The sequence below is a fragment of the Pseudomonas sp. TE3786 genome, from assembly GCF_054057335.1.
In genome coordinates this window covers 55,461-112,059 of sequence record NZ_JBSRZF010000003.1, presented here as the reverse complement: position 1 = coordinate 112,059, position 56,599 = coordinate 55,461, and the positions used below count along the sequence as shown (strand labels likewise).

General features: G+C 60.8%; 52 protein-coding genes (2 of these 52 only partly in view). 35 read left to right on the top strand and 17 right to left on the bottom strand.

What is annotated here, in order from left to right; all coding sequences use genetic code 11:
• The 6 genes in view from cysG to ftsK are tightly spaced (at most 50 nt apart) and all read right to left on the bottom strand, a layout consistent with a single transcriptional unit that may run on beyond the window.
• A protein-coding gene (gene cysG / locus ACVW0Y_RS04910; RefSeq protein ID WP_457436460.1) for a siroheme synthase CysG crosses the window boundary here: on the bottom strand, positions 1 to 1,300 show its 5' portion. 95 nt of this gene lie to the left of the window's left edge; 1,300 of the gene's 1,395 nt are visible here — the first part of the coding sequence; its start codon is at positions 1,298 to 1,300; the stop codon falls past the left edge of the window.
• Positions 1,301 to 2,581, bottom strand: a complete 1,281-nt coding sequence (gene serS / locus ACVW0Y_RS04905) for a serine--tRNA ligase (RefSeq protein ID WP_457436459.1) — start codon at positions 2,579 to 2,581, stop codon at positions 1,301 to 1,303.
• A 15-nt stretch (positions 2,582 to 2,596) separates the two neighbouring features.
• Positions 2,597 to 2,971 (bottom strand): fluoride efflux transporter CrcB, encoded by a 375-nt coding sequence (gene crcB / locus ACVW0Y_RS04900; RefSeq protein WP_457436458.1) that lies wholly within the window; start codon positions 2,969 to 2,971, stop codon positions 2,597 to 2,599.
• Entirely contained in the window at positions 2,968 to 4,293 is a 1,326-nt protein-coding gene (locus ACVW0Y_RS04895; RefSeq protein ID WP_457436457.1) for a replication-associated recombination protein A, read from the bottom strand. The genes crcB and ACVW0Y_RS04895 overlap by 4 nt, the downstream gene beginning before the upstream one ends.
• A gap of 31 nt (positions 4,294 to 4,324) precedes the next feature.
• Entirely contained in the window at positions 4,325 to 4,951 is a 627-nt protein-coding gene (gene lolA / locus ACVW0Y_RS04890) for an outer membrane lipoprotein chaperone LolA (protein ID WP_108094538.1), read from the bottom strand.
• Between the two features lie 50 nt (positions 4,952 to 5,001).
• Positions 5,002 to 7,410, bottom strand: coding sequence for a DNA translocase FtsK (ftsK, locus tag ACVW0Y_RS04885; RefSeq protein ID WP_457436455.1), 2,409 nt, complete (start codon positions 7,408 to 7,410; stop codon positions 5,002 to 5,004).
• 212 nt (positions 7,411 to 7,622) lie between these two features.
• Between ftsK and trxB the strand changes: the two genes are divergently transcribed.
• The 4 genes from trxB (at position 7,623) to infA (ending at position 10,386) form a co-directional block, all read left to right on the top strand.
• Positions 7,623 to 8,570 carry a thioredoxin-disulfide reductase gene (trxB, locus tag ACVW0Y_RS04880; RefSeq protein WP_457436454.1) on the top strand — a complete coding sequence of 316 codons (948 nt, stop codon included), beginning with the start codon at positions 7,623 to 7,625 and terminating at the stop codon, positions 8,568 to 8,570.
• 54 nt (positions 8,571 to 8,624) lie between these two features.
• Entirely contained in the window at positions 8,625 to 9,305 is a 681-nt protein-coding gene (gene aat / locus ACVW0Y_RS04875) for a leucyl/phenylalanyl-tRNA--protein transferase (protein WP_457436453.1), read from the top strand.
• Between the two features lie 54 nt (positions 9,306 to 9,359).
• Positions 9,360 to 10,067, top strand: a complete 708-nt coding sequence (locus tag ACVW0Y_RS04870; protein ID WP_457436452.1) for an arginyltransferase — start codon at positions 9,360 to 9,362, stop codon at positions 10,065 to 10,067.
• Positions 10,068 to 10,167: 100 nt separating this feature from the next.
• Positions 10,168 to 10,386 carry a translation initiation factor IF-1 gene (gene infA, locus ACVW0Y_RS04865; RefSeq protein ID WP_002553999.1) on the top strand — a complete coding sequence of 73 codons (219 nt, stop codon included), beginning with the start codon at positions 10,168 to 10,170 and terminating at the stop codon, positions 10,384 to 10,386.
• A gap of 94 nt (positions 10,387 to 10,480) precedes the next feature.
• Here the strand turns inward: infA and clpA are convergent, their stop codons facing one another.
• Together clpA and clpS are read right to left on the bottom strand one after the other, a co-directional pair.
• Positions 10,481 to 12,751: an ATP-dependent Clp protease ATP-binding subunit ClpA gene (gene clpA, locus ACVW0Y_RS04860; protein ID WP_457436451.1), complete on the bottom strand. Its 2,271-nt coding sequence runs from the start codon at positions 12,749 to 12,751 to the stop codon at positions 10,481 to 10,483.
• Between the two features lie 29 nt (positions 12,752 to 12,780).
• Positions 12,781 to 13,143: an ATP-dependent Clp protease adapter ClpS gene (gene clpS / locus ACVW0Y_RS04855; RefSeq protein ID WP_457436450.1), complete on the bottom strand. Its 363-nt coding sequence runs from the start codon at positions 13,141 to 13,143 to the stop codon at positions 12,781 to 12,783.
• A 227-nt stretch (positions 13,144 to 13,370) separates the two neighbouring features.
• Between clpS and cspD the strand changes: the two genes are divergently transcribed.
• Complete coding sequence (cspD, locus tag ACVW0Y_RS04850; protein ID WP_457436449.1) at positions 13,371 to 13,637, top strand: cold shock domain-containing protein CspD; 267 nt, start codon at positions 13,371 to 13,373, stop codon at positions 13,635 to 13,637.
• A gap of 80 nt (positions 13,638 to 13,717) precedes the next feature.
• On the opposite strand, the gene icd is transcribed toward cspD, so the two are convergent.
• Positions 13,718 to 14,974: an NADP-dependent isocitrate dehydrogenase gene (gene icd, locus ACVW0Y_RS04845; protein ID WP_457436448.1), complete on the bottom strand. Its 1,257-nt coding sequence runs from the start codon at positions 14,972 to 14,974 to the stop codon at positions 13,718 to 13,720.
• Between the two features lie 322 nt (positions 14,975 to 15,296).
• Here icd and ACVW0Y_RS04840 point away from each other — a divergent pair, with 322 nt between their 5' ends.
• From ACVW0Y_RS04840 to ACVW0Y_RS04730, 23 genes are all read left to right on the top strand, one after another.
• Complete coding sequence (locus ACVW0Y_RS04840) at positions 15,297 to 15,737, top strand: NUDIX hydrolase (protein ID WP_457436446.1); 441 nt, start codon at positions 15,297 to 15,299, stop codon at positions 15,735 to 15,737.
• Between the two features lie 85 nt (positions 15,738 to 15,822).
• On the top strand, positions 15,823 to 16,941 hold the full coding sequence (gene mnmA / locus ACVW0Y_RS04835; RefSeq protein ID WP_457436445.1) for a tRNA 2-thiouridine(34) synthase MnmA: 1,119 nt from the start codon (positions 15,823 to 15,825) through the stop codon (positions 16,939 to 16,941).
• Positions 16,938 to 17,558 (top strand): high frequency lysogenization protein HflD, encoded by a 621-nt coding sequence (hflD, locus tag ACVW0Y_RS04830; protein WP_457436444.1) that lies wholly within the window; start codon positions 16,938 to 16,940, stop codon positions 17,556 to 17,558. Before mnmA ends, hflD begins: the two co-directional genes overlap by 4 nt.
• 212 nt (positions 17,559 to 17,770) lie before the next feature.
• A complete protein-coding gene (gene purB / locus ACVW0Y_RS04825; protein WP_457436443.1) occupies positions 17,771 to 19,141 on the top strand; it encodes an adenylosuccinate lyase in 1,371 nt (456 codons plus the stop codon).
• Between the two features lie 77 nt (positions 19,142 to 19,218).
• Positions 19,219 to 20,385, top strand: coding sequence for a ribosomal protein uL16 3-hydroxylase (locus ACVW0Y_RS04820; RefSeq protein WP_457436442.1), 1,167 nt, complete (start codon positions 19,219 to 19,221; stop codon positions 20,383 to 20,385).
• Positions 20,378 to 20,806, top strand: coding sequence for a GNAT family N-acetyltransferase (locus ACVW0Y_RS04815; protein ID WP_457436440.1), 429 nt, complete (start codon positions 20,378 to 20,380; stop codon positions 20,804 to 20,806). The genes ACVW0Y_RS04820 and ACVW0Y_RS04815 overlap by 8 nt, the downstream gene beginning before the upstream one ends.
• 7 nt (positions 20,807 to 20,813) lie before the next feature.
• Positions 20,814 to 21,467 carry a DUF7931 domain-containing protein gene (locus ACVW0Y_RS04810; RefSeq protein ID WP_457436439.1) on the top strand — a complete coding sequence of 218 codons (654 nt, stop codon included), beginning with the start codon at positions 20,814 to 20,816 and terminating at the stop codon, positions 21,465 to 21,467.
• A complete protein-coding gene (locus tag ACVW0Y_RS04805; protein WP_457436438.1) occupies positions 21,464 to 22,273 on the top strand; it encodes a secretin N-terminal domain-containing protein in 810 nt (269 codons plus the stop codon). Before ACVW0Y_RS04810 ends, ACVW0Y_RS04805 begins: the two co-directional genes overlap by 4 nt.
• A 499-nt stretch (positions 22,274 to 22,772) precedes the next feature.
• Positions 22,773 to 24,368 (top strand): isocitrate lyase, encoded by a 1,596-nt coding sequence (locus tag ACVW0Y_RS04800; RefSeq protein WP_457436437.1) that lies wholly within the window; start codon positions 22,773 to 22,775, stop codon positions 24,366 to 24,368.
• Between the two features lie 514 nt (positions 24,369 to 24,882).
• Positions 24,883 to 25,299: an NADH-quinone oxidoreductase subunit A gene (locus ACVW0Y_RS04795; RefSeq protein WP_108094519.1), complete on the top strand. Its 417-nt coding sequence runs from the start codon at positions 24,883 to 24,885 to the stop codon at positions 25,297 to 25,299.
• A 10-nt stretch (positions 25,300 to 25,309) separates the two neighbouring features.
• On the top strand, positions 25,310 to 25,984 hold the full coding sequence (locus ACVW0Y_RS04790; RefSeq protein ID WP_108094518.1) for a NuoB/complex I 20 kDa subunit family protein: 675 nt from the start codon (positions 25,310 to 25,312) through the stop codon (positions 25,982 to 25,984).
• A 68-nt stretch (positions 25,985 to 26,052) separates the two neighbouring features.
• On the top strand, positions 26,053 to 27,834 hold the full coding sequence (nuoC, locus tag ACVW0Y_RS04785) for an NADH-quinone oxidoreductase subunit C/D (RefSeq protein WP_457436435.1): 1,782 nt from the start codon (positions 26,053 to 26,055) through the stop codon (positions 27,832 to 27,834).
• A 2-nt stretch (positions 27,835 to 27,836) separates the two neighbouring features.
• Positions 27,837 to 28,334 carry an NADH-quinone oxidoreductase subunit NuoE gene (gene nuoE / locus ACVW0Y_RS04780; RefSeq protein WP_457436434.1) on the top strand — a complete coding sequence of 166 codons (498 nt, stop codon included), beginning with the start codon at positions 27,837 to 27,839 and terminating at the stop codon, positions 28,332 to 28,334.
• On the top strand, positions 28,331 to 29,695 hold the full coding sequence (gene nuoF / locus ACVW0Y_RS04775; RefSeq protein WP_457436433.1) for an NADH-quinone oxidoreductase subunit NuoF: 1,365 nt from the start codon (positions 28,331 to 28,333) through the stop codon (positions 29,693 to 29,695). Before nuoE ends, nuoF begins: the two co-directional genes overlap by 4 nt.
• 154 nt (positions 29,696 to 29,849) lie before the next feature.
• A complete protein-coding gene (gene nuoG / locus ACVW0Y_RS04770) occupies positions 29,850 to 32,567 on the top strand; it encodes an NADH-quinone oxidoreductase subunit NuoG (protein ID WP_457436432.1) in 2,718 nt (905 codons plus the stop codon).
• Entirely contained in the window at positions 32,564 to 33,571 is a 1,008-nt protein-coding gene (gene nuoH / locus ACVW0Y_RS04765) for an NADH-quinone oxidoreductase subunit NuoH (protein ID WP_457436431.1), read from the top strand. Before nuoG ends, nuoH begins: the two co-directional genes overlap by 4 nt.
• A 6-nt stretch (positions 33,572 to 33,577) precedes the next feature.
• Positions 33,578 to 34,132 (top strand): NADH-quinone oxidoreductase subunit NuoI, encoded by a 555-nt coding sequence (gene nuoI, locus ACVW0Y_RS04760; protein ID WP_218278281.1) that lies wholly within the window; start codon positions 33,578 to 33,580, stop codon positions 34,130 to 34,132.
• Between the two features lie 61 nt (positions 34,133 to 34,193).
• A complete protein-coding gene (gene nuoJ / locus ACVW0Y_RS04755) occupies positions 34,194 to 34,700 on the top strand; it encodes an NADH-quinone oxidoreductase subunit J (protein ID WP_457436430.1) in 507 nt (168 codons plus the stop codon).
• Entirely contained in the window at positions 34,700 to 35,008 is a 309-nt protein-coding gene (gene nuoK, locus ACVW0Y_RS04750) for an NADH-quinone oxidoreductase subunit NuoK (RefSeq protein ID WP_108094510.1), read from the top strand. Before nuoJ ends, nuoK begins: the two co-directional genes overlap by 1 nt.
• Positions 35,005 to 36,855 carry an NADH-quinone oxidoreductase subunit L gene (gene nuoL, locus ACVW0Y_RS04745; RefSeq protein ID WP_457436429.1) on the top strand — a complete coding sequence of 617 codons (1,851 nt, stop codon included), beginning with the start codon at positions 35,005 to 35,007 and terminating at the stop codon, positions 36,853 to 36,855. The genes nuoK and nuoL overlap by 4 nt, the downstream gene beginning before the upstream one ends.
• 15 nt (positions 36,856 to 36,870) lie before the next feature.
• Positions 36,871 to 38,403 (top strand): NADH-quinone oxidoreductase subunit M, encoded by a 1,533-nt coding sequence (gene nuoM / locus ACVW0Y_RS04740; protein WP_457436428.1) that lies wholly within the window; start codon positions 36,871 to 36,873, stop codon positions 38,401 to 38,403.
• 14 nt (positions 38,404 to 38,417) lie between these two features.
• On the top strand, positions 38,418 to 39,887 hold the full coding sequence (gene nuoN, locus ACVW0Y_RS04735; protein ID WP_457436427.1) for an NADH-quinone oxidoreductase subunit NuoN: 1,470 nt from the start codon (positions 38,418 to 38,420) through the stop codon (positions 39,885 to 39,887).
• 374 nt (positions 39,888 to 40,261) lie between these two features.
• Positions 40,262 to 41,434, top strand: a complete 1,173-nt coding sequence (locus ACVW0Y_RS04730; RefSeq protein ID WP_457436426.1) for an O-antigen ligase family protein — start codon at positions 40,262 to 40,264, stop codon at positions 41,432 to 41,434.
• Here the strand turns inward: ACVW0Y_RS04730 and ACVW0Y_RS04725 are convergent.
• The 5 genes from ACVW0Y_RS04725 to lpdA all read right to left on the bottom strand — a co-directional run bounded on the left by ACVW0Y_RS04725 (position 41,429) and on the right by lpdA (position 47,102).
• Positions 41,429 to 42,295 carry a glycosyltransferase gene (locus ACVW0Y_RS04725; protein ID WP_457436425.1) on the bottom strand — a complete coding sequence of 289 codons (867 nt, stop codon included), beginning with the start codon at positions 42,293 to 42,295 and terminating at the stop codon, positions 41,429 to 41,431. The genes ACVW0Y_RS04730 and ACVW0Y_RS04725 overlap by 6 nt on opposite strands.
• Positions 42,296 to 42,298: 3 nt before the next feature.
• Entirely contained in the window at positions 42,299 to 43,255 is a 957-nt protein-coding gene (locus ACVW0Y_RS04720; RefSeq protein ID WP_457436423.1) for a glycosyltransferase family protein, read from the bottom strand.
• Positions 43,255 to 44,310, bottom strand: coding sequence for a glycosyltransferase family 2 protein (locus ACVW0Y_RS04715; protein ID WP_457436421.1), 1,056 nt, complete (start codon positions 44,308 to 44,310; stop codon positions 43,255 to 43,257). The genes ACVW0Y_RS04720 and ACVW0Y_RS04715 overlap by 1 nt, the downstream gene beginning before the upstream one ends.
• A 118-nt stretch (positions 44,311 to 44,428) precedes the next feature.
• A complete protein-coding gene (locus ACVW0Y_RS04710; RefSeq protein ID WP_457436419.1) occupies positions 44,429 to 45,490 on the bottom strand; it encodes an AI-2E family transporter in 1,062 nt (353 codons plus the stop codon).
• 211 nt (positions 45,491 to 45,701) lie between these two features.
• Positions 45,702 to 47,102: a dihydrolipoyl dehydrogenase gene (gene lpdA, locus ACVW0Y_RS04705; protein WP_457436418.1), complete on the bottom strand. Its 1,401-nt coding sequence runs from the start codon at positions 47,100 to 47,102 to the stop codon at positions 45,702 to 45,704.
• A gap of 257 nt (positions 47,103 to 47,359) precedes the next feature.
• Between lpdA and ACVW0Y_RS04700 the strand changes: the two genes are divergently transcribed.
• From ACVW0Y_RS04700 to ACVW0Y_RS04690, 3 genes are all read left to right on the top strand, one after another.
• Complete coding sequence (locus ACVW0Y_RS04700; RefSeq protein WP_457436416.1) at positions 47,360 to 47,899, top strand: PaaI family thioesterase; 540 nt, start codon at positions 47,360 to 47,362, stop codon at positions 47,897 to 47,899.
• A gap of 21 nt (positions 47,900 to 47,920) precedes the next feature.
• Positions 47,921 to 49,051, top strand: coding sequence for a thiolase family protein (locus tag ACVW0Y_RS04695; protein WP_457436415.1), 1,131 nt, complete (start codon positions 47,921 to 47,923; stop codon positions 49,049 to 49,051).
• 209 nt (positions 49,052 to 49,260) lie between these two features.
• A complete protein-coding gene (locus tag ACVW0Y_RS04690) occupies positions 49,261 to 49,824 on the top strand; it encodes a TetR/AcrR family transcriptional regulator (protein WP_457436414.1) in 564 nt (187 codons plus the stop codon).
• A gap of 90 nt (positions 49,825 to 49,914) precedes the next feature.
• Here the strand turns inward: ACVW0Y_RS04690 and ACVW0Y_RS04685 are convergent, their stop codons facing one another.
• The gene (locus tag ACVW0Y_RS04685; protein ID WP_457436413.1) at positions 49,915 to 50,712 is read right to left on the bottom strand and encodes an SDR family NAD(P)-dependent oxidoreductase; all 798 of its coding nucleotides are present in this window, start codon (positions 50,710 to 50,712) and stop codon (positions 49,915 to 49,917) included.
• Between the two features lie 255 nt (positions 50,713 to 50,967).
• Here ACVW0Y_RS04685 and ACVW0Y_RS04680 point away from each other — a divergent pair, with 255 nt between their 5' ends.
• Positions 50,968 to 52,080 carry an HPP family protein gene (locus ACVW0Y_RS04680; protein ID WP_457436411.1) on the top strand — a complete coding sequence of 371 codons (1,113 nt, stop codon included), beginning with the start codon at positions 50,968 to 50,970 and terminating at the stop codon, positions 52,078 to 52,080.
• On the opposite strand, the gene ACVW0Y_RS04675 is transcribed toward ACVW0Y_RS04680, so the two are convergent.
• Positions 52,077 to 52,937, bottom strand: a complete 861-nt coding sequence (locus tag ACVW0Y_RS04675) for a LysR family transcriptional regulator (protein WP_457436409.1) — start codon at positions 52,935 to 52,937, stop codon at positions 52,077 to 52,079. The two genes, ACVW0Y_RS04680 and ACVW0Y_RS04675, sit on opposite strands and share 4 nt — an antisense overlap.
• Before the next feature lie 220 nt (positions 52,938 to 53,157).
• On the opposite strand from ACVW0Y_RS04675, the gene ACVW0Y_RS04670 reads away from it, so the two are divergent.
• From ACVW0Y_RS04670 to ACVW0Y_RS04660, 3 genes are all read left to right on the top strand, one after another.
• Positions 53,158 to 54,393: a saccharopine dehydrogenase family protein gene (locus tag ACVW0Y_RS04670; protein ID WP_457436407.1), complete on the top strand. Its 1,236-nt coding sequence runs from the start codon at positions 53,158 to 53,160 to the stop codon at positions 54,391 to 54,393.
• Positions 54,394 to 54,802: 409 nt separating this feature from the next.
• Complete coding sequence (locus ACVW0Y_RS04665) at positions 54,803 to 55,579, top strand: winged helix-turn-helix domain-containing protein (protein WP_457436406.1); 777 nt, start codon at positions 54,803 to 54,805, stop codon at positions 55,577 to 55,579.
• Positions 55,572 to 56,072 carry a hypothetical protein gene (locus ACVW0Y_RS04660; RefSeq protein WP_457436405.1) on the top strand — a complete coding sequence of 167 codons (501 nt, stop codon included), beginning with the start codon at positions 55,572 to 55,574 and terminating at the stop codon, positions 56,070 to 56,072. Before ACVW0Y_RS04665 ends, ACVW0Y_RS04660 begins: the two co-directional genes overlap by 8 nt.
• 3 nt (positions 56,073 to 56,075) lie before the next feature.
• On the opposite strand, the gene ACVW0Y_RS04655 is transcribed toward ACVW0Y_RS04660, so the two are convergent.
• A protein-coding gene (locus ACVW0Y_RS04655; protein ID WP_457436404.1) for an ATP-binding response regulator crosses the window boundary here: on the bottom strand, positions 56,076 to 56,599 show its end. It continues 1,039 nt past the right edge of the window; 524 of the gene's 1,563 nt are visible here — the last part of the coding sequence; its start codon lies beyond the right edge, outside the window; the stop codon is at positions 56,076 to 56,078.

Below are 56,599 nucleotides of genomic sequence, written 5' to 3'. Positions count from 1 at the left end.
GCTCGGCCACCAACTTCGGCAGATTACCGAGGGTGCCGGTGAATACGCGCTGATTGTGGGTGGTGCCTTGCTGAATCAAGGCGGCAGGGGTGTCGCTGCTACGACCGTGAAGTACCAGTTGCTCACAGATCGACGGCAAGCCCACCAGGCCCATGTAGAACACCAGGGTCTGGCCCGGGGCAACCAGGTCCGGCCACGGCAGATCGGTGCTGCCATCTTTCAGATGCCCGGTCACGAAACGCACTGACTGCGCATAGTCCCGGTGGGTCAGCGGAATACCAGCGTAAGCCGCACAGCCGCTGGCGGCAGTGATACCTGGCACTACCTGGAAGGGAATGCCATTGGCTGCCAGCTCTTCGATCTCTTCGCCGCCACGACCAAAGATAAATGGGTCACCGCCCTTCAGGCGCAATACCCGCTTGCCTTGTTTGGCCAGGGTGACCAATTGCTCATTGAGCTGCTCCTGCGGCACCGCGTGCTCGGCGCGCTGCTTGCCGACGTAAATGCGCTCGGCATCGCGGCGGCACAGTTCGACGATGGCCGGTGCCACCAAGCGGTCGTAGAGCACTACATCGGCTTGCTGCATCAGGCGCAGCGCGCGGAAGGTCAGCAGGTCGGGATCGCCCGGCCCGGCACCGACCAGATACACCTCGCCTTTCACCTCGCCGCTTTCGCCGTCCAGACGCGCTTGCAGCAGACGCTCGGCCTCACTGCCCTGCCCGGCCAACATCCGCTCGGCCACCGGCCCCTGGAATACGTCTTCCCAGAACACCCGGCGTTGTTGCAGATCCGGAAAGCGCTCTTTGACCTGGGCGCGAAAGCGCTTGGCCAGGCCGGCCAGACTGCCGTAGGCAGCAGGAATCCAGGTTTCCAGTTTGGCGCGGATCAACCGCGCCAGAACCGGCGCATCACCGCCACTGGAGACCGCCACCAACAGCGGTGAACGATCGACAATGGCGGGAAAGATCACGCTGCACAGCGCTGGCGAGTCGACCACATTGACCGGCACGCCGCGAGCCCGGGCGTCTTGCGACACCTGGGCATTCAGCGGTTCGTCATCCGTGGCGGCGATGGCCAGCACGCAGCCATTCAGATCCGCCTCGCCGTAGCCGCGCAGCAACTGCTCGCCTCCGGTCGATGCCACCAGGGCCGCCAGCTGGCTGTCGATCTGCGGCGCAACCACTCGCAGCACGGCGCCGGTGTCGGCCACCAGCCGCGATTTGCGCAAGGCGATTTCGCCGCCGCCAACCACCAATACGCGTTGTCCGCGCAGGTTATGAAACAGCGGCAAAAATTCCATTTAACCGATGACCTCGATGCCACCCATATACGGCTTGAGCACGTCCGGCACACGGATGGAGCCGTCGGCTTGCTGGTAGTTTTCCAGCACGGCAACCAAGGTGCGGCCTACGGCCAGGCCGGAACCGTTGAGGGTATGTACCAATTCCGGCTTGCCGGTTTCCGGATTGCGCCAGCGGGCTTGCATGCGGCGGGCCTGGAAATCGCCGCAGTTGGAGCAGGACGAAATCTCGCGGAATTTATCCTGGCTCGGCACCCATACTTCGAGGTCGTAGGTTTTCACTGCGCCAAAGCCCATGTCGCCGGTGCACAGCGCCAGAACGCGGTACGGCAGACCCAGCAGTTGCAAGACTTTCTCGGCGTTGGCGGTCAGCCCTTCCAGCGCTTCGTTGGAGGTGCTTGGCTCGACGATCTGCACCATCTCGACCTTGTCGAACTGGTGCTGGCGGATCATGCCGCGGGTGTCGCGACCGGATGCACCTGCTTCACTGCGGAAGCACGGCGTGTGGGCGACGAACTTCAATGGCAGCTGCTTGGCGTCGAGAATGTCGCCGCTGACGATATTGGTCAGCGACACTTCGGCGGTTGGAATCAGGTACAGATCGGCTTCGCCGTCGCGGCTGATTTTGAACAGGTCTTCCTCGAACTTCGGCAACTGACCAGTGCCTTGCAGCGCCGGGGCTTGCACCAGATAAGGCGTGTAGGCCTCCTCGTAGCCATGCTCCCCGGTGTGCAGGTTGATCATAAACTGCGCCAGGGCGCGGTGCAGACGGGCAATCGGGCCGCGCAGAATGGCAAAGCGGGCACCGGACAGCTTGGCGGCGCGCTCGAAGTCGAGCCAGCCATGCAGCTCGCCGAGGGCCACGTGGTCCTGAATCGGGAAATCGAAAGTGGTCGGCGTGCCCCAGGCGCGCACTTCCACGTTGTCGTCTTCGTCCTTACCGACCGGTACGGATTCGTGCGGCAGGTTGGGAATGCCCAGCAGAATGCTATCCAGCTCAGCCTGAATGCCCTCCAACTGCGCTTTACCGTCGGCCAGCTCAGTGGCCATCCGGTCGACGTCGGCCATCAGCGGCGCGATATCTTCGCCACGGGCCTTGGCCTGGCCGATGGATTTCGAACGGGCGTTACGCTCGGCCTGCAACTGCTCGGTGTTGCTCTGCACGGTTTTGCGCTGCGCTTCGAGCGACTCGATGCGCGCGACATCCAGCTGATAGCCACGGGTGGCCAGACGCTCGGCAATGGCGTGCAGTTCGCTACGGATCAGTTTCGGATCAAGCATGTTCGTCTCTCATCATCAGAGTTTGGTCAGGGACAAGCCCGCCCAGGTGGCGAGCAGGCCGCCGATCACACTAAGCGCCGCATAGCCGAGGGCCAGTGGTAACTGCCCGCTTTCCAGCAGGCGCAGTGTGTCGAGGGAAAAGGAAGAAAACGTCGTCAGGCCACCAAGGAAGCCGACGATCAGACCTGCGCGCAATTCTATCGGCAGTTCCGGGCGCAGCAAAAAGAAACCGTACAACAAACCAATCAGCAGGCAGCCGACGATATTCACCAGAAAGGTGCCCAGGCTGAAATGCTGCGGCCAGTTGGCGGTAATCCAGTTGGCCGTGGCAAAACGCACCAGGGTGCCAACGGCACCGCCAACGGCTACCGCAAGAATCAGACGGATCATGGTTTTCTCCGCTGCCGGGGGCTGGCCTGGTCTTGCGCCGCCAGGTGGTTGAGCTTGTCGCGAATCTTCAGTTCCAGGCCTCGCGGCACCGGCTGGTAATACTGCCGGGGTTCCAGCGCATCGGGAAAGTAGTCTTCGCCTGCGGCGTAGGCATCCGGCTCATCGTGGGCGTAGCGGTATTCGTCGCCGTAGCCCAGCTCTTTCATCAATTTGGTCGGCGCATTGCGCAGGTGCAGCGGCACCTCTTGCGAGCCCTGTTCGGCGGCATCGCGCATCGCCATCTTGAAGGCGTTGTACACCGCGTTGCTCTTCGGTGCGCAGGCCAGGTAGACGATGGCCTGGGCCACGGCCAATTCGCCCTCAGGGCTGCCCAGACGCTCCTGCACATCCCAAGCATTCAGACACAGAGTGAGAGCTCGCGGGTCGGCGTTGCCGATGTCTTCACTGGCCATGCGTACCACGCGGCGGGCGATATACAGCGGGTCGCAGCCGCCATCGAGCATACGAGCGAACCAATACAGCGCGCCGTCGGGGCTGGAGCCACGCACCGACTTGTGCAGTGCGGAAATCTGGTCGTAAAACGCCTCGCCGCCTTTGTCGAAACGCCGACGGCTGTCGCCCAGCAGGTTCTGCAGCAGGTCGACGCTCAGCTCGCCATCATCTTCGGCGAGGTCAGCCGCGTTCTCGAGGAAGTTCAGCAGCCGGCGACCATCGCCATCGGCGGCGGCCATGAGGATTTTGAAGCTCTCCTCCGGCAGCGTCAGGTGACGATCACCCAAGCCCTTGGGGTCGGTCAGCGCGCGCTGCACCAGCTTGCGCAGCGCTTCCTCGTCGAGGCTTTTCAGCACATAGACGCGAGCGCGGGACAACAAGGCGTTGTTCAGTTCGAACGAGGGGTTTTCCGTGGTGGCACCGATAAAGATCAGCGTGCCGTCTTCCACGTAAGGCAAAAACGCATCCTGCTGCGACTTGTTGAAGCGGTGCACTTCGTCGACAAACAGGATGGTGCGGCGGCCATATTGCGCGGCGTGCTGCTGAGCCACTTCCACCGCCTGGCGAATTTCTTTGACGCCGGACAGCACGGCGGAAATGGTCTCGAAATGCGCATCGGAGACCTGCGCCAGCAAACGCGCCAAGGTGGTTTTACCCACCCCCGGCGGCCCCCAGAAGATCATCGAGTGCAGCGCGCCCTGCTCCAGCGCTTCACGCAGCGGTTTGCCGCGGGCCAGCAGGTGTTCCTGACCGACGTACTCGTCCAGGCTGGCCGCACGCAAACGGGCAGCCAGGGGTTGAGCGACGGGGGTATTGCGGAACAGGTCCATGGGCTGCAGCAGCGTCTCGTAGGGAAGCAGGTTATTCCTGGATTACATCAGCACCGGCGGGCACTTCGAAAGTGAACTGCTTGGCGTCTACCGCCGGGTTCATCTTTACGGCAAGGAACAGAATATTGGTGCGCTGGCCAACGCTGTCGATCAACTGCATATCGTTGATCACCCCCTTGCGGAACGACAGGCGCAGGTTATCGAACAAGGTGTCCTTGGCCTTCGGCTTGAGGGTGAAGTCCACCACGTCGCCGGCTTCCTTGAAACTGATATCGAAGTTCTGGCGGATTTCCGACACATCACCGGACAGCAAAAGCGCCGGAGTGTGGGTCAGGCGCTGATCGAGCTTCTGGATAGTCACCTGTTGCAGGTCCGGGTCGTACAGCCATACCTGTTGGCCGTTGGACACCAGCAGTTGCTCCTGCGGCTCATCGGTGTGCCAGCGGAACAGGCCCGGACGTTTCAACGCCAGCTCACCGGCAGTTTCCTGCAGCTGGGTGCCGCCGCCGTCGAGGGTCAGTTGGGAAAAGCGTGCCGTGATGGTCTGGGCCTGGCTGAGCAACTGGGTGAGTTTTTGCACCGCAGCTTCGTCATCGGCTTGTGCCGGGATCGCAGCAACAGCCAGGGCGGCCAGCAACAGCAAGCGGATCAGGCGCATGTAAATCCTCGTCATTGGGTCACACAAATAAAGGGGTAAACGCGGCGGCGTCAGTCGCGGATCGGCGCCGGGGCAATCACATCACGGGAGCCGTTGGTGTTCATGGCGGTGACCACACCGGCCATTTCCATGGCTTCGACCATACGCGCGGCACGGTTGTAGCCGATCTTCAGCTTGCGCTGCACCGCGGAAATCGACGCGCGACGGCTTTCGGTCACGAAACGCACGGCTTCGTCGTACAGCGGGTCGTCTTCACTGCCCTCGCTGCCTTCGCCGCCGCCACCACCGCCTTCGAAGCCGCTACCGGCCTCTTCCACACCGTTGAGGATGTCGTCGATGTAATCCGGCGCGCCACGTAGCTTCCAGGCTTCCACCACACGGTGGACCTCTTCGTCGGAAACGAAGGCACCATGCACGCGAATCGGCAAACCAGTGCCCGGCGGCAGATAAAGCATGTCACCGTGGCCCAGCAGCTGTTCGGCACCGCCCTGATCGAGGATGGTCCGCGAGTCGATCTTGCTCGACACCTGGAACGCCATACGGGTCGGGATATTGGCCTTGATCAGGCCGGTGATCACGTCCACCGATGGGCGCTGGGTGGCAAGAATCAGATGGATACCGGCGGCACGGGCTTTTTGCGCGATACGAGCGATCAGCTCTTCAACCTTTTTGCCGACGATCATCATCATGTCGGCGAATTCGTCGACGACGACCACGATGGTGGGCAGGGTTTTCAGCAGCGGCGCTTCGTCGTGAATGCTTTCGCGCTTGTACAGCGGGTCCGCAATCGGCTCGCCCGCCTCTTCGGCGTCTTTCACTTTGCGGTTGAAGCCGGCCAGGTTACGCACTCCGAGCTTGGACATCAGCTTGTAGCGGCGCTCCATCTCGGCCACGCTCCAACGCAGGGCGTTGGCCGCTTCCTTCATGTCGGTGACCACCGGGCACAGCAGGTGCGGAATACCTTCGTAGATCGACAGCTCGAGCATTTTCGGGTCGATCATGATCAGGCGTGCGTCTTCCGGGCCGGACTTGAACAGAATCGACAGGATCATGGCATTCACGCCCACCGACTTACCGGAACCGGTGGTACCGGCCACCAGCAGGTGCGGCATGCGCGCCAGGTCGGTGATCACCGGGCGGCCGCCGATGTCATGGCCCAGGGCCAGAGTGACGGGAGACTTGGCGTCGTCGTACTCGGGCGAGGACAGCACTTCGGAGAAGCGCACGATCTGCCGGTCTTCGTTGGGAATTTCGATACCAACGGTGGTCTTGCCGGGAATGACTTCAACCACCCGCACACTCATCACTGCCAGCGAACGCGCCAGGTCGCGGGCCAGGCCGGAAATGCGGCTGACCTTGATACCGGCGGCCGGCTGAATTTCGAAACGGGTGATCACCGGGCCCGGGTGCACGGACTCGACGATGACCTCGACGCCAAACTCCTTGAGCTTGATCTCCAGCAGGCGCGACATGGCCTCCAGGGATTCCGGGGAGAATTTCTTCTGTTTCTTCTCGGCCGGGTCGAGGATGGAAATCGGCGGCAAGGTGCCTTCCACCGCGCTGTCGACAAACAGGGAGACCTGTTTCTCTTTCTGCACGCGCTTGCTCGGCTCGGCGGCCTTGGGCGGTGCGGGTGGGGTAATGATCGGTGCCGGGCGGCTTTCGCGCTCGGTCATGTGTTTGCTCAGGGCGTCATCACGCTCAATGATGCGTTCTTTAACCTTGGCCTGTTCGCGGCGGTCATGTACCACTGGCGCGGCCACTTCGCTGACACGGTCATCGACTTCACGCAATTGCGCGACCAACTGCTTGCGCTCGACCCGCGAGCTCCACCAGTTGTTGATCAGGCTGTTGATCAGTTCGAAGAGGTCGAGGGTGATCTTGCCGGTGATATCCATCACCTTGAACCACGACAGGTCGCTGAACACTGTCAGGCCGAACAGGAACAGGGCAATGAACAGCAAGGTGCTGCCCTGCACGTTCAGCGCAGCAACGGCCAACTGGCCGAGGCTTTCGCCCAGGGCACCGCCGGCCGAGGCTGGCATGGTGCCGCCCGAGTGGAAATGGATATAGGCCAGCGAGGCGCCTGAGAGCACCAGAAACACCAGGCCGATCAACCGCCAGGAAAACAACCAGCCATTCCACTGCCACGGCTCATGACGATTGCGGAACACCTGCACGGTCTTGATCACCAGCAGGCCGGGAAAGAGGTAAGCGAAATAGCCGAGGGCCATAAAGAGGATGTCGGCGAACCAGGCACCGGCGCGGCCAGCGGCGTTCTGCACTTGCACCACGTTGCTGGTGTGGGTCCAGCCCGGATCATTCTGGTCGTAAGTGAGCAATGCCATCCACAGATAGAGGCACAGCGCACCGAGGGCGATCAACGCACCTTCCTTGAGTCGGTAGTGCAATTGCTGACGCCAGACTGGTGCTTGAGCGGTGGTGGTGGAATTCTTCAAAACGCGTCTTTTCCTGCGCCTGTGGCGCGCCCAACTGAACGATTGGCGGCGAAAACTCGGCCATTGTACGGATTTACCCGCGTGTTGCCACGCGCCTGTGGCGCGTTTTGCCGGGCTCTGCTGCTTCGGTGTAGCATAGCCGCCAGCATCTTTCGTGCGGCCCAATTGGAGCACGCATTCTCTTTTGTGACAAAGGCTTATGGGGTCTTTTTATGAGCGAAGTCAAGCATTCACGCCTGATCATCCTGGGCTCCGGCCCTGCCGGCTACAGCGCTGCTGTGTACGCCGCACGGGCCAACCTCAAACCTTTGGTCATTACCGGTATTCAACCCGGCGGCCAACTGACCACCACCGTTGAAGTCGACAACTGGCCCGGCGACGTCGAAGGCCTGACCGGCCCGGCCTTGATGGAGCGCATGCAGAAACACGCCGAGCGCTTCGACACCGAGATTGTCTACGACCACATCCACACCGCTGAGTTGCAGAGCAAACCTTTCACCCTCAAGGGCGACAGCGGCACCTACACCTGCGACGCCCTGATCATCGCCACCGGTGCCTCCGCTCAGTACCTCGGTCTGCCCTCGGAAGAAAAATTCGCCGGCCAGGGCGTTTCGGCCTGCGCCACTTGCGATGGTTTCTTCTACCGCAACCAGGTAGTCGCGGTTATTGGCGGCGGCAACACTGCCGTGGAAGAAGCGCTGTACCTGTCCAACATCGCCAAGGAAGTGCACCTAGTGCACCGTCGCGACAAGCTGCGCGCGGAGAAGATCCTCCAGGACAAGCTGTTCGAAAAAGCCGCCAACGGCAATATGCGCCTGCACTGGAACCAGAACCTCGACGAAGTACTGGGCGACAACAAAGGCGTGACCGGCGTGCGCCTGCGCGACAGCAATACCGGCGAGACTTCGGAGCTGGCCCTGGCTGGCGTGTTTATCGCCATCGGCCACAAGCCAAACACCGATCTATTCACTGGCCAGCTGGAAATGCGCGACGGTTACCTGCTGATCAAAGGCGGCAGCGAAGGCAATGTGACGGCCACCAATATCGAAGGCGTATTCGCTGCCGGCGACGTGGCTGACCACGTGTACCGCCAGGCGATCACTTCAGCCGGTGCCGGCTGCATGGCCGCGCTGGATGCCGAGAAATACCTGGACCTCTAAGTCCCGCTGGCGGGCCCAAGCGGCCCGCCCTCCTCTCTTCGGCCGGGCCTGACCATGCTCACTTGGCTGCAACGCACCACCCTCGAATTCCCTCCGCTAGAGAAAGCCTTGCGCGATCCCGATGGCCTGCTGGCGGCTGGCGGCGACCTGAGCGCTGAACGCCTGGTGGCGGCCTACCGGCATGGCTGCTTTCCCTGGTTTGCCGAAGGGCAACCGATTCTCTGGTGGTCGCCCGACCCACGCACCGTACTGTTTCCGGACGAACTGCATATCTCCCGCAGCCTGGCCAAGGTGATCCGCCAGGGTCGCTACCAGGTCAGCTTCGATCAGGACTTCCCTGCTGTGATCGCCGCCTGCGCGGGGCCACGCAGCTATGCCGATGGCACCTGGATCACCGATGCCATGCAGGCCGCTTATCTGAAGCTGCATCAGCAGGGCTTTGCCCATTCCGTGGAGGTGCGCGAGAACGGCAAGCTGGTCGGCGGCTTGTATGGCCTGGCGATGGGGCAGCTGTTTTTCGGCGAATCGATGTTCAGCCATGCCGACAACGCGTCCAAGGTGGGCTTTGCCACCCTGGTCGAGCATCTCAAGGCCTGGGGCTTTGTCCTGATCGACTGCCAGATGCCCACGCAACACCTGCACAGCTTCGGCGCGCGGCCCATTGCCCGCACCGATTTCGCCAACTTTCTCGCCCAACACTTGGATAAGCCGAGCACTGCGGACTGGCTCGCCTAGTCGAGTGCGGAACCCTGGCATACACTTAAGCCCAGGCTCTCAAGAGTGTTGACCATGACCGAGCTGGCGCGCCTTAAGTTCTATGCCACTCAGCCCCATCCCTGCAGCTACCTGCCCGACGAACAGGCCACCACGCTGTTCCTCGACCCCAGTCAGCCCATGGATGTAGAGGTGTATGCCGAACTTTCGGAAATGGGTTTTCGCCGCAGCGGCGACCACCTGTATCGCCCCCATTGCCAAGGCTGCACCGCTTGCGTGCCGGCACGCATTCCAGCGGCGCTGTTTCAGCCCAACCGCCAGCAACGGCGCATTCTCAAACGCAATGAAAACCTGCAAGTGCGCGCCGTGCGGCCGAACTTCAACGAAGAGTATTACGCCCTCTACGCCCGCTATATCGAACAACGCCATGCCGACGGCGATATGTACCCGCCCAACCGCGACCAGTTCACCACCTTTCTGGTGCGTGACCTGCCCTTCTCGCGCTTCTATGAGTTCCGCCTCGACGACCGTTTGGTCGCTATAGCCGTCACCGACGTGCTGCCCAACGGTCTTTCGGCGGTTTACACCTTCTACGATCCCGACGAAGAACGGCGCAGCCTCGGACGCTTCGCGATTCTCTGGCAGATCGCCGAAACCCGCCGTATAGGGCTGCACGCGGTGTATCTGGGGTACTGGATCAAGAGCTGCCGGAAGATGAATTACAAGACCCAATACCGGCCCATCGAGCTGTTCGTCAATCAACGCTGGATCACCCTCACCTGAATACCTTGGCGACAGGGCCTGTTTTCGGGCACAATGCACGCCGCTTTTGCCTGGCGCCAGTTGCACCGGGCCATTCATTGGTAACCGAGGGCTTTACTGCATGTCGAAAGAAGACAGCTTCGAAATGGAAGGCACTGTCGTCGACACCCTACCTAACACCATGTTTCGCGTGGAGTTGGAAAATGGGCACGTCGTAACCGCGCACATCTCCGGAAAGATGCGCAAGAACTACATCCGCATTCTTACCGGCGACAAAGTACGTGTTGAGTTGACGCCGTACGATCTGAGCAAGGGCCGCATCACTTACCGCGCGCGCTAAGCCAGTACGAATAAAAATGCCCAGCATCTGCTGGGCATTTTTGTTGGTGCGGTTTTAAGCCGCTGACGGCGCAAATGGCTACGCCATTTTCGCCCTACGCCATTTCCGCTGTAGTTTCGAAATCGAACGTCATCTCGCCATCGACCACATCGATGTGCACCACACCGCCATGCTCGGCCAGCTCGCCAAACAGAATCTCTTCTGCCAGCGGACGCTTGATCTTGTCCTGGATCAGACGCGCCATTGGACGTGCACCCATTTGCGTGTCGTAACCACCGGTGGCCAGCCAGTTGCGCGCTGCATCGCTGACCTCCAGCGTGACGTGCTTGTCCTCGAGCTGCGCCTGCAGCTCGGTGAGGAACTTGTCGACCACGCTTTTGATCACTTCGTGGCTCAGGCGGCCGAACTGGATAATGGTATCCAGACGGTTTCTGAACTCCGGCGTGAAGCTCTTCTTGATCACTTCCATGGCGTCGGTGGAGTGGTCTTGATGGGTAAACCCGATCGAGGCCCGCGCTGCCGTTTCGGCACCGGCGTTGGTGGTCATGATCAGAATCACGTTGCGGAAGTCCGCCTTGCGGCCGTTGTTGTCGGTCAGGGTGCCGTGGTCCATCACCTGCAGTAGCAGGTTGAAGACTTCCGGATGGGCCTTCTCGATTTCATCGAGCAGCAACACGCAGTGCGGCATCTTGGTGATGGCTTCGGTGAGCAGACCGCCCTGGTCGAAACCGACGTAGCCTGGAGGCGCACCAATCAAGCGGGAAACGGTATGGCGCTCCATGTACTCGGACATGTCGAAGCGCACCAACTCGATACCCATGGCTTTAGCCAACTGCCGCGCCGCCTCGGTTTTACCCACACCGGTAGGCCCGGCGAACAGGAACGAACCAACCGGCTTGTCCGGCGACTTGAGCCCGGCACGCGAGAGCTTGATGGCGGTGGCCAGCGAATCGATGGCGGCATCCTGACCAAACACGGTCAGCTTGAGGTCGCGCTCAAGATTACGCAGCAGCTCCTTGTCGGAGCTAGTGACGTGTTTTGGGGGAATCCGGGCGATTTTCGCCACGATATCTTCAACATGCTCAACCTCGATGCGGGCCGCGCGCTTCTCGACCGGTTGCAGGCGCTGGTAGGCCCCTGCTTCGTCGATAACGTCGATGGCCTTGTCGGGCATGTGGCGGTCGTTGATATAGCGCGAGGCGAGCTCAGCGGCGGCGCGCAGCGACTCATCGCTGTACTCCAGACCGTGATGCTGCTCGAAACGTCCTTTGAGGCCACGCAGAATGCCGATGGTGTCTTCCACCGACGGCTCGGTTACGTCCACTTTCTGGAAGCGACGAGCCAGCGCACGGTCTTTCTCGAAGATGCCGCGGAATTCCTGGAAGGTGGTCGAACCGATGCAACGAATCTCACCCGAGGACAGCATGGGCTTGAGCAGATTCGAGGCATCCATCACGCCGCCAGAGGCCGCGCCAGCTCCGATGATTGTGTGGATCTCATCGATAAACAGAATGGCGTGCGGGCGTTTGCGCAGTTCGTTGAGCAATGCTTTCAGGCGTTTCTCGAAGTCGCCGCGGTATTTGGTACCGGCCAGCAACGCGCCGAGATCCAGCGAATAGACGACGCTGTCCGCCAGCAAGTCCGGCACCTGGCCGTCGACAATGCGCTTGGCCAGGCCTTCGGCGATGGCGGTTTTGCCCACACCAGCCTCACCGACCAGCAACGGGTTGTTTTTGCGGCGACGGGCAAGAATCTGGGCCACGCGTTCGACTTCGCTTTCGCGACCTACCAACGGATCGATTCGACCCAGGCGCGCAGCCTCGTTGAGGTTGCTGGCGTAGGCGTCCAGCGGATTGCTCGACGAGGAGGATTCACCGCCCTCTTCGTCCTGCATTTCCTGATCGTTGTCGGTGTGGTCGGCGTGGCCGGGAACTTTGGAAATGCCGTGGGCGATGAAGTTGACCACATCGATACGCGCGACACTTTGTTGCTTGAGCAGGAACACCGCCTGACTTTCCTGCTCACTGAAAATCGCCACCAGCACGTTGGCACCGGTCACTTCACGCTTGCCCGAACTCTGCACATGGAACACCGCGCGTTGCAGTACCCGCTGGAAGCCCAGGGTTGGCTGGGTCTCACGCTCTTCGTCGTGCTGAGGGATCAGGGGGGTGGTGGAGTCGATGAACTCCTGCAGATCATTGCGCAGCTTGTCCAGATTCGCTCCGCAGGCACGCAGGACCGAGGCGGCAGCCTCATTGTCCAGCAAGGCCAGCAAGAGGTGCTCAACCGTCATGAACTCATGACGCTTGGTGCGGGCCTCCTTGAAGGCCAGATTGAGGGTGACTTCGAGCTCTCGATTCAACATAGCTTCACCTCATAACCAAGCAGTCGCAATTAACCGTCTTTCTCTATCTCACAGAGTAGCGGGTGTTGGCTCTCTCTCGCGTATTGGTTGACCTGCATTGCCTTGGTCTCCGCAACATCACGGGTGAACACGCCACATACTGCCCGTCCCTCTGTATGAACGGTCAGCATGATTTTGGTTGCCACTTCTCTATTCAAACTGAAGAACACTTCAAGAATTTCGACAACGAAATCCATCGGGGTGTAGTCATCGTTGAACAAAATAACCTTGTACATCGGCGGCGCCTGTAAGGCTGGCTTGGCTTCCTGCACGGCCAAGCCAGAGGCGTCATCCTCATGCGGCTCGGGATGGTCCTGATTGAATGTTAGTCGAATCTGGCTACTTACACGCATGTGGGATGAAAGGTTCGTAATTGTAGGAGTGGGACGACAGACAAGATTTTGACCGACTTCGCAGACGGTCGTGCCGTCGCCTTGACTATCAGTAAATCGGTGTTACAAACAGAGAATACCCAATCGAGGGTATCAGGGTCCGCGCGCTTACCAAAGCGGATGCTTCCAGCGCGGAGTCGTAACGGATAATACCCCAGTGGTGGGTGTATTTGCAGAGGGATATCAGCATGCTTAGCGGTAAGGTCAAGTGGTTCAACAACGCCAAGGGCTACGGATTTATCCTGGCCGACGGCCGAGATGAGGACCTGTTCGCCCACTACTCGGCTATCCAGATGGACGGTTACAAAACCCTCAAAGCAGGCCAGCCGGTCAGCTTCGACATTATTCAGGGCCCCAAGGGCCTGCACGCGGTCAACATCAGCTCGATTACCCAGACAGCCGATGCACCACCGGTGGCCGCTACGCAGCCGCAGGCAGTTACCTCTGATGCGTGATACCTAGCCTGGCTAGATTCAATACGCATAAAAAAGGCCGGTCATTAGACCGGCCTTTTTTTGTGCCTTAACGGCTCACATTACATGTGAGCAATCATGGCATCGCCGAACGCCGAGCAAGACAGCAGCTTGGCACCGTCCATCAGACGCTCGAAGTCGTAGGTAACGGTTTTGGCGGAGATCGCCCCGTTAACGCCGTCGATGATCAGATCGGCCGCTTCGGTCCAGCCCATGTGACGCAGCATCATTTCAGCGGAGAGGATCAGCGAACCTGGGTTCACCTGATCTTTACCAGCATACTTAGGCGCGGTGCCGTGGGTGGCTTCGAACATGGCGATGTTGTCGGACAGGTTAGCGCCCGGAGCAATACCGATACCACCTACTTCGGCCGCGAGGGCGTCGGAGAGGTAGTCACCGTTGAGGTTCAGGGTAGCGATGACATCGTACTCAGCCGGGCGCAGCAGGATCTGCTGGAGCATGGCGTCGGCGATGGCGTCTTTAACCACGACCTTCTTACCGGTGTTCGGGTTGGTGAATTGCATCCAAGGGCCGCCATCCAGCAGCTCGGCACCGAATTCGTTTTTGGCGATTTCGTAGCCCCAATCTTTGAAGGCACCTTCGGTGAACTTCATGATGTTGCCTTTGTGCACGATGGTCAGCGAGTCGCGGTTGTTGTCGACCACATATTGCAGTGCTTTACGCACCAGACGCTGAGTACCTTGCTTGGACACCGGCTTGACGCCGATACCGCAGTCCTGGTCGAAACGGATTTTGGTAACACCCATTTCTTCTTTCAGGAACTTGATAACTTTTTCCGCTTCCGGCGAACCGGCTTTCCACTCGATACCGGCATAAATGTCTTCCGAGTTTTCACGGAAGATGGTCATGTCGACGTCTTGCGGCTTTTTCACCGGGCTAGGTACGCCGGTGAACCAACGCACTGGGCGCAGGCAAACGTACAGATCGAGCTCCTGACGCAGGGCCACGTTCAAGGAACGGATGCCGCCACCAACTGGAGTGGTCAAAGGACCTTTGATCGATACAACGTAATCACGCACAGCTTCCAGAGTTTCCTTTGGCAGCCAGGTGTCTTGATCGTAAACCTGAGTGGCTTTCTCGCCAGCGTAAACTTCCATCCAGGAGATTTTGCGCTCGCCGCCGTAGGCTTTGTTTACGGCAGCATCAACGACTTTGATCATCACTGGGCTGATATCAACGCCAATGCCATCACCTTCGATATAAGGGATGATTGGGTTGTTCGGTACATTCAGGGACATATCGGCATTAACGGTGATTTTGTCACCGGTTGCTGGCACCTGGATCTTTTGGTATCCCATGCTGGACTCCGTTGCTTTCGTGGTCTGACATCCCGCCACACGATTGGCGCGGCGATATGGAACTTGAATTGGTCTCGGAAAGGCGGGCCATTCTTGTAGTATTTCTACAGAAAGTCACGCACTTTTCTTGAATTTGTAGGACTAAACACCCGCTGGAGGCCGCATGATTACGGCATCAAGCCTATCCCTGTAGTCAAACTACATTCGCACTACATATAGCAATATATAGTGGCGCTTTTCAGCCTAGCAGCTTGACCCGATATTGCCTTTTTTGGTGCCGGCTTGAACACCTCACCGCGCGCTGATCGCACAGGAGTTACCCATGCGCTTCACCCCTCATGTCACCGTGGCCACCATCGTCGAAGATCAGGGCCGATTTCTTCTGGTGGAAGAAACCGCTGGCGGCCGCGCTGTATTTAATCAGCCTGCCGGCCACTTGGAAGCCGACGAAAGTCTCATGCAGGCGGCTATTCGCGAAACGCTGGAAGAAACCGGCTGGGATGTGGAGCTGACCGCCGTCACCGGCATCTACCTTTATACCGCCCCCAGCAATGGCGTGACCTACCAACGCGTGTGCTTTGCCGCCAAGCCGCTGGCAGCACGGGACAATTACCAGCTCGACGACGGCATCATCGGCCCGCAATGGCTCACCCGCGAAGAGCTGGCCGCCCAGCCGGAGCGCTGGCGTAGCGAGCTGGTTCTGCGCTGCATCGATGACTACCTGCAGGGTGAGCGTTTCCCGCTGGCTCTGCTGCGAAACTGAATGGCATGAATGAGCACCGATAACCGCTGCGGCGACGGCCCTGTTAGAATCGCGTTTTTCCGAAAAGCCCTGCATCCGAATCCTTATGCGTGACAATTCCTCTACCCGCGTGATCGTCGGCATGTCCGGCGGTGTCGATTCCTCCGTTTCCGCCGTTCTGCTCCTTGAGCAGGGTTACCAGGTGGAAGGCTTGTTCATGAAAAACTGGGAGGAAGACGACGGTACCGAATATTGCACCGCCATGGACGACATGGCTGACGCCCAGGCGGTGTGCGACAAAATTGGCATCAAGCTGCATACCGCCAATTTCGCTGCCGAATACTGGGACAACGTGTTCGAGCACTTCCTGGCTGAATATAAAGCCGGACGCACCCCCAACCCGGACATCCTTTGCAACCGGGAAATCAAGTTCAAAGCCTTTCTGGACTACGCCCTGATGCTTGGTGCCGACCTGATCGCCACCGGCCACTATGTGCGCCGCCGCGATATCGAGGGCCGCACTGAGCTGCTCAAGGGGCTGGACCCGAACAAGGACCAGAGCTATTTCCTCCACGCTGTCGGCGGCGAACAACTGGCCAAGACCCTGTTCCCCGTCGGCGAGCTGGAAAAACCGGAAGTGCGCGCCATCGCCGAGAAACACGAACTGGCCACGGCAAAGAAAAAGGACTCCACCGGCATCTGCTTTATTGGTGAGCGCCGTTTCAGCGACTTCCTCAAGCAGTACCTGCCCGCCCAGCCGGGCAATATCGAAACCACCGAAGGTGAAGTGATCGGCCGCCACCACGGCCTGATGTACCACACCATCGGCCAGCGCCAGGGCCTGGGCATCGGCGGCTTGAAAGATGCCGGCGAAGAGCCGTGGTACGTGCTGATCAAAGACCTCGAGCGCAACGTATTAGTAGTCGGCCAGGGCAACGAACATCCGTGGCTGTTTTCCAGCGCCCTGCTCTGCTCGGAAATCTACTGGGTCAACCCAGTCGACCTGAGCAGCCCGCGCCAGCTCACCGCCAAGGTGCGCTACCGCCAGGGCGACCAGACCTGCACCCTGGAAAAAACCGCCAGCGGCTACCGCGCCAGCTTCGCCATGCCGCAGCGCGCCGTGACTCCTGGCCAGTCCGTGGTGTTCTACGACGGCGGAATCTGCCTCGGCGGCGGCGTAATAGAAGTAGCAGAACCCTGGAGCAGTAAGGAAAAGCGCGCATGACGCCGACTCAGGAACAACTGATCGCCCTGGGCGGGGTGTTTGAAGCCGCCTTTCTGGTCGATCAGGTGGCGCGCACCGGGCAAATCAGCGAAAGCGCGTTGAGCTGCATGCTCGGCAGCCTGATGGTGCGCGATCCGAAAAGCACCCTGGACGTCTATGGCGGCGACGACATCAACCTGCGCAACGGCTACCGCGCCCTGCTCAGCGCCTTGGAGCGCGACCCCACCACCCTGCAACGCGAACCGCTGCGCTACGCCCTCGCCCTGCTGGGCCTGGAGCGCAAGCTGGCCAAGCGCGACGACATGCTGCAGACCATAGGCAAACGCCTCGATCAGATCCAGCAGCAGGTGCAGCACTTCGGTCTGGTGCACGAGAACGTGATCGCCGCCAGCGGTGGCCTGTACCAGGACACCCTGAGCACCTTCCGTCAGCGCATTCAGGTGCATGGCGATATGCGCAACCTGCAACAACCGAGCAACGCGGCGAAGATTCGCGCCCTACTGTTGGCAGGTATTCGCTCGGCGCGCCTGTGGCGTCAGCTTGGTGGCCATCGCTGGCAGTTGGTGCTGAACCGTCGCAAGTTGCTTAAAGACCTGTATCCACTGGTGCGCAGCTAACCAACCCCACTGCCCCGTAGGAGCGGCTTTAGCCGCGATGCTTTTGATCTTTAAGGGCATCGCGGCTGAAGCCGCTCCCACGGGAGTAAGTCGTTTCAGCAATGGCGCAAAGGAAAAACCCGACAGAGCAGTTCGTTCAACCCGGGCCAGGCGAGTCTTTTCTATGTATAATTCGCGCCCCTTTTCGTCGCCCGACTGTCCGAGAACGCCCCATGCAGCTCTCCTCGCTCACCGCGGTATCCCCCGTTGATGGCCGTTACGCCAGCAAAACCAGCGCTCTGCGCCCAATCTTCAGCGAATACGGCCTGGTCCGTTTCCGCGTCATGGTTGAGGTGCGCTGGCTGCAGCGCCTGGCCGCCCACGCCGGCGTTCCGGAAGTAGCACCCTTCTCGGCCGAGGCTAACGCCCTGCTCAACGCCATGGTCGACAACTTCCAGGTCGAGCACGCCGAGCGCGTGAAAGAAATCGAGCGCACCACCAACCACGACGTCAAAGCCGTGGAATACCTGCTTAAAGAACAAGTCGCCAAGCTGCCTGAACTGGCCGCTGTCAGTGAGTTCATCCACTTCGCCTGCACCAGTGAGGACATCAACAACCTGTCCCACGCCCTGATGCTACGGGAAGGTCGCGACACCGTGCTGCTGCCACTGATGCAGCAACTGGCCGACGCCATCCGCGAACTGGCCCACCGTTTCGCCGACGTGCCGATGCTGTCGCGCACCCACGGCCAACCGGCATCGCCGACCACCCTGGGTAAAGAGCTGGCCAACGTCGTGTACCGCCTGGAGCGCCAGATCGCTCAGGTCGCTGCCGTGCCGCTGCTGGGCAAAATCAACGGCGCCGTGGGCAACTACAACGCCCACCTGTCGGCCTACCCGGCTATCGATTGGGAAGCCAACGCCCGCGAATTCATTGAGAAAGAACTGGGTCTGGGCTTCAACCCCTACACCACCCAGATCGAACCGCACGACTACATCGCCGAGCTGTTCGACGCCGTAGCGCGCTTTAACACCATCCTGATCGACTTCGATCGCGATATCTGGGGCTACATCTCCCTGGGCTATTTCAAGCAACGCACCATTGCCGGCGAAATCGGTTCCTCGACCATGCCGCACAAGGTCAACCCGATCGACTTCGAAAACTCCGAAGGCAACCTGGGTATCGCCAACGCCCTGCTGCAACACCTGGCCAGCAAGCTGCCGATCTCGCGCTGGCAGCGTGACCTGACTGACTCCACCGTGCTGCGCAACCTCGGTGTCGGCTTCGCCCACAGCGTCATCGCCTACGAAGCCAGCCTGAAAGGCATCAGTAAGCTGGAGCTCAACGAACAACGCATCGCTGCCGACCTCGACGCCTGCTGGGAAGTGCTGGCCGAGCCGGTACAGACCGTAATGCGCCGCTTCGGTGTCGAGAACGCCTACGAGAAGCTCAAAGAGCTGACCCGCGGCAAAGGCATCAGCAGCGAAGCTCTGCAGACTTTTATCGACGGCCTCGATATTCCAGCCGACGCAAAGGTCCAGCTGCGCGCACTGACCCCTGCTGGCTATGCGGGCAACGCCGCCGCTCAGGCCAAACGTATCTGAACGTCACCGCCCTGTGCACGCCCGGCAGTGCCGGGCGTTTTTATTTACGGGCTTAGAACACTTTCAAGGGCTTAGCTATGAATCCTGATATTCCGCTTCAGATGTTGGGTGGCATTACCGCACGCGAATTCTTGCGCGATTACTGGCAGAAGAAACCTTTGCTGGTCCGCCAGGCCATCAGCGACTTCGAAAGCCCGATCTCCGCTGACGAACTGGCCGGCCTGGCACTGGAAGAAGAAGTCGAATCGCGCCTGATCCTTGAACACGGCGAGCGCCCGTGGGAGTTGCGCCGCGGTCCGTTCGAGGAAGATGCCTTCGCCGACCTGCCGGAGCGCGACTGGACCCTGCTGGTCCAGGCCGTCGACCAGTTCGTGCCGGAAGTCGCCGAGCTGCTGCAGAACTTCCGCTTTTTGCCGAGCTGGCGCATCGATGATGTGATGATCAGCTTCGCCACCCCAGGCGGTGGCGTCGGCCCGCATTTCGACAATTACGACGTTTTCCTTCTCCAGGGCCAGGGACGCCGGCGCTGGAAAATCGGTCAGATGTGCGACTCGGATAGCCCCATGCTCGAGCATGCGGACCTGCGCATTCTGGCCAACTTTGAACAGACCGACGAATGGGTGTTGGAGCCCGGCGACATGCTCTATCTGCCGCCACGTTTGGCTCACTATGGCACCGCCGAGGATGATTGCATGACTTATTCCGTGGGTTTCCGCGCCCCTAGCGCCGCAGAAGTTCTGACCCATTTCACCGACTTCCTGGGCCAGTTCCTGCCGGACGAAGAACGCTACAGCGACGCCGACGCCGTCCCTTCGACCGATCCGCATCAGATTCAGCGCGACTCCCTGGACCGCCTCAAAGCCCTGCTCAACGAGCACATGGGTGACGAGCGCCTGCTGATGACCTGGTTCGGCCAATTTATGACCGAGCCGAAGTACCCGGAACTGGTGGCCGGCACCGAACTGGACGAAGAAGAGCTGCTCGAGCAGATCGAAAACGGCGCGATGCTGGTCCGCAACCCTAGCGCCCGCCTGGCCTGGTCGGAAGTCGGCGAAGACTTGGTGCTGTTCGCCAGCGGCCAGAGCCGCCTGCTGTCGGCCAGCCTGCGCGAACTGCTGAAGCTGATCTGCTCTGCCGACGTATTGCATCTGGAAAACCTTGGCCAATGGTTGGCCGAGGATGAAGGGCGTAACCTCGTCCTTGAGCTGGTACGACAAGGAAGTCTGGAGTTTGCCGATGAGTAGCAACGTACAGGTTCGGGTCGCCAGTTGGCAGAAAGACAACGCCGATCTGCGCCGCATCCGCGAGACCGTATTTATCGCCGAACAGGCGGTACCGGCCGAACTGGAGTGGGATGCTGAAGATATCGAAGCGGTACACTTTCTGGCAGTCGATGGCGATTACGCTATCGGCACCGCCCGGCTGTTGCCCGACGGCCATATCGGCCGGGTGTCGGTACTCAAGGACTGGCGCGGCCTGAAGGTCGGCGAAGCACTGATGACCGCAGTCATCAATGAAGCCGAACGACGCGGACTGAAAGAACAGATGCTCAGCGCTCAGGTACACGCCACGGCATTCTATGAGCGTCTAGGCTTTACCGTTGTCAGTGGCGAGTTTCTCGACGCCGGCATCCCCCACGTAGAGATGAAACGCATCAGTAAGTGAGGTCAGGATGATCGACAAAGACGTTCCGCCAAGAGACGCCACGGACGGTGTTGCGGACGCTCTTGCAGAAGAGCTGCCCGCTATCGAGTTCGTCTCGCCGGGCAGCTTTGCTGTACACAATCCGCCGCCGTTGCAGGCGCAGCCCGAGCGCCGCGAGCCGGCCCCCTTCCACCTTGGCGGGCCGCGCCAGCTGCAGCACTTCACCACCCCCGAACACGCCCAGGCCCACGCCCTGGCACTACTGCAACAGGCACAACGCAGCCTGTGCATCTACACCCCCGACCTCGAACGCTGGCTGTACCACCACAGCAGCGTGCAAGACGCCTGCACCCAGTTTCTGCTGGCCAATCCGAAAAACCGCCTGCGCATTCTGCTTAACGATCCCAGCAGCGCGGTCAAGGAAGGGCATCGCCTGCTGCAGCTGTCCCGCCGGCTGTCGAGCAACCTGCAGATCCGCAAGCTCAATCCCAGCTACAGCAATGACGAAGTCGCCTATCTACTGGCCGACACCGGCGGCCTGCTGATGCGCCCCAAGCTGGAACAGATTGCCGGTTACGCGCTATACAACGACCCCGGGCAAGTTCGGGTGCTGCAAAACAAATTCGATCAGGCGTGGGACGTCAGCGTCAGCGACCTGGACTTACGGAGCTTACTGGTATGACCATCCGCGCCCTGCTTGCCGCTGTTTGCCTGAGTGTGAGTCTGCCGCTGCTGGCGGCCACCGAAGTGATGCCACTGAACTACCGCACCGCCGATGACGTGCTGCCGGTAGTGCAGTCGGTGCTTGGCAACGAAGGCCGGGCCAGCAACTACGGCAACCAGTTAGTGGTCAATGCACCGCCAGCCAAGCTGCAGGAAGTGCGCGACCTGCTCAAGCAGATCGACAAGCAGCCCAAGCGCCTGCTGATCAGCGTCGACACCAGCAACAGCAACAATATGAACGACCAGGGTTATTCGGTTAACGGTACGGTTTCGGCCGGCGACGTGGAAATCCAGTCCGGGCGCGGCGAGGTCAATGGCCGCGACCAGGTGCGCATCATCCACCGCACTACCCAGAGTCGCGGCGGCGGCACTCAGCAGGTACAAACCACCGAGGGTTCCCCGGCGCTGATCCAGGTCGGCCAGAGCGTGCCATTGACCACTACCAGCGTCGGCAGCTATGGCCTGCCCTACAACAACACCGAATACCGCAACGTCACCCGCGGCTTCTATGTCACCGCCAGCCTGACCGGCGATCTGGTGCACGTCAGCATCAGCAGCAACAACGACCGCGTGAGCCAGACCCAACAAGGCGCGATCGACATCCAGAGCACCGACACCAAGGTCACCGGGCGCCTTGGCGAATGGATCACCATCGGTGGCGTGAATGAGAACTCCCAGTCCGACCAGAGCGGTTTTGTTCAGCGCCGCTCCACCTCGGGGCGCGACGACATGACCCTGCGCCTGAAGGTCGATGCCCTCGACTGACTGAGGCAAATCGTGACCATTCGGTCGCACGTCGAACAATATGTAGTAGTAAGAAAAAAGCACTACAAAACGTTTGACGAAGTGCCTTCTCGGAGGCATGATGGCCCCGCTCCCGCTAATCAGAGGCCTTTACAGAGGTCTCCGGATCGCAACCCGCTTACCGTGGATTGCATTCGTGTTTTACCGCTCACAAGGCAGTTCGACGAGATTGCGACTGGAACGAAGTTGTCCTGAGGGACGGGGAAGCGTTTAACGTAACAGCACGATTGGCCGCCACAGCCCACCGCGACACCCATAGGTTTCCACGAACCAGCAAGTGCCAAAGCAGCTGACGCCATCAACCTGTACGCCCCCTCTGCCCCCTCCTCAGCTTCAATCCCGTCTCAGTCGATATCTCGTTGCTCTGCAGTACACCGCCCGCTGCAAGACCGCTTTGCTTGTCCGGTTTTGAAAAGGGAAGTGTCGTGCTCAACCAATCATCAACTTTGAAGGATTGACCATGTCTGCTTATCAAAATGACATCAAAGCCGTAGCCGCTTTGAAAGAAACCGCCGGCAACAGCTGGAGTGCGATCAACCCTGAGTCCGTCGCTCGTATGCGCGCTCAGAACCGCTTCAAAACCGGTCTGGATATCGCCAAGTACACCGCCGCTATCATGCGCAAAGACATGGCCGAGTACGACGCTAACTCCTCCGTCTACACCCAGTCCCTGGGCTGCTGGCACGGCTTCATCGGTCAGCAGAAGCTGATCTCGATCAAGAAGCACCTGAAGACTACCGACAAGCGCTACCTGTACCTGTCCGGCTGGATGGTTGCTGCTCTGCGTTCCGACTTCGGCCCGCTGCCAGACCAATCCATGCACGAAAAGACCGCCGTTTCCGGTCTGATCGAAGAGCTGTACACCTTCCTGCGCCAGGCTGACGCCCGTGAGCTGGACCTGCTGTTCACCGCTCTGGACGCTGCCCGCGCCGCTGGCGACAGCGCCAAGGCTGCCGAGATCCAAGCCCAGGTCGACAACTACGAAACTCACGTAGTACCGATCATCGCCGACATCGACGCTGGTTTCGGTAACCCGGAAGCCACCTACCTGCTGGCCAAGAAAATGATCGAAGCGGGTGCTTGCTGCATCCAGATCGAAAACCAGGTTTCCGACGAGAAGCAGTGCGGCCACCAAGACGGCAAAGTGACCGTTCCGCACGAAGACTTCCTGGCCAAGATCAACGCAGTTCGCTACGCATTCCTGGAACTGGGCGTGGACGACGGCGTAATCGTTGCCCGTACCGACTCCCTGGGTGCCGGCCTGACCAAACAAATCGCTGTAACCAAGGTTGCGGGCGACCTGGGCGACCAGTACAACTCCTTCCTGGACTGCGAAGAAGTTTCGGCTTCCGAGCTGAACAACGGCGACGTAGTTCTGAACCGTGGCGGCAAACTGCTGCGTCCTAAGCGCCTGCCTTCCAACCTGTTCCAGTTCCGTGCTGGCACCGGCGAAGCTCGCTGCATCCTGGACTGCATCACCTCGCTGCAGAACGGCGCTGACCTGCTGTGGATCGAAACCGAGAAGCCACACGTTGGCCAGATCGCTGCCATGGTTAACGAGATCCGCAAGGTAATCCCGAACGCCAAGCTGGTTTACAACAACAGCCCGTCCTTCAACTGGACCCTGAACTTCCGTCAGCAAGTGTTCGATGCATTCGTCGCCGAAGGCAAAGACGTTTCCGCTTACGACCGCGCCAAGCTGATGAGCGTTGACTACGACGCCACCGAACTGGCTCAGGTTGCAGACGAGAAAATCCGCACCTTCCAACGTGACGGTTCGCAACAGGCTGGTATCTTCCACCACCTGATCACCCTGCCGACCTACCACACTGCTGCGCTGTCCACCGACAACCTGGCCAAAGGCTACTTCGCCGACCAAGGCATGCTGGCTTACGTGAAAGGCGTTCAACGTGAAGAGCTGCGTCAAGGCATCGCTTGCGTTAAGCACCAGAACATGGCTGGCTCGGACCTGGGCGACAACCATAAAGAGTACTTCGCTGGCGAAGCGGCTCTGAAGGCAAGCGGTAAAGACAACACCATGAACCAATTCCATTGATTCACGGAATGGCTCACCTGGGTTAACCCAGGGGTGTGAGAAAAAAGGCGAACTTCGGTTCGCCTTTTTTTATGCCGGAAAATCGCCCCGTAGCGTGTGCTGTGCGCACCTCTGTTACCGCGTAACGGTGCGCACAGCACACCCTATAAACGCCCGCCTTACTTCCTGCTCGCATCTACGCAAACTGCAACTATCCTGTGTTCACGACAACGCCCACGAAGTTCGCCACCCAAATAACAATGAATATCATCTAGAGCGAGCGTTGCTGTCATTAACAACAAAATTGCAGATATACGACTAAGGAAGTAAAAAGCGCCATAACCCCGTCACACGGGGCTTTGCGCGATTTTCAGCGCTAACATGCTGGCCTGTAAGTTAATTTTTTATAAGGAAAAATTTACTTACCCAGGCAGACACGCATAAAATTACGAAAATTAGATTGCTGGCTAAGCATTCACAACCAGCAACTTCCAAATTCCATGATTCCGCCGATGCTTGTCTAAGGAGTACCGGCATGCCTGTTGAAGCTGTCGCGACCATGTCCCACAACTGGGGCTTTGCCATTTTCCTGTTGGGTGTTGTCGGCCTGTGCGCCTTCATGCTCGGGGTTTCCAGCCTGCTCGGTAGCAAGGCCTGGGGTCGCAGCAAAAACGAACCTTTCGAATCCGGTATGTTGCCCACTGGCAACGCGCGCCTGCGTCTCTCGGCAAAATTCTATCTGGTCGCGATGCTCTTCGTGATCTTCGACGTTGAAGCCCTCTTTCTCTTCGCCTGGTCGGTGTCGGTTCGCGAAAGCGGATGGGCCGGCTTTATTGAAGCTACAGTTTTTATAGCAATTCTGTTGGCAGGTCTTGTCTACCTTTGGCGCATCGGTGCTCTTGATTGGGCTCCCGAAGGTCGTCGCAAGCGGCAGGCGAAGCTAAAACAATGAGGCTTTGGCGATGCAATACAAACTCACCAGGATCGACCCGGATGCGCCTAATGAGCAGTATCCGATCGGCGAACGGGAGACCGTTTCCGATCCTCTAGAGGATCAAGTCCACAAAAACATCTACATGGGCAAACTGCAGGACGTACTGACTGGTGCAGTCAACTGGGGGCGTAAGAACTCCCTGTGGCCGTACAACTTCGGTCTGTCTTGCTGCTACGTGGAGATGACTACTGCCTTTACCGCTCCCCATGACATCGCCCGGTTTGGTGCCGAAGTAATTCGTGCATCACCCCGTCAGGCCGACTTCATGGTGGTCGCAGGTACCTGTTTCGTAAAAATGGCTCCGGTCATTCAGCGCTTGTACGAGCAAATGCTCGAGCCTAAGTGGGTTATTTCCATGGGTGCCTGCGCGAATTCCGGCGGCATGTACGATATCTACTCTGTCGTTCAGGGCGTGGACAAGTTCCTGCCTGTGGACGTTTACGTGCCCGGCTGCCCTCCGCGCCCAGAAGCATTTTTGCAGGCTTTAATGTTGCTGCAGGAATCGATTGGCCAAGAGCGTCGCCCACTTTCCTGGGTCGTTGGTGATCAAGGCGTTTACCGCGCCGATATGCCATCGCAAAAGGAACAGCGCCGTGAACAGCGTATTCAGGTAACCAACCTGCGCAGCCCCGACGAAGTGTGATCTAGCTTTTTCTTACCCAGAAAGCCCGCCGGATTCACCCTTTACGTTGACTGATAGCGACCGAGACCATGACTGCAGACACCGCTCTGTACATCCCGCCCTACAAGGCAGACGACCAAGACGTCGTCAATGAACTGAACACGCGCTTTGGCGCAGAAGCGTTTACCGCGCAGCAAACCCGCACCGGCATGCCCGTGCTGTGGGTGGCCCGTGAACGCCTGATCGAGGTACTGACTTTCCTGCGTCAGCTGCCCAAACCCTACGTCATGCTCTACGACCTGCACGGCGTCGATGAGCGCCTGCGCACCCAGCGCCGCGGGCTGCCGGGCGCCGACTTCACGGTGTTCTACCACCTGATGTCGATCGAGCGTAACAGTGACGTAATGATCAAAGTCGCCTTGTCCGAGCGCGACCTCAACCTGCCGACCTGCACCAACATCTGGCCCAACGCCAACTGGTACGAGCGCGAAGTCTGGGACATGTACGGCATCACCTTTGCCGGCCACCCGCACCTCACCCGCATCATGATGCCGCCGACCTGGCAGGGTCACCCGCTGCGCAAAGACTACCCGGCGCGCGCTACCGAGTTCGATCCGTTCAGCCTGTCGGTCGCCAAGCAGCAACTGGAAGAAGAAGCTGCCCGCTTCAACCCGGAAGACTGGGGCATGAAACGCGGCAACGCGAACGAGGACTATATGTTCCTCAACCTCGGCCCCAACCACCCTTCGGCCCACGGTGCGTTCCGTATCGTGCTGCAGCTGGACGGTGAAGAAATCGTCGATTGCGTGCCGGAAGTCGGTTACCACCACCGTGGCGCCGAAAAGATGGCCGAGCGGCAGTCCTGGCACAGTTTCATTCCGTACACCGACCGTATCGACTACCTCGGCGGCGTGATGAACAACCTGCCGTACGTGCTCTCGGTCGAGAAGCTGGCCGGTATCAAGGTGCCGGAGAAGGTCGACGTTATCCGCATCATGATGGCCGAGTTCTTCCGCATCACCAGCCACCTGCTGTTCCTCGGTACTTACATCCAGGACGTCGGGGCCATGACGCCGGTGTTCTTCACCTTTACCGACCGCCAGCGCGCTTACACCGTGATCGAAGCCATCACCGGCTTCCGTCTGCATCCGGCCTGGTACCGCATCGGTGGCGTCGCCCACGACCTGCCGCGCGGCTGGGAAAAACTGGTGAAAGACTTCGTTGAATGGCTGCCAAAACGCCTCGACGAGTACGAAAAAGCCGCACTGAAAAACAGCATCCTGCGTGGCCGTACCATCGGCGTCGCCCAGTACAACACCAAGGAAGCCCTGGAATGGGGTATCACCGGTGCCGGCCTGCGTTCCACCGGCCTGGACTTCGACCTGCGTAAAGCGCGCCCCTACTCGGGCTACGAAAACTTCGAATTCGAAGTGCCGCTGGCCGTCAATGGCGACGCCTACGACCGCTGCATCGTGCGGGTGGAAGAGATGCGCCAGAGCATCAAAATCATCGATCAGTGCCTGCGCAATATGCCGGAAGGCCCGTACAAGGCGGACCACCCGCTGACCACGCCGCCGCCGAAAGAACGCACCCTGCAGCACATCGAGACCTTGATCACCCACTTCCTGCAAGTTTCCTGGGGCCCGGTGATGCCGGCCAATGAAAGCTTCCAGATGATCGAAGCGACCAAGGGCATCAACAGTTATTACCTGACGAGCGATGGCGGCACCATGAGCTACCGCACCCGTATTCGTACGCCAAGCTTCCCGCACCTGCAGCAGATCCCTTCGGTGATCCGCGGCAGCATGGTCGCCGACCTTATTGCGTACCTGGGCAGTATCGACTTCGTTATGGCTGACGTGGACCGCTAAACATGACTACCACGCTGATTCAAACCGACCGCTTCACCCTCACCGATGCCGAGCGTTCGGCCATCGAGCATGAGTTGCACCACTACGAGGATTCGCGCGCGGCCTCCATCGAAGCGCTGAAGATCGTACAAAAAGCCCGTGGCTGGGTGCCAGACGGCGCCATTGCCGCCATCGGCGACATCATCGGCATTCCGGCCAGCGACGTTGAAGGTGTGGCTACTTTTTATAGCCAGATCTTCCGTCAGCCAGTCGGCCGCCACATCATTCGCGTCTGCGACAGCATGGTCTGCTATATCGGCGGCCATGAGTCCGTGGTCAGCAGCATTCAGGACCAGCTCGGCATCGGCCTCGGCGAAACCACCGCCGACGGCCGCTTCACCTTGCTGCCGGTGTGCTGCCTGGGCAACTGCGACAAGGCCCCAGCGCTGATGATCGACGACCACACCTTCGGCGATGTGCAGGCCGACGGCGTGGCGCAACTGCTGGAGGCTTACGTATGACGTCCGCTTCGACCAATCGCCTGACCTCCTTCGGTCCGGCCAACAGCATTGCCCGCACGCCGGAAACCCACCCGCTGACCTGGCGCCTGCGTGATGACGCGCAGCCAGTTTGGCTGGAGGAATACCAGGCCAAAGACGGCTATGCCGCCGCGCGCAAAGCCTTCGCCGACCTGTCGCAAGACGAGATCGTGCAAACCGTCAAAGACTCCGGCCTCAAGGGCCGTGGTGGTGCCGGCTTCCCCACAGGCGTGAAGTGGGGGCTGATGCCCAAAGACGAATCCATGAACATCCGCTACCTGCTGTGCAACGCGGATGAAATGGAGCCCAACACCTGGAAAGACCGCATGCTCATGGAGCAGCTGCCGCACCTGCTGATCGAAGGCATGCTGATCAGTGCGCGGGCGCTCAAGGCTTATCGCGGCTACATCTTTCTGCGTGGCGAATACGTCGACGCCGCCGCCAACCTCAACCGTGCAGTTGAAGAAGCGAAAGCGGCTGGCCTGCTGGGCAAGAACATCCTCGGCAGCGGCTTTGATTTCGAGCTGTTCGTGCATACCGGTGCCGGGCGTTATATCTGCGGTGAAGAAACTGCGCTGATCAACTCCCTCGAAGGTCGCCGCGCCAACCCACGTTCGAAGCCGCCCTTCCCCGCCGCTGTCGGCGTGTGGGGCAAGCCGACCTGCGTCAACAACGTCGAAACCCTGTGCAACGTGCCAGCCATCGTTGGCAACGGCATCGAGTGGTACAAGGGCCTGGCCCGTCCGGGCAGCGAAGACATGGGCACCAAGCTCATGGGTTTCTCCGGCAAGGTGAAAAACCCTGGCCTGTGGGAACTGCCTTTCGGCGTTACCGGCCGCGAGCTGTTCGAAGACTACGCCGGTGGCATGCGTGACGGCTTCACCCTGAAAGCCTGGCAGCCTGGCGGTGCCGGTACCGGCTTCCTGTTGCCCGAACACCTCGACGCGCAAATGTATGCCGGCGGTATCGCCAAAGTCGGTACCCGTATGGGTACGGGTCTGGCCATGGCCGTGGACAACACCGTCAACATGGTCGGCCTGCTGCGCAACATGGAAGAGTTCTTCTCCCGCGAATCCTGCGGTTTCTGTACGCCGTGCCGCGATGGCCTGCCGTGGAGCGTAAAAGTACTGCGCGCCATCGAGAAAGGTCATGGCCAACCGGGCGATATCGAAACCCTCGAGGGCCTGGTCAACTTCCTCGGCCCTGGCAAAACCTTCTGTGCGCATGCACCGGGTGCCGTGGAGCCACTGGGCAGCGCGATCAAATATTTCCGACCGGAGTTCGAGGCGGGTATCTCCCGTGTCAGCGCTCCGGTGGCGCCGACTCAGTTCGTCAGCGCCTGACGCTTTAACGACGGCGGCCAGAACGCTTACCTATGCGCTCTGGCCCCATCGAACCGTGATTCTATTAGCCAAGCCCGCCAGTTGAGCGTGGCGAAAACCGCAAACCAGCGGCTTTCCCAACCTGAACAAAACGGGCCAACGAAGAAACTTGAATATGGCCACTATCCACGTAGACGGCAAAGCGCTCGAAGTCGATGGAGCTGACAACCTGTTACAGGCCTGTCTGTCCCTCGGGCTCGACATTCCGTACTTCTGCTGGCACCCGGCGCTCGGTAGCGTCGGTGCCTGCCGCCAGTGCGCGGTGAAACAGTACACCGACGAGAACGACACCCGCGGTCGTATCGTCATGTCCTGCATGACCCCCGCCACCGACAACACCTGGATCTCCATCGACGACGCCGAATCCAAGGCGTTCCGCGCCAGCGTCGTGGAATGGCTGATGACCAACCACCCGCACGACTGCCCGGTGTGCGAGGAAGGCGGCCACTGCCACCTGCAAGACATGACCGTGATGACCGGCCACAACGAGCGCCGTTATCGCTTCACCAAGCGCACCCACCAGAACCAGGATCTCGGCCCTTTCGTTGCCCACGAAATGAACCGCTGCATCGCCTGCTACCGCTGCGTGCGCTTCTATAAAGACTACGCCGGCGGCACCGACCTCGGCGTATTCGGTGCCCACGACAACGTGTACTTCGGCCGCGTCGAAGACGGCGTGCTGGAAAGCGAATTCTCCGGCAACCTCACCGAGGTCTGCCCGACCGGTGTGTTCACCGACAAAACCCACTCCGAGCGCTACAACCGCAAGTGGGACATGCAGTTCTCGCCAAGCATCTGCCACGGCTGCTCAAGCGGCTGCAACATCAGCCCCGGTGAGCGCTACGGCGAAATCCGCCGCATCGAAAACCGCTACAACGGCTCGGTCAACCAGTACTTCCTGTGCGACCGTGGCCGCTTCGGTTATGGCTACGTCAACCGTACCGACCGCCCACGTCAGCCGCTGCTGACTGCCGGCAGCCAGAAACTGAGCGTCGACGGCGCTTTGGATACCGCTGCCGACCTGCTGCGCGGCCGCACCATCGTCGGTATCGGCTCGCCGCGAGCCAGCCTGGAAAGCAACTACGCCCTGCGCGAGCTGGTGGGTGCCGAGCACTTCTACTCGGGCATCGGGGCAGCTGAGCTGAGCAACCTGCGCCTGGTCTTGGACGTGCTGCAAAACAGCCCGCTGCCAATCCCCAACATGCGCGAAATCGAAGAACACGATGCCGTGTTCGTCCTCGGTGAAGACCTGACTCAGACCGCTGCCCGCATCGCCCTGGCCCTGCGCCAGACCGTCAAAGGCAAGGCCGAAGACATGGCCGAAGCGATGAAGATTCAGCCGTGGCTCAACGCCGCCGTGCAGAACATCGGCCAGCACGCGCTGAACCCGCTGTATATCGCCAGCCTCGACGCCACCAAGCTCGACGACGTCGCCGAAGAGTGCGTACACGCCGCGCCCGATGACCTGGCGCGTATCGGTTTCGCCGTGGCCCACGCCATCGACGCCAGCGCTCCGGCCGTTGCCGGCCTGGATGCCGACGCCCTGGAACTGGCTCAGCGCATCGCCAACAGCCTGCTGGCTGCCAAGCGTCCGCTGGTCATTGCCGGCACCTCGCTGGGCAACAAAGCCCTGATCGAAGCCGCCGCCAACATCGCCAAGGCCCTCAAGCTGCGTGAGAAGAATGGTTCCCTGAGCCTGGTGGTCAGCGAAGCCAACAGCCTCGGCCTGGCCATGCTCGGTGGCGACTCCGCCGACGCCGCGCTGCAAGCCGTGGTTGACGGTAAAGCCGACGCCATCGTGGTGCTGGAAAACGATCTGTACACCCGCGCCGACAAGGCCCTGGTAGACGCTGCCCTCAGCGCCGCCAAAGTGGTGATAGTCGCCGACCATCAGCAAACCGACACCACCGCCCGCGCCCACCTGGTGCTGCCGGCGGCCAGCTTCGCCGAAGGCGATGGCACCCTGGTCAGTCAGGAAGGCCGCGCGCAGCGCTTCTTCCAGGTGTTCGATCCGACCTACTACGACGCCAATATCCTGGTTCACGAAGGCTGGCGCTGGTTGCATGCCCTGCGCAGCACCCTGCTCGGCCAGGACGTGGATTGGACCCAGCTCGACCACGTCACCGCCGCCACCGCTGCCAGCACCCCGCTGCTGGCCGGTATCGTTGAAGCCGCACCGAGCGCCGCGTTCCGCATCAAGGGCCTGAAAATGGCTCGCGAACCGCTGCGTTACAGCGGTCGCACGTCGATGCGCGCCAATATCAGCGTGCACGAGCCGCGTACCCCGCAAGACCAAGACACCGCCTTCGCCTTCTCCATGGAAGGTTACTCGGGCTCCGCCGAACCGCGTCAGCAGGTGCCATTCGCCTGGTCGCCGGGTTGGAACTCGCCGCAAGCCTGGAACAAGTTCCAGGACGAAGTGGGCGGCCACCTGCGTGCTGGTGACCCAGGTACCCGTCTGATCGAAAGCAAAGGCGATGGCCTGAGCTGGTTTGCCACTGCACCGGGCGCGTTCAACCCGGAGCCAGGCACCTGGCAAGTTGTACCGGTGCACCACCTGTTCGGCAGCGAAGAGAACTCCTCCCGCGCCGCGCCGGTGCAAACCCGCATCCCGGAGGCTTATGTCGCCGTGGCCAAATCCGAAGCCGCCCGCCTGGGCGTCAACGAAGGCGCGCTGGTCAGCCTCAACGTCGCCGGGCAAACCCTGCGTCTGCCGCTGCGTGTCAGCGAAGAGCTGAGTGCCGGTCTGGTCGCCCTGCCGGTCGGCCTGGCAGGCATTCCCGCGGCGATTGCTGGCAAAACCGCTGATTCGCTGCAGGAGGCCGCGCAATGAGTTGGTTCACTCCTGAGGTGATCGACGTGATCATCGCCGTGCTCAAAGCCATCGTGATTCTGCTCGCCGTTGTGGTGTGCGGCGCGCTGCTGAGCTGGGTGGAACGTCGCCTGCTGGCCCTCTGGCAGGACCGTTACGGTCCGAACCGCGTCGGCCCGTTCGGTGCGTTCCAGATCGCGGCCGACATGATCAAGATGTTCTTCAAGGAAGACTGGACGCCGCCGTTCGCCGACAAGGTGATTTTCACCCTGGCACCGGTGGTGGCCATGAGCGCCTTGCTGATCGCCTTCGCCATCATCCCGATCACCCCGACCTGGGGCGTGGCAGACCTGAACATCGGCCTGCTGTTCTTCTTCGCCATGGCCGGCCTGTCGGTGTATGCGGTGCTGTTCGCCGGTTGGTCGAGCAACAACAAGTTCGCCCTGCTCGGCAGCCTGCGGGCTTCGGCGCAAACCGTGTCGTACGAAGTGTTTATGGGCCTGTCGCTGATGGGCATCGTGATCCAGGTGGGCTCGTTCAACATGCGCGACATCGTTGAATACCAGGCGCAAAACCTGTGGTTCATCATTCCGCAGTTCTTCGGCTTCTGTACCTTCTTTATCGCTGGCGTGGCCGTAACCCACCGTCACCCCTTCGACCAACCGGAAGCCGAGCAAGAGCTGGCCGACGGCTACCACATCGAATATGCCGGGATGAAATGGGGCATGTTCTTTGTCGGTGAATACATCGGCATCGTGCTGATCTCGGCCCTGCTGGTGACCCTGTTCTTCGGCGGCTGGCATGGCCCGTTCAATATCCTGCCGTCGTTGTCATTCGTCTGGTTCGCGCTCAAGACCGGCTTCTTCATCATGTTGTTCATCTTGCTGCGCGCCTCTATTCCGCGCCCACGCTATGACCAGGTGATGGATTTCAGCTGGAAGTTCTGCCTGCCGCTGACCCTGATCAATTTGCTGGTGACCGCTGCTGTGGTGTTGCTCAACACCCCGGCCGGCGTGGCTCAGTAAAGGAGAATGACCGTGTTCAAGTATCTGTTCGACATCGTGCATGGCACCTACACCCAGCTTCGCAGCCTGGTGATGGTGTTCTCCCATGCCTTCCGCCCTCGCGACACCCTGCAATACCCGGAAGAGCCGGTATACCTGCCGCCGCGCTACCGTGGCCGTATCGTGCTGACCCGCGACCCCGATGGTGAAGAGCGCTGCGTAGCCTGCAACCTGTGCGCCGTGGCCTGTCCGGTGGGTTGTATTGCTCTGCAGAAAGCCGAAACCGACGACGGTCGTTGGTACCCGGAGTTCTTCCGCATCAACTTCTCGCGCTGCATTTTCTGCGGCCTGTGCGAAGAAGCCTGCCCGACCACCGCGATCCAGCTCACCCCGGATTTCGAAATGGCTGAGCTCAAGCGTCAGGACCTGGTGTACGAGAAAGAAGACCTGCTGATTTCCGGCCCTGGCAAAAACCCGGACTACAACTTCTACCGCGTCGCCGGTATGGCGATCGCTGGCAAACCAAAGGGCGCGGCACAGAACGAAGCCGAGCCGATCAACGTCAAGGGGCTGCTGCCGTAATGCGCACTCAATTGATCCTGACCGGCCCCTGGCTGCCTGCATACGTCGTGGGAAACTGACTATGGAATTCGCTTTCTACTTCGCGTCCGGCGTGGCGGTGGTGTCCACTCTGCGAGTGGTCACCAACACCAACCCCGTGCACGCCCTGCTCTACCTGATCATTTCGTTGTTGGCCGTATCGATGACCTTTTTCAGCCTCGGCGCGCCGTTCGCCGGTGCCCTGGAAATCATCGTTTACGCTGGCGCCATCATGGTGCTGTTCGTCTTTGTGGTGATGATGCTCAACCTCGGGCCTGCGGCTGCTACTCAGGAACGCGCCTGGCTGACGCCGGGCATCTGGGTCGGCCCAGCCGTTCTCGCCCTGCTGCTGCTGGCTGAACTGCTCTACGTGCTGTTCGGCAACCCGAGCGCAGGCGTCGTAGGTCTGACCACGGTCGGCCCGAAAGCCGTCGGCATCAGCCTGTTCGGCCCTTACCTGCTGGTTGTCGAACTGGCCTCCATGCTGCTGCTGGCAGCGGTGGTCGCTGCGTTCCACCTCGGCCGTCAAGAGGCGAAGGAAATCCAATGATGAATTCGATCCCCCTGGAGCACGGCCTGGCCGTTGCGGGTGTGCTGTTCTGCCTTGGCCTGGTGGGCCTGATGGTGCGCCGCAACATCCTCTTCGTGCTGATGAGCCTGGAAATCATGATGAACGCCGCCGGTCTGGCCTTTATCGTCGCCGGCAGCCGCTGGGCGCAGCCTGACGGGCAAGTGATGTTCATTCTGGTACTGAGCCTGGCAGCCGCCGAAGCCAGTATCGGCCTGGCCGTGTTGTTGCAGCTGTATCGCCGCTTCCACACCCTCGATATCGACGCTGCCAGCGAGATGCGCGGATGAATCTCTTATTCCTGACGTTTACGTTCCCCCTGATCGGCTGGTTGCTGCTGTCTTTCTCCCGTGGCAAATGGTCGGAAAACCTCTCGGCACTGATCGGCGTCGGTTCGGTTGGCCTGTCGGCCCTGACCACCGCCTTTCTGATTTACCAATTCAACGTCAACCCGCCAGAGGGTGGCGTGTACACCCAGGTGCTGTGGCAATGGATGTCGGTAGACGGCTTCGCGCCAAGCTTCACCCTGTACCTGGACGGCCTGTCGCTGACCATGCTCGGTGTCGTCACTGGCGTGGGCTTTCTGATCCACCTGTTCGCCTCCTGGTACATGCGCGGTGAAGACGGCTACTCGCGCTTCTTCTCCTACACCAACCTGTTTATCACCAGCATGCTGTTCCTGGTGCTCGGCGATAACCTGCTGTTCCTCTACTTCGGTTGGGAAGGTGTGGGCCTGTGCAGCTACCTGCTGATCGGCTTCTACTACAGCAACCGCAACAACGGTAACGCCGCACTGAAGGCCTTTATCGTCACCCGTATCGGCGACGTGTTTATGGCCATCGGCTTGTTCATTCTGTTCCAGCACCTGGGCACCCTGAATATTCAGGAGCTGATGGTGTTGGCACCGCAGAAACTCGTAGCCGGTGATACCTGGCTGTGGTGGGCAACCCTGATGCTGCTGGGTGGTGCCGTCGGTAAATCGGCCCAGCTACCGCTGCAAACCTGGCTGGCCGATGCGATGGCCGGCCCTACCCCGGTTTCTGCGCTGATCCACGCCGCGACCATGGTGACCGCGGGCGTGTACCTGATTGCCCGTACCCATGGCCTGTTCCTGCTGACTCCGGAAATTCTGGAGCTGGTCGGTATCGTCGGTGCCGTGACCCTGGTGCTCGCCGGTTTCGCCGCCCTGGTACAGACCGACATCAAGCGCATCCTCGCCTACTCGACCATGAGCCAGATCGGCTACATGTTCCTGGCCCTGGGCGTGGGTGCCTGGGACGCGGCGATTTTCCACCTGATGACCCACGCCTTCTTCAAGGCCCTGCTGTTCCTTGCTTCCGGTGCGGTGATCGTCGCCTGCCACCACGAGCAGAACATCTTCAAGATGGGTGGTCTGTGGAAGAAACTGCCGTTGGCCTACGCCAGCTTTATCGTCGGTGGTGCCGCCCTCGCCGCCCTGCCGTTCGTGACCGCCGGTTTCTATTCCAAGGATGAAATCCTCTGGGAAGCCTTTGCCAGTGGCCATACCGGTTTGCTGTATGCCGGTCTGGTCGGTGCGTTCATGACCTCGCTATATACCTTCCGCCTGATCTTTATCGCCTTCCACGGCGAGGCAAAAACCGAAGCCCACGCCGGCCACGGCATCAGCCACTGGCTGCCGCTGGGTGTGCTGATCGTGCTGTCGACCTTTATCGGCGCGCTGATCAGCCCGCCACTGGCCGGCGTGCTGCCGGAAAGCTTCGGCCACGCAGGCGGCGAAGCCAAGCACCACCTCGAGCTGTCGTCCGGCCTGATCGCCATTGCCGGTATCGCCCTGGCCGCCGTGCTGTTCCTCGGCAAGCGCCGCTTTGCTACCGCCGTCGCCAACAGCGGCCCGGGCAAGCTGCTGTCGGCCTGGTGGTTTGCGGCATGGGGTTTTGACTGGCTCTACGACAAGATTTTTGTCCAGCCGTACCTGCTGATTACCCGTCTGCTGGGCAATGACCCAATCAACAGCACCATCGGGGTTATCCCGCGTCTGGTGCGTGTGGGCAACGGTCTGATGAGCCGTACGGAAACCGGCAAGCTGCGTTGGTACTCGGCCTCGGTGGCCGGCGGTGCCGTGCTGCTGCTCGCCCTTCTTCTGATTTTGAATTAAGGAAAACAGCCCGTCATGATTCTGCCTTGGCTAATCCTGATTCCCTTTATCGGCGGCCTGCTGTGCTGGCAGGCCGAACGGTTCGGCAACACCCTGCCGCGCTGGATCGCCCTGCTCAGCATGGTCCTGCTGTTCGGTCTGAGCCTGTGGCTGTGGACCACCGGTAACTTCAGCCTGGCCCCCGCGCCTGGTGCGGACCCGGTCTGGGCCCATGAATTCAAAGTGCAATGGATCGAGCGTTTTGGTATCCAGGTTCACCTGGCCATGGACGGTTTGTCGGTCTTGATGATCGTGCTTACCGGCTTGCTCGGTGTGCTGTCCGTGCTCTGTTCGTGGAATGAAATCCAGAACCGCGTCGGCTTCTTCCACCTCAACCTGCTGTGGATTCTCGGCGGCGTGGTGGGCGTGTTCCTGGCCATCGACCTGTTCCTGTTCTTCTTCTTCTGGGAAATGATGCTGGTGCCGATGTACTTCCTCATCGCGCTCTGGGGTCACAGCGGCAGCAAGGGCAACACCCGTATCAACGCGGCGACCAAGTTCTTCATCTACACCCAGGCCAGCGGCCTGATCATGTTGATCGCCATTCTTGGCCTGGTATTCGTCAACTACAGCACTACCGGCGTGATCAGCTTCAACTACGCCGACCTGCTGAAAACCAAGATGTCGGAAGGCACTGAGTACATTCTGATGCTGGGCTTCTTTATCGCCTTCGCGGTGAAGTTCCCGGTGGTGCCGTTCCACTCCTGGCTGCCGGACGCCCACGCCCAGGCACCGACTGCCGGTTCCGTGGACCTGGCCGGTATCCTGCTGAAAACTGCGGCTTACGGTCTGCTGCGTTTCGCCCTGCCGCTGTTCCCCCATGCCTCGGCCGAGTTCGCCCATTTCGCTATGTACCTGGGCGTGTTCGCGATCATCTACGGTGCCCTGCTGTCGTTCGCGCAGACCGACATCAAGCGCCTGATCGCCTACTCCAGCGTGTCGCACATGGGTTTTGTACTTATCGCGATCTACTCGGGCAGCCAGATCGCCCTGCAAGGTGCGGTGGTGCAGATGATTGCCCACGGTCTGTCGGCGTCGGCACTGTTTATCCTCAGCGGCCAGCTGTATGAGCGCCTGCACACCCGTGACATGCGCGAAATGGGCGGTATCTGGGGACGCCTGCCGTACCTGCCGGCCATCAGCCTGTTCTTCGCTGCTGCGGCGCTGGGTCTGCCGGGTACCGGTAACTTTGTCGGTGAGTTCCTGATTCTGATCGGTGCCTTCAAAGCCTTCCCGTGGTTCACCATTGTTGCCGCCACCGGCCTGGTGTTCGGCTCGGTGTACTCGCTGATCATGATCCACCGTGCCTACTTTGGCCCGACCAAGTCTGACGATGTACTGCGAGGCATGAATGCCCGTGAGATGTTTATGGTGCTCGGCCTGGCGGTGTTGCTGATTCTGCTCGGGGTGTACCCGCAGCCGATTCTCGACACTTCCTCGGCCACCATGCATGGCGTTCAACAGTGGCTCGGTGCCGCTCTCCCTCAACTCGCATCGGGCAGCCTGTAATGGAAAGCCGCGTTATGGAATTCACGACTCAACATCTGCTTGCCCTGCTGCCGCTGCTGGTGGTTTGCGCCACCATTGTGGTGGTGATGCTGGCCATCGCCTGGCGGCGCAACCACAGCCAGACCTTCGTGCTCTCGGGCCTCGGTCTGAACCTGGCCCTGCTGGCGCTGATCCCGGCGGTCAAAGCCACGCCGCTGGCCGTCACCAGCCTGCTGCTGGTGGACAACTTCGCCAACTTCTATATCGGCCTGATTCTGGTCGCCACCCTGGCCTGCGTAACCCTGGTGCACGCCTATATGGGTGACGACAAGGTCGGTTTCCCCGGTAACCGCGATGAGCTGTACCTGCTGATTCTGCTGGCCGCTGCCGGGGGCATGGTGCTGGTCTGCGCGCAGCACCTGGCTGGCCTGTTTATCGGTCTGGAGCTGCTGTCGGTGCCGGTCTACGGCATGGTGGCGTACGCGTTCTTCAACAAGCGCTCGCTGGAAGCCGGCATCAAGTACATGGTGCTGTCGGCTGCCGGTTCCGCCTTCCTGCTGTTCGGTATGGCGCTGTTGTACGCCGATGCAGGCACCCTGAGCTTCGCCGGTATCGGCGCCAAACTGGCCTCTACCGGTGTGCAGAGCGCCATGGCGCAACTGGGTCTGGGCATGATGCTGGTGGGCCTGGCCTTCAAACTGTCGCTGGTGCCCTTCCACCTGTGGACGCCAGACGTATACGAAGGTGCTCCAGCCCCGGTAGCCGCTTTCCTGGCTACCGCCAGTAAAGTGGCCGTATTCGTGGTGATGGTGCGCCTGTTCCTGCTCTCCCCGGCCGCCAACGAAGGGCTGCTGACCACCGTGCTGTCGGTGATCGCCGTGGCCTCGATTCTGGTGGGCAACCTGCTGGCCCTGCTGCAGAACAACCTCAAGCGTCTGCTGGGTTACTCCTCCATCGCCCACTTCGGCTACCTGCTGATTGCGGTGATCGCCGGTAAGGGTCTGGCGGTGGAAGCGGTGGGCGTGTACCTGGCCACCTACGTGCTGACCAGCCTGGGCGCCTTCGGGGTGATCACCCTGATGTCCACGCCTTACAGCGGTCGTGATGCCGACGCGCTGTACGAATACCGCGGCCTGTTCTGGCGCCGTCCGTACCTGACCGCCGTGCTCACCGTGATGATGCTGTCGCTGGCCGGCATTCCGCTGACCTCCGGCTTTATCGGCAAGTTCTACGTGATCATGGTCGGCGTGCAATCGCAGCAATGGTGGCTGCTGGCAGCCATGGTGCTGGGTAGCGCAATTGGCGTGTTCTACTACCTGCGCGTGATGGTCACCCTGTTCCTGGTTGAACCGAACCTGCATCGCCACGATGCACCGTTCAACTGGGGCCAACGCACCGGCGGGCTGATGCTGGTGGCGGTCGCGCTGTTGGCGTTCTTCCTCGGCGTGTATCCGCAGCCGCTGCTGGAGCTGGTGCAACACTCCACCATGGCCTTGCTTCACTAAGGTTATAGGTCAGCTAAAAAGCCCCGCAGATGCGGGGCTTTTTGTTGGCTGATAGCTTCGTTTTTCCACGGTCGTCCCAGCGCAGGCTGGGACCCAGAATGCTGCGACGGGCTCGGTATTGAGGGCCGGTTCGAGAATCTGGGTCCCAGCCTGCGCTGGGACGACGTGTTAACGCTTGATGGTCTTGCGGACGGCGATGCCATTGAGGGCGTTGCGTAACAAAAAGCCCCGGCAGATGCCGGTTTTTTATGCCTGGCGGGTCGGAAAGCCGGTATTCCCGGTTTAATTTCCTAAGAAATTTCCAGGCTTCTTTCAGGTGTCCTTTTTCGGCGCAGGCCAGTAATTTTGCCGCCCCCAGCCTGTGCAGAATGCTTATGACCACGCCCGCTCGCCTTGCCGATTTTCTCCTTAGCTACTGTCTGCCTGTCGGCTGGCTTGCCCTGCTCAGTGGCCTGTTCTGGATCGGCGAGCGCAGCCACTATCACCAGCTCTATTACGCCTGCCTGGCAGCGCCCACCCTGTTACTGGTGCTACTGCAACCGAAGTACCTGGCGCTGCTGTCGAAGATCCGCGTACTGCAACTGTTGTTGGTGTTCTCCGCTTATATGCTGCTATCGGCAAGCTGGTCTGGCAGCGACGAATCCTGGCTGAGCATGGCCAAGCGGCCGCTGTATATCGGGCTGCTAGTGGCCGCCGCCGTGCTGATGGCCCGACAGCAGCCTCAGCGTCTGGCGCAGATGACCGCCTACAGCGCCTGGGCTGCGGTGCTCTGTGCGCTGGTATCGATTGCCTACTACGGCTATCGCGGCGAGGCCGGCCGTTTGCCCGGCTATGGAGCCCTCTACAACCCATTGCTCAGCGCCCATGTGTTTGGTTTTTTCTGCGTCTATTGGCTGGTTCGCTGGCACCAGCAGCCGTCCCTCTGGGGCTGGCAACCACTGGTGGCCTTGGCACCGCTGTGGCTGTTATTGCTGCTGACGGGGTCGCGCACCCCATTGCTGGCGATCGCCGCAGCGCTGCTGTGGTTGGCGTTGCTGCAGTGGCGTCAGCGTTTATGGCTGCTGATCGGCGCGGCGCTGAGCCTGATTCTGCTGTGGCAAATGCTGCAGCCGGAGCAGGGCCTGCTTGATCGCGGGTTGTCCTACCGCCCGGCGATCTGGCTGGAAGTGCTGCGGCAAGTGGAAGGCCATCTGTGGTTCGGCCTGGGGCTGGGGCACCCTCAGGTGTTTGCCGTGGCCGGCCTGGAACAGGCCCTGGCAGACACCCATAACATAGAGCTGGGCGTGTTGTTTGAAGGCGGCCTGATCGGCCTGGCCTTATGGCTGGCAATCTATGCCTATGCCCTCGGTTATGCCTGGTGCCACCGGCAGCGCAACGAAGTGCTGATGGCGTCAGCCCTGGTGGTATTCGGTTTGGTGGCGGGCCTTACCGAAGGCAGCGCGTTTTTCTCGCGGCCCAAAGAGCACTGGTTTTTACTTTGGATTCCACTGGCGCTGCTGGCGGCAACCCAGCCACACGCCAGCTCCCGCGCAACCTCCGACCTATAACGGCAACAACAGACGCGCCAGGCCACGCAGCGTTTTGCTGTTCCACTCGCGCATCGGCAAATCCGCCAGCAGTTGCCAGGCCAGGGGTTTGTCGTGGCGGGCGGCTTTGAGAAACATCGAATTGCGAAAGCGCTGACACACCCTGGCATACGCCGGGTGGTCACTGAACTGCGCGTAGGTACGCAGGACGTTATCGAGCATAAACGGGTAGTTTTTATAGGTGTTGCCTGGGTGGACGCGATACAGCGCCAGCACCTCGGGCAGCACATCGATGCAGTAGCCGGCGCGGGTGATGCGCAGCTCGATCAGCAAGTCTTCCAGACGAATCTGCGGGTCGAAACCACCGACCTGCTCCAGCGCTTCACGGCGAAACATCAAGGTCGCGGCGGGCGCACCGGGCTGGCGATGGAGGAACACGTCATCGAAATCGAGACGGCGCCAGGGCAGCGGGCGAATCGGCCCCTGTAACTGCCCATGGGCGTCGATATGACGGATGTTGCCGGCGCAGATGCCCACCTCCGGCTTGCCTTGCAAATACGCCACCTGGCGCGCAATGCGCTGGGGCAGCATGACGTCGTCGGAGCCGAACGGCACGATAAGGCTGCCCTTGGACCGCGCAACCGCAGCATTCAGGGTGCGGGAAAGGCCCTGATTGGCCTGAGTACGAAAGTCGAAACCGTGGATCTGCTGCTGGCGTGTGATGCGCGCGACGCTGTCGTCGCTGGAGCCATCGTCCACCACCAATAGCTCAATGGCAGGATAGGTCTGGGCCAACACACTGGCGATGCTCGCCTCGATATAGGGGCCATGGTTATAGGAGGCAATGATCACGCTGACCAGCGGCTGGGTTTGCACGTCCATCCCTCAGGCCCCACTCAGACGCGACCACCACAGGCGCCAACGCGCCGGGGTGGCGTCCGGCAAGGCGGGTTCCTGCAACACCTGGCTCAATTTGGCGGCCAGATGCTCATAGCTCAGGTGCTGCTGCACAAAGACACGCCCACTTTCGCTCAGGCGTTGGACCAGCTCCGGCTTGTGGCGCAGGTGTGCGAGGTGGTCGCGCAGCTCATCAAGGGAGCTGTAGAGCAGCAGGTGTTTACCCTCCTCCAGGCCGATAGCCGCCTCCTCGCGTGCCTGCCGCCAGGCCAGAACCACGCAACCGCAAGCCATGGCCTCGAAGCTCTTGGCCATGTATTCATCCAGGCCGATGTCGGCACTGACAAACACCTGAATGCGATTGAGCATCTGCCGATACGCATCCCCAGGCTCGGTGCGAATCACCTGCAGCGGCTCGCAATCGGCCAGCGCCTGCAGCAGCGCTTTGCGCCGGGCGTAAGTGGCACTGGCGGTACGGCCGATAAAGGCCAGTTCGATGTCCCGCGGTGTGGCTTCGACAAACAGCTGCGCCGGGTCAAAGCCTTTGGCCAGGAAGCTTGCCGCCACACCGTCAGCCCGCAGGCGCTCCGCCAACATCGCACCGGTCACCACCACACGAGCTTGCGCAAGGCGCCGGTAAAAGCGCAGGAACTGCCCACTATGGCGCGCACCCGGCAAATAATTCTGGTAGGCATCTTCCTCGTAAATCACCAGCCCTTTTACCCCGGCAAGAAAACCGCTTTGCTGGCGAATGGCGCGAAATGGCAGGTCGAGCAACACACGATCAAACTGCGTCCACAGCACATCGGCCAAGGTTCTCTTCAGGCAGCGCTGCTGGGGGTTGCTCAGCAGACGCACCTCAAGTTGCAGGTGGCGCTCCAGGTAGCGGTACATCGAACTCAGATCCGGCAAACGCCCACTGGCGGTAAGCACCAGGACCCGCATCAGCGCCATCCAAGGCTTAACCGCAGCAACTTGCTCAAGTAGCTCGGACGTAACGCCTGCAGCGCGCTCAGCTGCAAGGCCCGCCGGTAGTAGGCGAAGGCGGCCGAGTGATCACCGCAGTGGCTGGCAGAACGAAACAACGACAGATAGCGCTGTGCCGCATAGCGCTGGCGCAAGCACTGACAACTCTCGGGCAGGTGGGCGAACACCTCGCGCAGCATGCTTTGTGCGACCGCCTCTTCATTCTCGCGGCTGTGGCGCAAGCTGTCGGCATGCTTGTGTACGCGGGCCAGCGGTTGTGGGGTGGTTGCCACCGCGCCATTCACCAGTAAATAGGCGAATACCGGTATGTCCTCGCCGCTGCGCAGGGTATGGGGATAGGGACGCTGCAACAGCAGATCGCGGCGAAACAGCGAGCGGCTATGGGAAATGGAGATGGATTTATCCAGCAGAAAGCGTCGGCAACGCTGCACGGCAGTACCCTGCACCGGGGTCGGCAGGCGCAGGCGTTGATTGCCATTGGCGCTGACCGACAGCTGCGCCCCCAGCACCATGGCCACTCGCGGGTTGGCGGCGAGCACCTGGCGCAGCACGGCGAAGGCCTTCGGCAGCAATTCGTCATCGGCATCCAACAGCAACACATAGCGGCCCTGGGCTGCGGCGATACCGCGATTGCGGGCACTGGCGGCGCCTTCGTTGGGTTGGTGGATAACCTGCAAACGATCGGCGTAGCGTTGGAGGTAGCCCTGCAAAACCTCGACGGTGCTGTCCTGGGAGCCGTCGTTGACCACCAGCAACTCGATATCGTCGGCCCACTGCGCGAGTACCGAATCCAGAGCGCGGGGCAATAGCTGGGCATAGTTATAGGTGGGAATGACCACGCTGATCAGCGGTTGCCGAGGCAGTAATGGCGGGTGGTCGAGGGTGTTGGTGGGTCGCTGGCTGCCGCGGTTGAAGGGCAGCGAATCAAGGGGGATACGCTGAAATGGCGTGCGTAGTGCGGTGCCAGAAACGGCGGTGGCACCAGGCAGCAGTTTGTTGAGAAGTAATGGCATGGCGACCCCCTACCGTCGAAGAAGGTCGCAAGCTTGCGCGGTGAGCCTGCGGCTTTAATGCAGGATCAAGGGTCTAGTTATGTAGGTGATTTCCCTAATAAATCCTCCGCCGTATGCGTCACGGCAGCCGGACCGTCTGCTGCGCACTGGTAAAAATGCTCCAGCAGGACAGAAACAACGCGGCTATCAACGGACCGATCACAAAGCCATTGAGGCCAAAGATGGTCAGGCCGCCGAGGGTCGAAAGCAGAATCATATAGTCCGGCATCTGCGTGTCGCGCCCCACCAGGATCGGCCGCAGCACATTGTCGACCATACCGATCACCAGCACGCCGAACACCGTCAAAGCCACGCCCTGCCAGATCGCCCCGCTAGCCAGAAAATACACCGCCACCGGCACCCAGACGATGCCGCCACCCACCGCCGGCAGCAGCGACAAAAACGCCATCAGCACCGCCCACAACAGCGGGCTGGTGATGCCCAGAAACCAGAACGCCAGACCGCCCAACGCGCCCTGGGTCACGGCGACCAATACGTTGCCTTTGACCGTGGCACGCACCACACGGGTAAATCGCAGCTGCAGACGGCGCTTCTGCCCGTCGTTCAATGGAATGGCCAGACGAATCCGCCGCACCAGCTCCTGGCCGTCGCGCAGAAAGAAGAACAGCAGGTACAGCATGATGCCGAAGCTGATCAGAAACTCGAAGGTGTTCTGCCCCAGGGTGAAAGCCTGGCTGGCCACGGCCTGGCTGCCCTGCATGGCACCTGTGATTGCCTTGTCTTTGATGCCAGTGAAACTGCCCATGCCAAAGCGGTCCATCTGCGCCTGCACATAGGTGGGCAGATGGCGTTTGACCTCGAACATATAGGCACCGATATCCACCTCACCGCTTTCGATCCGCTTGTACAGCTCGCCGGCTTCCTGAATCAGCAAGGCGGTGGTGAATACCACCGGCAAAATGGCGATACACAGGCAGATCAGCAGCGTGGTCAGCGCCGTCAGATTGCGCGAGCTATTGTGCCGCCGGGCCAGCCAGCGTTGCAGTGGGCTGAACAACACCGCCAGAACAATCGCCCAGAACACCGCGCCGTAATACGGCAGCAGAATCCAGCCGAACGCCAGGGTGACCAGCACCAACAACGCGAGGAACAGTTTGTTTTCGAAATCTGGCTTGACCATGGCTACTCGCGGGTTAAAGGGCTGATGAGCCTTTAGTCCGCGAGCGCAGCGGCAAGTGCAGGTTTTATCGGCGCGCTGGGCCGACGGGGAAAGCTGAACAACCTCCCGTTACCCCAGCCTAGGCTGGGGTAACGGGAGTTGAATGTGGCGAGAAGAGTCTGGGTCCCAGCCTGCGCTGGGACGACGGTGATGGCAGACAGGTCTTCTCCCGTTACGCCTGCATCGCCCAGCCATCCACGTTCATCGCCGCCTGACGCAGTGCTTCCGAGCGGGTCGGATGAGGATGACAGGTCAGCGCTATATCTTCGGCCGAGGCAGCGAACTCCATGGCCACGCAGTACTCGCCAATCAGTTCGCTGACGCTCGGACCGATCAGGTGCACACCCAGGATTTCGTCGGTTCGCTCATCGGCCAGAACCTTCACAAAGCCTTCGCTTTCGTGATTGATCTTCGCCCGACTATTGCCGGCAAACGGGAACTTGCCGACCTTGTAGGCGCGCCCCTCGGCCTTGAGTTGCTCCTCGGTCTTACCCACGGTGGCCACTTCCGGCTTGGTGTAGATCACGCTGGGAATCAGCGCGTAATTGACCTCACCGGCCTTGCCGACAATCTGCTCGATGCAGGCAATCGCCTCATCCTCGGCTTTATGCGCGAGCATCGGCCCGGAGGTGACATCGCCGATGATCCACACGCCCGGCACGCCAGAACGGTGCTTGTGGTTTTCCAACATGCCGCGCTTGTCCGCAGTGATGCCGACGCTCTCCAGGCCCAGGCCTTCGGTAAAGGGGCGGCGGCCGATAGCCACTAGCACATAGTCAGCCTTGAGGGTTTCCTTGTCGCCACCTGCGGCCGGCTCGATCTCCAGGGTCACGCCCTTGGCTGTGGCTTTGGCGCTGCTGACTTTGCTGCCGAGCTTGAAGTTGAAGCCTTGCTTGGCCAGGGAGCGCTGGAAGGTTTTGCCGGTTTCCAGATCCAATCCGGGGCAGATGCGGTCGAGGTACTCCACCACCGTCACTTCGCTGCCCAGACGCCGCAACACCGAGCCCAGCTCCAGGCCGATCACACCTGCACCGACCACCACCAGATGCTTGGGCACTTCCGGCAACGACAGCGCGCCAGTGGAATCGAGGATACGTTTGTTATCGATGGTCACGCCCGGCAAGGGCGTTGGCTCTGAGCCGGTGGCGATGACGATGTCCTTGGCGGTCAGCACCTGTTCGCTGCCATCGGCGGCCTTCACCACCACCCGCCCCGGCCCGTCGATGCGGCCCCAGCCCTTGATCCATTCGGCCTTGTTTTTACGGAAGAGAAACTCGATGCCCTTGGTCAGGGTGGTCACGCTTTCATCTTTCTGTTTCATCATCTGCGCCAGGTTCAAGGTCGGCTTGACCTCGATTCCCAGCTTGGCGAACTCAGGACCTACTGCCGCTTCATAGAGTTCCGATGCATGCAGCAGCGCTTTCGAGGGCATGCAGCCAACATTCAGGCAGGTGCCACCCAATGTCTCACGGCCTTCCACGCACGCCACCTTCAAGCCCAACTGCCCGGCACGAATGGCCGCGTTATAGCCGCCGGGGCCGCCACCGATAATCACCACGTCGTAATTGCTCATGCTGTGTTCCCCCTGAGAAAAAGTCTTAGCAGTAAAGACTGAAATCGGCGCATTGGTGACATCGACAAAAGCATCGCGGCTAAAGCCGCTCCTACGGGTAGTGCGAACTGGAGGAGCGGCTTTAGCCGCGATGCCATGGCACTTATGCCATCAAGCTTGGCGCTTATATTACAACCTTCATATTGTTTGTATGTCGAGTGTAATTTAGTCTGTAAGCGTTATTTCAGAGCGTTCGATTGTTTTCTATGAGGTGCCCGATGAGTAGCCAAACCCGCGACGAGAAAATCCAGGCCTGGCTGGCAGATGCCCAGGAAATGCGTGCCCGGATGGCCGCCCCCGGCACCCTGTCGCTCAAGGAAGTGGCGAGCATGAGCCCACAGGAATTCTTCGATGGCATCGGTGGCGGCCAACTGCCCGCGCCGCCGATCAATGGGCCGATGCATATGACGCCCATCCAGTGGACGCCTGGGCACTTTATCTTTCAGGGCTCGCCTCAGGACATGCACTACAACCCGCTTGGAACCGTGCACGGCGGCTATATCGCCACCCTGCTCGACTCGGCGCTGGGCTGCACCATCCACACCATGCTCAGCAAGGGTCAGGGCTACACCACCACCGACCTGCGCATCAGCTATATCCGCGCCCTGACCACCGCGGTGGGTCCGGTTCGCGCCGAAGGGCGGATCATCCATGTCGGGCGTTCCACGGCGCTGGCTGAGGGTCGTTTGTACGACGTGGACGACAAGCTTTACGCCACCGCCTCCACAACTTGCCTGATCATGAACATGCACGGCTAAGCCGCGTCCAGGAGACCCACCATGCACAACATCGTTATCGCCGGCTATGCCCGCTCGCCGTTCCATTTCGCCCGCAAAGGCGGCCTGATCAACGTGCGCCCTGACGACCTCGCCGCCCAGGTGGTGAAGGAGCTGGTCGGCCGCCTGGACATCAATCCACGGCAAATCGAAGACCTGATCATGGGCTGCGCTTACCCAGAAGCCGAGCAAGGCATGAATATCGCGCGCATCACCAGTTTTCTCGCCGGCCTGCCCGATACCCTGGGCGGCGCTACGGTCAACCGTTTCTGTGGTTCTTCCATGACCGGCGTGCACTTCGCGGCCGGGCAGATTCTGCTCGGCGCTGGCGAGGCGTTTATTTGTGCCGGTGTGGAGTCGATGACCCGGGTGCCCATGGGCGGTTTCAATATCTCGCCCAACCCCAAGCTGCTGGAAAGTTTCCCCCAGGCCTATATGTCCATGGGCCAGACCGCCGAGAACGTGGCCAACCTGTACGGCATCAGCCGCGAGGAACAAGAACTGATGGCAGTGGACTCCCACGCCAAAGCCGCCAAGGCGCGCGAGCTGGGTTACTTCAAGGATGAGATCGTGCCGATCATCACTCCCGAAGGCCTGGTCAGCGAAGACGGCTGCATTCGTCCTGGCACCAACGCCGAAGCGCTCTCCACGCTGAAACCGGCGTTTGGCGGCAGCGTGACCGCGGGCACCGCCTCGCCGCTCACCGACGGCGCGGCGGCGGTGTTCGTCTGCACCGAAGCCTTTGCCAAGCGTTGCAATCTCGCTGTGCTGGCGCGGGTCCGGGCTGTAGCCGTGGCCGGTTGCCCGCCGGAGATCATGGGCATGGGGCCGCTGCATGCCACCCACAAACTGCTGGCGCGCGAAGGCCTGAGTATCCACGACATCGATCTGGTGGAAATCAACGAGGCATTCTCCAGCCAATCCATCGCCTGCGTGCGGGAACTGGGCCTGGATATGGCCAAGGTCAATATCGACGGCGGCGCGCTGGCCATGGGGCACCCACTGGGCGCAACCGGCGCGCGGATCACCGGCAAGGCGGCGTCCTTGCTCAAACGCACCGGCGGGCGGTTTGCCATTGCTACGCAGTGCATTGCCGGTGGGCAAGGGGTGGCGACGTTGCTGGAAGCGGTCTGAGCGCCGGCCGAATTATGTCCAGGAACAAGGGCTTTTGTGGCAGGGGCTTCAGCCGCGATGCCCTTGATCTTGAAAAATCAAAAGCATCGCGGCTTAAGCCCCTCCTACAGGAATCTCGACTCAATTCAGACACCAATTCACCCGCCACTAAACCCTTCCCATGGGTTTAGAATGACGGCCAGCATTTCACGTCATCGGAGGTTGTTGCCGTGCGTTATTCAGAAGATCACAAGGCACAAACCCATCAGCGCATCATCGACGAAGCCTCGGAGCGGTTTCGCCGCGACGGCGTCGGCGTCACCGGCCTGCAGCCGTTGATGAAGGCCCTGGGCCTGACCCATGGCGGCTTCTATGCGCATTTCAAATCCAAGGATGATCTGGTCGAGCAGGCGTTGAACGCTGCAGTGGAAAAGCTCGCGGTGTCGGTCGACCAGACCTTTGCCGGCGACAACCCGCTGCAGACCTTTATCCGCCAGTACCTCAGTGCCAGCCACCGCGCCAACCCCGGTATGGGTTGCCCGATGCCGACTCTGTGTTCGGAGCTCGGCCAGCGCGGCCAACCCAGCCCGACCACCGACCGTATGGTGGAAAGCCGGGTCAGCAAAATGGCTGAGCATCTTGAAGGGCCGGACGCCACCGAGCAGAGCATCGCCCTGCTGTCGACCATGGTTGGTGCCTTGATGCTGTCTCGCAGCGTTACCGATCCGGAACTTTCCGACCGTATTCTGAAAGGCGCTCGGCAGCAGTTGCTCAAGCAGGTGGAAAACGACTGATCGCGGTAATTGTTGAAAATCGCCAGGCACACCCACGATTGCAGCCCAAGAAGAAGCCCGCCATATGGCGGGCTTTTTATGTAGCGCCGATCAGCTCTGGTAACGCGCCGCCGCCGAGCTATGGGACAGGTTCGGCCCCAGCTTCTGCCGCGCGGCAACAAAAGCGTGCCAATCGGCGGCATCTGGCAACGACGGTATGGTCACCAACTCACCCTGATCAAAACCAGCCAAGGCCGCATCTACCATCTCACCCGCGTCCATCACCATGGCCGCCGGAATACGGTTGGCGTCGATACCGGAACGCTCCCAGATTTCCGTACGAGTCACGCCCGGCAACACCGCCTGCACCTGCACGCCAAACTTGCCCAGCTCACTGTTTAACGACTGGCTGAGGCTCAACACGTAGGCCTTGGTGGCGCTGTAAGTGGCGTTGAACATCTCCGGAGCCAAGGCCACGACAGACGCCAGGTTGATGATTGCGCCACCGCCAACCGCGGCGAAATTGGCACCGGCAGCGGCAGCCAAGTGGGTGACTGCGGTGATATTCAGCTCGAGCATACGGTCAACCGTATCGATATCGGCCTCGTTCAACGGCCCATCCATCGCCACCCCGGCATTGTTCACCAGCACACTGATCGTGCTGTCGCCCCGCAGACGCTGCGCCACGGCCTTGATATCGGCCTTCTGGGTCAGATCGGCCTTCAACACTTCCACCCGCACGCCGTAATCGGCACCAAGGCTGGCCGCCAGTTTGTCCAGGCGCTGCTGATCACGGGCCACCAGCAACAAGTCATAACCACGGCGTGCCAAGCGTTCGGCGTACACCGCGCCGATACCCGACGACGCCCCGGTTACCAGTGCCGTGCCTTTTTCGTTTTGCGTTGTCATTGCAGGTTCTCCATCGCTGTTGCATCGGAAGGCAGTTTTTCTGCCGTTTGGCGTTTGCTGAAACCAAGGCTAGATGGAGTTAGATTACGGGCATAATTTTAAAAGTCTATATGACGAGCAACATTTAACTATCGACCAAAAAGATCGGCGTTAACTGCAACAACTCTGCACTCAAGCAACATTATTATTCGTTTGTACTGACCAAGCGGCCTGACCACACTGCCCGCCGTCATTTCTACCGAGCTTCGCTGCCCGATGTTTGCCGCCTGGTTATCCGCCTTTCTGCCCGCCGCCAGCAACACCCGCCCCACCGAATGGCTACGCGCCGCCTATGGCGCGGCGCTGGCGGTGTTTGCCTGCACCTGGGCCTGTGGCCAGTTGTTTGGTGCCGAGCTTGCCGCCCATTTGCTGGGCCCCTTGGGCGCGTCGGCGGTGCTGCTGTTTGCGGTGTCGTCCGGGGCCCTGGCGCAACCCTGGTCGATTGTCGGCAGCTACGCCGTGGCCACGCTGATGGCGGTGCTTACCCTGCACTTCGTCGGTGGCGGAATCGCTGCGGCGGCGCTGGCGGTGGCCGGCACCTTGGTATTGATGTGCCTGCTGCGTTGCCTGCATCCGCCCGGCGCGGCCCTGACCATCTGCCTGGTGCTCGGTGGGCCGCACCTCACCAGCCTCGGCTGGCAGCTGTTCTACCCGGCGCTGTTCAATGCCTTGGCTTTGCTGAGCTGCGCCCTGCTCTACAACAACCTCAGCGGCGTGCGTTACCCCAAGCGGCCGGCCGCAGCGCCCCATCTGCATGCCACCCAGGATCCTCTGCCCGAAGAACGCGTGGGCATTACCAGCGCCGACCTCGATGACGCCCTGAACGAGCTGGGCGGCTTTGTCGATATCCAGCGCGAAGACCTCAAACAGATCATCCGCACCACCGAGAAAAACGCCCTGCGGCGCAGCATGGGCGCGATTTGCGCCGAGCAGATCATGTCCCGCGATGTACAGACCGCCACCCCGCAGACCACGGTCAAACAGGCATTGGAGCTACTCCGGCATCACCACCTGAAAACCCTGCCGGTACTGGATGAACAGCGGCATCTGGTCGGCATCGTCAGCCTTATCGACCTGGTCAACCAGCGCTCCCGGCCTAGGCGGCGCAACCTGCTGGGTCAGCGTCGGGAGGTGGTGCTGGAAGCAGTCATGAGCCACCCGGTGACCGTCGTGCAACGCAGCACCCATGTGGTGGAAATGATCCCGCTGCTCTCCGACCAGGGCCTGCACTGCCTGCCGGTGCTGGATAAAGGTGAACTGCTGGGCATCGTCACCCAGACCGATCTGATCGCCGCCTTGCACCGCGATCTGTTAATGCACCTGGGCTAAACCGGGTCCCAGCGCTGCGACCAATCGCTGCCGCTGTGCACCACCTCGCGCAACAGGGTGAAGGCTTGCTGCAGCGCCTCGTCATCGCGCTCGCGGGCATATACCAGATAGGCTGGAAAATTGAACTCGGGGGCTTTTTCCACCCGCTCCAGGGCACCGCTATCGAGGTAACTCTGCACCACCCGCGTGCGGAAATAGCCGGCACCGCCGGAGGCCAGAATGTACTGCAGCGCCAATGGCCCATGGTTGAAACCAAGCGCGGCCTTGGCCTTGTCCGGCAATGCCGCATCATGCTGACGACGAAAGCCCTCGCCCCAATCGATATACACATAGGGCTCAGGCAGCTGCGGGTTACGCACCAGAATCAGCTTCTCTTCAAGCAGCAACTCCACCTGCAGGCCCGGCCAATATGCCGGCTGATACACCAGCGCCGCATCCAGCACGCCAAGCTCCAGTTGTTTGAGCAATGCCTGGCCATCACCGATCTCCGCCCGTAGGGCAAAACCCGGCAGCTGCACCCGCAACTGCTGCACCCAACTGAGCATCAGCGGATTGCACAAACTCACCTCACCGCCCACCCGCAACACCGTGCGGTAACCCGGCATCAAGGGCAGATCGCGCTGCGCCGCGGCCCAGGTCTGCACCAGTTGATTGGCAAACACTACAAAGGCCTCGCCATCGGCGGTCAACTTGGCACCGGCGCGGTTGCGCACAAACAGCGTGCACTGGAGCTGACTCTCCAGGTTCTGCACCCGCGCGCTGATGGCCGTCTGCGTCACATGCAGCTGCTCGGCAGCGGCCACCAGGCTGCCGCTGCGGACAATCTGCAAAAAGGTACGGGCGAGTTCGATGTCCATGGCGGGCTCGGTGGGGTACGTGGAGCGATATTGTAGAGAGGCCGGCCGCGGTTCGGGTATTGCCGACTGATCGTCAGATAGGCGAATCGCGGTAACAGCTTGCGTTAGTTTCAGTGGCCCTGGTGCCTTTGGCCCGCTGGCTCAGCTAAGGTAACTCGGGTAAACCGGGCCGCCAAAGAGCGGCCACCCACCGATGCCCTTCTGCGCAAGACCACAGCCAATGAACACACCTGCCTATGACCTCGTCGTTTTCGGTGCCAGCAGCTTTGTTGGCCAGATCCTCACCCGCTATCTGGCCGAGTACCTGCCCGGCGAAGCGCCGACCTTGCGCTGGGCTATCGCCGGCCGCTCGGCGAGCAAACTCGAGGAACTCAAACGTACCCTCGGCCCGTTAGGCCACAACCTGCCGACGATCATCGCCGACGCCGCCAATGAAGCGCAGCTGCAAGCGCTGTGCGGGCAAACCCGGGTGGTGGTGTCCACTGTCGGGCCCTATGCGCTGTATGGCGAACCGCTGGTAAAAGTCTGCGCCGAGACGGGCACTGACTACTGCGACCTCACCGGCGAAGTGCAGTGGATCAAACGCATGCAGGACAAGTACCAAGCCGCCGCCCAGCAATCCGGCGCACGCATCGTGCATTGCTGCGGCTTCGACTCGGTGCCCTCCGATATGGGCGTGTACTTCCTCCAGCAGCAGGCCCAGCGGCAATGGGGCGCACCGGCCAGCCAAGTGAAAATGCGCGTGAAGACACTCAAGGGCGGTGCTTCCGGCGGCACCATCGCCAGCATCATCAACGTCGCCCGGGAGGCTGCCGCCGACCCGGCGCTGCGCAAGGAGCTGATCAACCCCTACTCCATCTGCCCGCCAGGCCATGGGTTGACCGCACGCCAGCACGCCGTGCGCGGGGTCGAGTACGACAGTGATTTTGGCCAATGGACCGGCCCGTTTCTGATGGCCGCCATCAACGAGCCTGTGGTGCACCGTTCCAACGCGTTGTCTGGCAATAGCTACGGCACTTCTTTCACCTACAACGAAGCCACCCTTACCGGCCCCGGCCTCAAAGGACGGCTGACGGCTTTTGCCCTCGTGTTCGGTCTGGGCTTCTTTATGCTCGGGGTGATGATTGCGCCAATCCGCAAATTGCTTGAACGCTTTCTGCTGCCCAAGCCGGGCGAGGGGCCAAGCCCGCAAGCACAGTTGGCCGGGCGTTATGACCTGAGGTTGTTGGGTCGTTCGGCAACCGGCCAGGTGTTGAATGTGAAGGTCACTGGGGACCGCGATCCAGGTTATGGCTCAACCAGCAAGATGCTTGGGCAGGCGGCCATCAGTCTGGCGTTGGATCACCCGCAAGATGGTGGCAAGGGTGGCGGTTTCTGGACGCCGGCGACGCTGTTTGATCAGCGCTATATCGAGCGGCTGACTCGGCATGCAGGGTTGGGGTTTGAGGTGGTGTGATCCCCCCCGTCATCCCAGCCTGCGCTGGGACGACGGTAGTCGGCGCTCATTCATAAACACACACTTGGCGTGTCACTCCTTACTGACCCGCGGCTCCAATATGCCTTTTCAGCCTGGCAGCTGATTCAACTGCCGACAATCGGCTGAATCCAGATCGCGGGCCTTGCCCCGGCCTCACTGCGGGAAATGACATCAGCACATCGCAATCAGCAGTTGCTCATAGCCCCGCTCCAATGTGCGACTACGCTAGGAGCAGCTCACCCCTGACTGAGGGTGACGGGGATTGTCGAGAACGAGCAGCAAGGGAGACGCAGCGTGTTAAGTGATCCATCGGGTATCTCAGGTTTGCCACCGGGCCATAGGGCCGATTCAGGTTGCGCCCTGCCCTCGGCACGCAGGGTCTGATTCCATGAGCATCTTTGTGATCAACCGCCTGGTGCATTTCGACAACGAGACCTTTGTGCTCTACGCCGCCACCTCGCCTGAAGAGGTGCAGCGTATCGGTGCCATCGCCAGTCGCTGCCTGACCCAGTTGTTGCAGGCCAATGGGCAGATCGTCAGCAAGCGCGAGTTGATGAATGGGGCGTGGGGTGCTTTCGGCCTGGAGGTTTCCGACAACAGCCTGGCCCAAGTGGTACGCCAGCTACGGGTGGCCATGGAGACCCTGCAGCCAGGGCAGGAACTGATCCTCACGGTGCCCCGCATCGGCTACAAGATCACCCTGCCGGTGGCGCTGCTGGAGCCCTCCGCGTTAGCGCGTGCGGTCCCTGCCAGCGACGCCGAAGCGCCGCCGATGGCCGCCGAAGGCCCGTCGCCCAGATCGGGCCGTTCCTGGATCAGCCATCTGTCGAAGGGCATGGTGGTGCTGGCCTGCTGGATGACGTTGTTTATATTGCCGGCCCTGCTGCACCCGGGAGCCCTGCCCAACCGCCCTTTTGTCGAGGAGCGCGCCGAGCAGCTCGACGGCATCACCCTGCACCTGGAAAGCATGCCAGCCGGCGCGCTGCAGCCGGACAACCAGCGCCTGGTGGAAATAGCCCGACGACTGGCGCAGCGCATCGGCCTGGCACCGTCCGATCTGCATCTATATCGCCTGGCTGATCGCTACCGCAGCCTGACCCTGCTATGCCAGGGCACGCTGCAGAACGCCGATAGCCAATGTGTCGGGATGCAATTGAATGAATAGCCCGACAATGCGGCGCGGCCTGTTTCTCACCATCAGCGTCCTCAGCCTGGGTGCCGGGTTCTGGTTCAACGGCTCGCCCGCCCTCGATCTGCAATGCAGTGGTCGTATCGCCCAGGCGTTTTCCCGCGAAGAACAGACGCAATGGCTGCTCAGTCAGTACGACCTGGATCTGCGTGCCGAGGGTGAAGGCGATTACAAGGTCAGCTCACGCCTGTTGATTGCCCACCAGGATCCACCCTTGGGCTACTTGCACCGCGCCGCCCGTTTCACTCAGCAGTTGGAGGGTCAGCGTCTGTTGATTCAGGTGTTGCACAGCGGCAAAAGCGCGACAGACAACCTGCAACCTGAGCAACTCAGCGGCCTCGGGTTGTTTGTCTTCAACAAGCATCTGCACCTGCGCTACCGCCTGCGCCAACTCGCTGCGGGCAGCCTGGTGATCGACAACGGCCTGGGCGCGGTGCTGCTTTGTGTGCAGACCCGGCCCGCGACCTGAGCCTTAGCCGATAGCGACTTCTGCGCCAACCGAGGGCAGCCCCAGCAGCAAACAGGTGATGTCCTGCTGCTCATCGACCTCCAGCTCCAGGTTGCCACCCTGGGCCTTGGCCAATTGCCGGGCCGAATAGGTGCCCAGGCCACTGCCACCCGGCTTGCCGCGACTGCTGTATTTCTCAAAGAACTGCGGGCGAAAGTCCGCCGGTACCGCCGGCTGGTTTTCCATGCGGATGCCGATCTCGTCACCTTCTACCATCTGCACCCGCACCCGACTGCCCTGTGGCGCGGCCTCACAGGCGTTCTTCAGCAGGTTGCTGAGCAGCGAATAGCACAACATCGGATCGGCCCAGGCCGGTGCCGTCGGGGCCTCGACGCAGTCCGGCAGACACAGCTCGATGACCAACGCCTTGGCCTGATAGGTAAGCCGCAGTGCTTCGACCATGCTGGTGAGCATCGTGGCCAGATCTACCTCCACCGGCTGCAGTTCGAACTTCCCGGTTTCGATGCGGTACAGCGCGGCCGACAGAT

Excerpts from the sequence above, each read along its gene's own strand:
- aat (WP_457436453.1), top strand. The coding sequence starts at position 8,625 with ATGCTCACTTGGCTGCAACGCACCACCCTCGAATTCCCTCCGCTAGAG.
- ACVW0Y_RS04680 (WP_457436411.1), top strand. The coding sequence starts at position 50,968 with ATGTTTGCCGCCTGGTTATCCGCCTTTCTGCCCGCCGCCAGCAACACC.
- purB (WP_457436443.1), top strand. The coding sequence starts at position 17,771 with ATGCAGCTCTCCTCGCTCACCGCGGTATCCCCCGTTGATGGCCGTTAC.
- ACVW0Y_RS04715 (WP_457436421.1), bottom strand. The coding sequence starts at position 44,310 with ATGCCATTACTTCTCAACAAACTGCTGCCTGGTGCCACCGCCGTTTCT.
- ACVW0Y_RS04720 (WP_457436423.1), bottom strand. The coding sequence starts at position 43,255 with ATGCGGGTCCTGGTGCTTACCGCCAGTGGGCGTTTGCCGGATCTGAGT.
- ACVW0Y_RS04730 (WP_457436426.1), top strand. The coding sequence starts at position 40,262 with ATGACCACGCCCGCTCGCCTTGCCGATTTTCTCCTTAGCTACTGTCTG.
- infA (WP_002553999.1), top strand. The coding sequence starts at position 10,168 with ATGTCGAAAGAAGACAGCTTCGAAATGGAAGGCACTGTCGTCGACACC.
- ACVW0Y_RS04725 (WP_457436425.1), bottom strand. The coding sequence starts at position 42,295 with ATGGACGTGCAAACCCAGCCGCTGGTCAGCGTGATCATTGCCTCCTAT.
- nuoJ (WP_457436430.1), top strand. The coding sequence starts at position 34,194 with ATGGAATTCGCTTTCTACTTCGCGTCCGGCGTGGCGGTGGTGTCCACT.
- serS (WP_457436459.1), bottom strand. The coding sequence starts at position 2,581 with ATGCTTGATCCGAAACTGATCCGTAGCGAACTGCACGCCATTGCCGAG.
- nuoH (WP_457436431.1), top strand. The coding sequence starts at position 32,564 with ATGAGTTGGTTCACTCCTGAGGTGATCGACGTGATCATCGCCGTGCTC.
- ACVW0Y_RS04790 (WP_108094518.1), top strand. The coding sequence starts at position 25,310 with ATGCAATACAAACTCACCAGGATCGACCCGGATGCGCCTAATGAGCAG.
- lpdA (WP_457436418.1), bottom strand. The coding sequence starts at position 47,102 with ATGAGCAATTACGACGTGGTGATTATCGGTGGCGGCCCCGGCGGCTAT.
- mnmA (WP_457436445.1), top strand. The coding sequence starts at position 15,823 with ATGCGTGACAATTCCTCTACCCGCGTGATCGTCGGCATGTCCGGCGGT.
- nuoF (WP_457436433.1), top strand. The coding sequence starts at position 28,331 with ATGACGTCCGCTTCGACCAATCGCCTGACCTCCTTCGGTCCGGCCAAC.
- ACVW0Y_RS04895 (WP_457436457.1), bottom strand. The coding sequence starts at position 4,293 with ATGGACCTGTTCCGCAATACCCCCGTCGCTCAACCCCTGGCTGCCCGT.
- clpS (WP_457436450.1), bottom strand. The coding sequence starts at position 13,143 with ATGCGTGTAAGTAGCCAGATTCGACTAACATTCAATCAGGACCATCCC.
- cspD (WP_457436449.1), top strand. The coding sequence starts at position 13,371 with ATGCTTAGCGGTAAGGTCAAGTGGTTCAACAACGCCAAGGGCTACGGA.
- nuoL (WP_457436429.1), top strand. The coding sequence starts at position 35,005 with ATGAATCTCTTATTCCTGACGTTTACGTTCCCCCTGATCGGCTGGTTG.
- ACVW0Y_RS04795 (WP_108094519.1), top strand. The coding sequence starts at position 24,883 with ATGCCTGTTGAAGCTGTCGCGACCATGTCCCACAACTGGGGCTTTGCC.
- trxB (WP_457436454.1), top strand. The coding sequence starts at position 7,623 with ATGAGCGAAGTCAAGCATTCACGCCTGATCATCCTGGGCTCCGGCCCT.
- ACVW0Y_RS04805 (WP_457436438.1), top strand. The coding sequence starts at position 21,464 with ATGACCATCCGCGCCCTGCTTGCCGCTGTTTGCCTGAGTGTGAGTCTG.
- ACVW0Y_RS04685 (WP_457436413.1), bottom strand. The coding sequence starts at position 50,712 with ATGACAACGCAAAACGAAAAAGGCACGGCACTGGTAACCGGGGCGTCG.
- nuoE (WP_457436434.1), top strand. The coding sequence starts at position 27,837 with ATGACTACCACGCTGATTCAAACCGACCGCTTCACCCTCACCGATGCC.
- ACVW0Y_RS04820 (WP_457436442.1), top strand. The coding sequence starts at position 19,219 with ATGAATCCTGATATTCCGCTTCAGATGTTGGGTGGCATTACCGCACGC.
- nuoK (WP_108094510.1), top strand. The coding sequence starts at position 34,700 with ATGAATTCGATCCCCCTGGAGCACGGCCTGGCCGTTGCGGGTGTGCTG.
- ACVW0Y_RS04710 (WP_457436419.1), bottom strand. The coding sequence starts at position 45,490 with ATGGTCAAGCCAGATTTCGAAAACAAACTGTTCCTCGCGTTGTTGGTG.
- ACVW0Y_RS04675 (WP_457436409.1), bottom strand. The coding sequence starts at position 52,937 with ATGGACATCGAACTCGCCCGTACCTTTTTGCAGATTGTCCGCAGCGGC.
- ACVW0Y_RS04800 (WP_457436437.1), top strand. The coding sequence starts at position 22,773 with ATGTCTGCTTATCAAAATGACATCAAAGCCGTAGCCGCTTTGAAAGAA.
- clpA (WP_457436451.1), bottom strand. The coding sequence starts at position 12,751 with ATGTTGAATCGAGAGCTCGAAGTCACCCTCAATCTGGCCTTCAAGGAG.
- hflD (WP_457436444.1), top strand. The coding sequence starts at position 16,938 with ATGACGCCGACTCAGGAACAACTGATCGCCCTGGGCGGGGTGTTTGAA.
- nuoC (WP_457436435.1), top strand. The coding sequence starts at position 26,053 with ATGACTGCAGACACCGCTCTGTACATCCCGCCCTACAAGGCAGACGAC.
- ACVW0Y_RS04840 (WP_457436446.1), top strand. The coding sequence starts at position 15,297 with ATGCGCTTCACCCCTCATGTCACCGTGGCCACCATCGTCGAAGATCAG.
- ACVW0Y_RS04700 (WP_457436416.1), top strand. The coding sequence starts at position 47,360 with ATGAGTAGCCAAACCCGCGACGAGAAAATCCAGGCCTGGCTGGCAGAT.
- nuoN (WP_457436427.1), top strand. The coding sequence starts at position 38,418 with ATGGAATTCACGACTCAACATCTGCTTGCCCTGCTGCCGCTGCTGGTG.
- ACVW0Y_RS04670 (WP_457436407.1), top strand. The coding sequence starts at position 53,158 with ATGAACACACCTGCCTATGACCTCGTCGTTTTCGGTGCCAGCAGCTTT.
- ACVW0Y_RS04810 (WP_457436439.1), top strand. The coding sequence starts at position 20,814 with ATGATCGACAAAGACGTTCCGCCAAGAGACGCCACGGACGGTGTTGCG.
- ACVW0Y_RS04870 (WP_457436452.1), top strand. The coding sequence starts at position 9,360 with ATGACCGAGCTGGCGCGCCTTAAGTTCTATGCCACTCAGCCCCATCCC.
- ACVW0Y_RS04695 (WP_457436415.1), top strand. The coding sequence starts at position 47,921 with ATGCACAACATCGTTATCGCCGGCTATGCCCGCTCGCCGTTCCATTTC.
- ACVW0Y_RS04660 (WP_457436405.1), top strand. The coding sequence starts at position 55,572 with ATGAATAGCCCGACAATGCGGCGCGGCCTGTTTCTCACCATCAGCGTC.
- nuoI (WP_218278281.1), top strand. The coding sequence starts at position 33,578 with ATGACCGTGTTCAAGTATCTGTTCGACATCGTGCATGGCACCTACACC.
- nuoM (WP_457436428.1), top strand. The coding sequence starts at position 36,871 with ATGATTCTGCCTTGGCTAATCCTGATTCCCTTTATCGGCGGCCTGCTG.
- nuoG (WP_457436432.1), top strand. The coding sequence starts at position 29,850 with ATGGCCACTATCCACGTAGACGGCAAAGCGCTCGAAGTCGATGGAGCT.
- lolA (WP_108094538.1), bottom strand. The coding sequence starts at position 4,951 with ATGCGCCTGATCCGCTTGCTGTTGCTGGCCGCCCTGGCTGTTGCTGCG.
- icd (WP_457436448.1), bottom strand. The coding sequence starts at position 14,974 with ATGGGATACCAAAAGATCCAGGTGCCAGCAACCGGTGACAAAATCACC.
- ACVW0Y_RS04665 (WP_457436406.1), top strand. The coding sequence starts at position 54,803 with ATGAGCATCTTTGTGATCAACCGCCTGGTGCATTTCGACAACGAGACC.
- crcB (WP_457436458.1), bottom strand. The coding sequence starts at position 2,971 with ATGATCCGTCTGATTCTTGCGGTAGCCGTTGGCGGTGCCGTTGGCACC.
- ACVW0Y_RS04815 (WP_457436440.1), top strand. The coding sequence starts at position 20,378 with ATGAGTAGCAACGTACAGGTTCGGGTCGCCAGTTGGCAGAAAGACAAC.